This is a genomic window from Bradyrhizobium huanghuaihaiense, assembly GCF_007830635.1.
Lineage (GTDB): Bacteria > Pseudomonadota > Alphaproteobacteria > Rhizobiales > Xanthobacteraceae > Bradyrhizobium > Bradyrhizobium huanghuaihaiense.
On record NZ_VLLA01000003.1, the window covers coordinates 54,388 to 108,869 of the forward strand.

General features: G+C 65.0%; 58 protein-coding genes, 1 tRNA gene and 1 pseudogene (1 of these 60 running past the window's edge). 26 read left to right on the top strand and 34 right to left on the bottom strand.

Annotation, left to right across the window (positions count from 1 at the left end; translation table 11 throughout):
- Positions 1-155, bottom strand: the beginning of a protein-coding gene (locus IQ16_RS07835; protein WP_018647380.1) for a DJ-1/PfpI family protein. It extends 532 nt beyond the left edge of the window; 155 of the gene's 687 nt are visible here — the first part of the coding sequence; its start codon is at positions 153-155; its stop codon lies off the left edge, out of view.
- Between the two features lie 92 nt (positions 156-247).
- Here IQ16_RS07835 and IQ16_RS07840 point away from each other — a divergent pair, with 92 nt between their 5' ends.
- Positions 248-1,186, top strand: a complete 939-nt coding sequence (locus IQ16_RS07840) for a GlxA family transcriptional regulator (protein WP_018647379.1) — start codon at positions 248-250, stop codon at positions 1,184-1,186.
- Positions 1,187-1,235: 49 nt separating this feature from the next.
- On the opposite strand, the gene IQ16_RS07845 is transcribed toward IQ16_RS07840, so the two are convergent.
- The 4 genes from IQ16_RS07845 to IQ16_RS47250 form a co-directional block, all read right to left on the bottom strand.
- A complete protein-coding gene (locus IQ16_RS07845; protein ID WP_026312691.1) occupies positions 1,236-1,424 on the bottom strand; it encodes a hypothetical protein in 189 nt (62 codons plus the stop codon).
- A 10-nt stretch (positions 1,425-1,434) separates the two neighbouring features.
- A complete protein-coding gene (locus IQ16_RS07850; protein ID WP_018647377.1) occupies positions 1,435-1,764 on the bottom strand; it encodes a four-helix bundle copper-binding protein in 330 nt (109 codons plus the stop codon).
- A 104-nt stretch (positions 1,765-1,868) separates the two neighbouring features.
- Complete coding sequence (locus IQ16_RS07855; RefSeq protein ID WP_145831352.1) at positions 1,869-2,771, bottom strand: NAD(P)/FAD-dependent oxidoreductase; 903 nt, start codon at positions 2,769-2,771, stop codon at positions 1,869-1,871.
- Positions 2,768-2,896 (bottom strand): hypothetical protein, encoded by a 129-nt coding sequence (locus tag IQ16_RS47250; RefSeq protein WP_018647375.1) that lies wholly within the window; start codon positions 2,894-2,896, stop codon positions 2,768-2,770. The genes IQ16_RS07855 and IQ16_RS47250 overlap by 4 nt, the downstream gene beginning before the upstream one ends.
- Before the next feature lie 258 nt (positions 2,897-3,154).
- Here IQ16_RS47250 and IQ16_RS07860 point away from each other — a divergent pair, with 258 nt between their 5' ends.
- Positions 3,155-3,448 (top strand): putative quinol monooxygenase, encoded by a 294-nt coding sequence (locus tag IQ16_RS07860; protein ID WP_018647374.1) that lies wholly within the window; start codon positions 3,155-3,157, stop codon positions 3,446-3,448.
- 278 nt (positions 3,449-3,726) lie between these two features.
- On the opposite strand, the gene IQ16_RS07865 is transcribed toward IQ16_RS07860, so the two are convergent.
- Entirely contained in the window at positions 3,727-4,902 is a 1,176-nt protein-coding gene (locus IQ16_RS07865; protein ID WP_018647373.1) for a lipase family protein, read from the bottom strand.
- 123 nt (positions 4,903-5,025) lie between these two features.
- Between IQ16_RS07865 and IQ16_RS45060 the strand changes: the two genes are divergently transcribed.
- A complete protein-coding gene (locus IQ16_RS45060; RefSeq protein WP_018647372.1) occupies positions 5,026-5,184 on the top strand; it encodes a hypothetical protein in 159 nt (52 codons plus the stop codon).
- Between the two features lie 182 nt (positions 5,185-5,366).
- Here IQ16_RS45060 and IQ16_RS07870 read toward each other — a convergent pair.
- Positions 5,367-5,451 (bottom strand) — tRNA-Leu (locus IQ16_RS07870).
- Positions 5,452-5,612: 161 nt separating this feature from the next.
- Positions 5,613-5,855 (bottom strand): FliM/FliN family flagellar motor switch protein, encoded by a 243-nt coding sequence (locus IQ16_RS07875; protein WP_018647371.1) that lies wholly within the window; start codon positions 5,853-5,855, stop codon positions 5,613-5,615.
- Between the two features lie 80 nt (positions 5,856-5,935).
- Here IQ16_RS07875 and lipB point away from each other — a divergent pair, with 80 nt between their 5' ends.
- Positions 5,936-6,673 carry a lipoyl(octanoyl) transferase LipB gene (gene lipB / locus IQ16_RS07880; RefSeq protein WP_018647370.1) on the top strand — a complete coding sequence of 246 codons (738 nt, stop codon included), beginning with the start codon at positions 5,936-5,938 and terminating at the stop codon, positions 6,671-6,673.
- A 22-nt stretch (positions 6,674-6,695) separates the two neighbouring features.
- Here the strand turns inward: lipB and IQ16_RS07885 are convergent, their stop codons facing one another.
- On the bottom strand, positions 6,696-7,703 hold the full coding sequence (locus IQ16_RS07885; RefSeq protein ID WP_018647369.1) for a hypothetical protein: 1,008 nt from the start codon (positions 7,701-7,703) through the stop codon (positions 6,696-6,698).
- Positions 7,704-8,028: 325 nt separating this feature from the next.
- On the opposite strand from IQ16_RS07885, the gene IQ16_RS07890 reads away from it, so the two are divergent.
- Positions 8,029-8,742, top strand: coding sequence for a DNA helicase (locus tag IQ16_RS07890; protein WP_018647368.1), 714 nt, complete (start codon positions 8,029-8,031; stop codon positions 8,740-8,742).
- A gap of 44 nt (positions 8,743-8,786) precedes the next feature.
- On the opposite strand, the gene IQ16_RS07895 is transcribed toward IQ16_RS07890, so the two are convergent.
- Positions 8,787-9,209, bottom strand: coding sequence for a tautomerase family protein (locus IQ16_RS07895; RefSeq protein ID WP_026312690.1), 423 nt, complete (start codon positions 9,207-9,209; stop codon positions 8,787-8,789).
- Between the two features lie 111 nt (positions 9,210-9,320).
- Between IQ16_RS07895 and IQ16_RS07900 the strand changes: the two genes are divergently transcribed.
- On the top strand, positions 9,321-10,172 hold the full coding sequence (locus IQ16_RS07900; RefSeq protein WP_018647366.1) for a LysR family transcriptional regulator: 852 nt from the start codon (positions 9,321-9,323) through the stop codon (positions 10,170-10,172).
- 12 nt (positions 10,173-10,184) lie between these two features.
- Here IQ16_RS07900 and IQ16_RS07905 read toward each other — a convergent pair whose 3' ends face one another.
- The 3 genes from IQ16_RS07905 to IQ16_RS07915 are packed head-to-tail and all read right to left on the bottom strand — an operon-like array spanning position 10,185 to position 12,857.
- Positions 10,185-11,621 (bottom strand): TIGR01777 family oxidoreductase, encoded by a 1,437-nt coding sequence (locus IQ16_RS07905; RefSeq protein ID WP_018647365.1) that lies wholly within the window; start codon positions 11,619-11,621, stop codon positions 10,185-10,187.
- Complete coding sequence (locus tag IQ16_RS07910; RefSeq protein ID WP_018647364.1) at positions 11,618-12,283, bottom strand: DUF4166 domain-containing protein; 666 nt, start codon at positions 12,281-12,283, stop codon at positions 11,618-11,620. Before IQ16_RS07910 ends, IQ16_RS07905 begins: the two co-directional genes overlap by 4 nt.
- A gap of 16 nt (positions 12,284-12,299) precedes the next feature.
- Positions 12,300-12,857: a GbsR/MarR family transcriptional regulator gene (locus tag IQ16_RS07915; RefSeq protein ID WP_018647363.1), complete on the bottom strand. Its 558-nt coding sequence runs from the start codon at positions 12,855-12,857 to the stop codon at positions 12,300-12,302.
- 155 nt (positions 12,858-13,012) lie between these two features.
- Between IQ16_RS07915 and IQ16_RS07920 the strand changes: the two genes are divergently transcribed.
- Positions 13,013-14,533 carry a PAS domain-containing sensor histidine kinase gene (locus IQ16_RS07920; protein WP_018647362.1) on the top strand — a complete coding sequence of 507 codons (1,521 nt, stop codon included), beginning with the start codon at positions 13,013-13,015 and terminating at the stop codon, positions 14,531-14,533.
- Between the two features lie 177 nt (positions 14,534-14,710).
- Here IQ16_RS07920 and IQ16_RS07925 read toward each other — a convergent pair whose 3' ends face one another.
- From IQ16_RS07925 to IQ16_RS07940, 4 genes are all read right to left on the bottom strand, one after another.
- A complete protein-coding gene (locus IQ16_RS07925) occupies positions 14,711-15,010 on the bottom strand; it encodes an acylphosphatase (RefSeq protein WP_018647361.1) in 300 nt (99 codons plus the stop codon).
- On the bottom strand, positions 15,007-15,873 hold the full coding sequence (locus IQ16_RS07930; protein ID WP_018647360.1) for an isocitrate lyase/PEP mutase family protein: 867 nt from the start codon (positions 15,871-15,873) through the stop codon (positions 15,007-15,009). Before IQ16_RS07930 ends, IQ16_RS07925 begins: the two co-directional genes overlap by 4 nt.
- Positions 15,874-16,028: 155 nt before the next feature.
- Positions 16,029-18,044 (bottom strand): acetyl-CoA carboxylase biotin carboxylase subunit, encoded by a 2,016-nt coding sequence (locus IQ16_RS07935; protein ID WP_018647359.1) that lies wholly within the window; start codon positions 18,042-18,044, stop codon positions 16,029-16,031.
- Between the two features lie 176 nt (positions 18,045-18,220).
- Positions 18,221-19,303 (bottom strand): zinc-binding metallopeptidase family protein, encoded by a 1,083-nt coding sequence (locus IQ16_RS07940; RefSeq protein ID WP_018647358.1) that lies wholly within the window; start codon positions 19,301-19,303, stop codon positions 18,221-18,223.
- 223 nt (positions 19,304-19,526) lie between these two features.
- Between IQ16_RS07940 and IQ16_RS07945 the strand changes: the two genes are divergently transcribed.
- From IQ16_RS07945 to IQ16_RS07960, 4 genes and pseudogenes are all read left to right on the top strand, one after another.
- Positions 19,527-22,004 (top strand): hybrid sensor histidine kinase/response regulator, encoded by a 2,478-nt coding sequence (locus IQ16_RS07945; protein WP_018647357.1) that lies wholly within the window; start codon positions 19,527-19,529, stop codon positions 22,002-22,004.
- 152 nt (positions 22,005-22,156) lie between these two features.
- Complete coding sequence (locus IQ16_RS07950; protein ID WP_026312689.1) at positions 22,157-22,597, top strand: EamA family transporter; 441 nt, start codon at positions 22,157-22,159, stop codon at positions 22,595-22,597.
- A 66-nt stretch (positions 22,598-22,663) separates the two neighbouring features.
- Positions 22,664-23,937: pseudogene (locus IQ16_RS07955) on the top strand (MFS transporter).
- Positions 23,938-23,962: 25 nt separating this feature from the next.
- Complete coding sequence (locus IQ16_RS07960; protein ID WP_018647354.1) at positions 23,963-25,213, top strand: arsenic transporter; 1,251 nt, start codon at positions 23,963-23,965, stop codon at positions 25,211-25,213.
- A 91-nt stretch (positions 25,214-25,304) separates the two neighbouring features.
- Here the strand turns inward: IQ16_RS07960 and IQ16_RS07965 are convergent, their stop codons facing one another.
- Both IQ16_RS07965 and IQ16_RS07970 read right to left on the bottom strand, forming a co-directional pair.
- Positions 25,305-26,669, bottom strand: a complete 1,365-nt coding sequence (locus tag IQ16_RS07965) for an MFS transporter (RefSeq protein ID WP_018647353.1) — start codon at positions 26,667-26,669, stop codon at positions 25,305-25,307.
- Positions 26,670-26,693: 24 nt separating this feature from the next.
- Positions 26,694-27,458, bottom strand: a complete 765-nt coding sequence (locus IQ16_RS07970; RefSeq protein WP_018647352.1) for a GntR family transcriptional regulator — start codon at positions 27,456-27,458, stop codon at positions 26,694-26,696.
- A 178-nt stretch (positions 27,459-27,636) separates the two neighbouring features.
- Here IQ16_RS07970 and IQ16_RS07975 point away from each other — a divergent pair, with 178 nt between their 5' ends.
- From IQ16_RS07975 to IQ16_RS07985, 3 genes are read left to right on the top strand one after another with little or no spacing between them, the layout of a single operon-like run.
- Complete coding sequence (locus tag IQ16_RS07975) at positions 27,637-28,836, top strand: mandelate racemase/muconate lactonizing enzyme family protein (RefSeq protein ID WP_018647351.1); 1,200 nt, start codon at positions 27,637-27,639, stop codon at positions 28,834-28,836.
- 12 nt (positions 28,837-28,848) lie between these two features.
- Positions 28,849-29,616, top strand: a complete 768-nt coding sequence (locus IQ16_RS07980) for an SDR family oxidoreductase (RefSeq protein WP_018647350.1) — start codon at positions 28,849-28,851, stop codon at positions 29,614-29,616.
- 26 nt (positions 29,617-29,642) lie between these two features.
- On the top strand, positions 29,643-30,674 hold the full coding sequence (locus tag IQ16_RS07985) for an L-idonate 5-dehydrogenase (protein WP_026312687.1): 1,032 nt from the start codon (positions 29,643-29,645) through the stop codon (positions 30,672-30,674).
- Here the strand turns inward: IQ16_RS07985 and IQ16_RS07990 are convergent.
- Entirely contained in the window at positions 30,671-31,537 is an 867-nt protein-coding gene (locus IQ16_RS07990) for a DUF3280 domain-containing protein (protein WP_018647348.1), read from the bottom strand. The genes IQ16_RS07985 and IQ16_RS07990 overlap by 4 nt on opposite strands.
- 190 nt (positions 31,538-31,727) lie before the next feature.
- On the opposite strand from IQ16_RS07990, the gene IQ16_RS07995 reads away from it, so the two are divergent.
- Positions 31,728-33,113, top strand: a complete 1,386-nt coding sequence (locus IQ16_RS07995; protein ID WP_018647347.1) for a HAMP domain-containing sensor histidine kinase — start codon at positions 31,728-31,730, stop codon at positions 33,111-33,113.
- Entirely contained in the window at positions 33,110-33,772 is a 663-nt protein-coding gene (locus tag IQ16_RS08000) for a response regulator (protein ID WP_018647346.1), read from the top strand. Before IQ16_RS07995 ends, IQ16_RS08000 begins: the two co-directional genes overlap by 4 nt.
- A 5-nt stretch (positions 33,773-33,777) precedes the next feature.
- On the opposite strand, the gene IQ16_RS08005 is transcribed toward IQ16_RS08000, so the two are convergent.
- Positions 33,778-34,620, bottom strand: coding sequence for a hypothetical protein (locus tag IQ16_RS08005; RefSeq protein WP_020608103.1), 843 nt, complete (start codon positions 34,618-34,620; stop codon positions 33,778-33,780).
- Positions 34,621-35,166: 546 nt separating this feature from the next.
- Between IQ16_RS08005 and IQ16_RS08010 the strand changes: the two genes are divergently transcribed.
- Positions 35,167-36,048 carry an IclR family transcriptional regulator gene (locus tag IQ16_RS08010; RefSeq protein ID WP_035667910.1) on the top strand — a complete coding sequence of 294 codons (882 nt, stop codon included), beginning with the start codon at positions 35,167-35,169 and terminating at the stop codon, positions 36,046-36,048.
- A 36-nt stretch (positions 36,049-36,084) separates the two neighbouring features.
- On the top strand, positions 36,085-37,056 hold the full coding sequence (locus IQ16_RS08015) for a Bug family tripartite tricarboxylate transporter substrate binding protein (protein ID WP_018647342.1): 972 nt from the start codon (positions 36,085-36,087) through the stop codon (positions 37,054-37,056).
- Positions 37,057-37,171: 115 nt separating this feature from the next.
- Here IQ16_RS08015 and IQ16_RS08020 read toward each other — a convergent pair whose 3' ends face one another.
- Both IQ16_RS08020 and IQ16_RS08025 read right to left on the bottom strand, forming a co-directional pair.
- Positions 37,172-37,663 (bottom strand): SRPBCC family protein, encoded by a 492-nt coding sequence (locus IQ16_RS08020; RefSeq protein WP_018647341.1) that lies wholly within the window; start codon positions 37,661-37,663, stop codon positions 37,172-37,174.
- Positions 37,663-38,043, bottom strand: coding sequence for an ArsR/SmtB family transcription factor (locus IQ16_RS08025; protein WP_026312686.1), 381 nt, complete (start codon positions 38,041-38,043; stop codon positions 37,663-37,665). The genes IQ16_RS08020 and IQ16_RS08025 overlap by 1 nt, the downstream gene beginning before the upstream one ends.
- Positions 38,044-38,417: 374 nt before the next feature.
- Between IQ16_RS08025 and IQ16_RS08030 the strand changes: the two genes are divergently transcribed.
- Entirely contained in the window at positions 38,418-39,479 is a 1,062-nt protein-coding gene (locus IQ16_RS08030) for a serine hydrolase (RefSeq protein WP_026312685.1), read from the top strand.
- Positions 39,480-39,546: 67 nt separating this feature from the next.
- Here IQ16_RS08030 and IQ16_RS08035 read toward each other — a convergent pair whose 3' ends face one another.
- Positions 39,547-40,374 carry an outer membrane protein gene (locus IQ16_RS08035; RefSeq protein WP_018647338.1) on the bottom strand — a complete coding sequence of 276 codons (828 nt, stop codon included), beginning with the start codon at positions 40,372-40,374 and terminating at the stop codon, positions 39,547-39,549.
- 268 nt (positions 40,375-40,642) lie between these two features.
- A complete protein-coding gene (locus IQ16_RS08040; RefSeq protein ID WP_018647337.1) occupies positions 40,643-41,347 on the bottom strand; it encodes an SDR family oxidoreductase in 705 nt (234 codons plus the stop codon).
- Between the two features lie 106 nt (positions 41,348-41,453).
- On the opposite strand from IQ16_RS08040, the gene IQ16_RS08045 reads away from it, so the two are divergent.
- Positions 41,454-42,296 carry a GNAT family N-acetyltransferase gene (locus tag IQ16_RS08045; protein ID WP_026312684.1) on the top strand — a complete coding sequence of 281 codons (843 nt, stop codon included), beginning with the start codon at positions 41,454-41,456 and terminating at the stop codon, positions 42,294-42,296.
- A gap of 1 nt (position 42,297) precedes the next feature.
- On the opposite strand, the gene IQ16_RS08050 is transcribed toward IQ16_RS08045, so the two are convergent.
- Positions 42,298-42,759: a hypothetical protein gene (locus IQ16_RS08050; RefSeq protein WP_018647335.1), complete on the bottom strand. Its 462-nt coding sequence runs from the start codon at positions 42,757-42,759 to the stop codon at positions 42,298-42,300.
- Between the two features lie 105 nt (positions 42,760-42,864).
- Positions 42,865-43,050 carry a hypothetical protein gene (locus IQ16_RS08055; RefSeq protein ID WP_145831354.1) on the bottom strand — a complete coding sequence of 62 codons (186 nt, stop codon included), beginning with the start codon at positions 43,048-43,050 and terminating at the stop codon, positions 42,865-42,867.
- Here IQ16_RS08055 and IQ16_RS08060 point away from each other — a divergent pair.
- The gene (locus tag IQ16_RS08060; RefSeq protein WP_018647334.1) at positions 43,040-43,321 is read left to right on the top strand and encodes a hypothetical protein; all 282 of its coding nucleotides are present in this window, start codon (positions 43,040-43,042) and stop codon (positions 43,319-43,321) included. The two genes, IQ16_RS08055 and IQ16_RS08060, sit on opposite strands and share 11 nt — an antisense overlap.
- Before the next feature lie 54 nt (positions 43,322-43,375).
- On the opposite strand, the gene IQ16_RS08065 is transcribed toward IQ16_RS08060, so the two are convergent.
- The 6 genes from IQ16_RS08065 to IQ16_RS08090 all read right to left on the bottom strand — a co-directional run bounded on the left by IQ16_RS08065 (position 43,376) and on the right by IQ16_RS08090 (position 46,281).
- A complete protein-coding gene (locus IQ16_RS08065; RefSeq protein ID WP_018647333.1) occupies positions 43,376-43,624 on the bottom strand; it encodes a hypothetical protein in 249 nt (82 codons plus the stop codon).
- A gap of 48 nt (positions 43,625-43,672) precedes the next feature.
- Positions 43,673-44,116, bottom strand: coding sequence for a curlin (locus IQ16_RS08070; protein ID WP_244635582.1), 444 nt, complete (start codon positions 44,114-44,116; stop codon positions 43,673-43,675).
- Between the two features lie 43 nt (positions 44,117-44,159).
- On the bottom strand, positions 44,160-44,570 hold the full coding sequence (locus IQ16_RS08075; RefSeq protein WP_035667951.1) for a curlin: 411 nt from the start codon (positions 44,568-44,570) through the stop codon (positions 44,160-44,162).
- 26 nt (positions 44,571-44,596) lie between these two features.
- On the bottom strand, positions 44,597-44,989 hold the full coding sequence (locus IQ16_RS08080) for a curlin repeat-containing protein (RefSeq protein WP_026312682.1): 393 nt from the start codon (positions 44,987-44,989) through the stop codon (positions 44,597-44,599).
- Positions 44,990-45,055: 66 nt separating this feature from the next.
- Positions 45,056-45,457 carry a hypothetical protein gene (locus tag IQ16_RS08085; protein ID WP_026312681.1) on the bottom strand — a complete coding sequence of 134 codons (402 nt, stop codon included), beginning with the start codon at positions 45,455-45,457 and terminating at the stop codon, positions 45,056-45,058.
- Between the two features lie 176 nt (positions 45,458-45,633).
- On the bottom strand, positions 45,634-46,281 hold the full coding sequence (locus IQ16_RS08090) for a response regulator transcription factor (protein ID WP_026312680.1): 648 nt from the start codon (positions 46,279-46,281) through the stop codon (positions 45,634-45,636).
- A gap of 600 nt (positions 46,282-46,881) precedes the next feature.
- On the opposite strand from IQ16_RS08090, the gene IQ16_RS08095 reads away from it, so the two are divergent.
- The 5 genes from IQ16_RS08095 to IQ16_RS08125 all read left to right on the top strand — a co-directional run bounded on the left by IQ16_RS08095 (position 46,882) and on the right by IQ16_RS08125 (position 53,514).
- Positions 46,882-48,312, top strand: coding sequence for an efflux RND transporter periplasmic adaptor subunit (locus tag IQ16_RS08095; RefSeq protein ID WP_018647328.1), 1,431 nt, complete (start codon positions 46,882-46,884; stop codon positions 48,310-48,312).
- Positions 48,309-49,031, top strand: coding sequence for an ABC transporter ATP-binding protein (locus IQ16_RS08100; RefSeq protein ID WP_018647327.1), 723 nt, complete (start codon positions 48,309-48,311; stop codon positions 49,029-49,031). The genes IQ16_RS08095 and IQ16_RS08100 overlap by 4 nt, the downstream gene beginning before the upstream one ends.
- The gene (locus tag IQ16_RS08105) at positions 49,028-50,251 is read left to right on the top strand and encodes an ABC transporter permease (RefSeq protein ID WP_018647326.1); all 1,224 of its coding nucleotides are present in this window, start codon (positions 49,028-49,030) and stop codon (positions 50,249-50,251) included. The genes IQ16_RS08100 and IQ16_RS08105 overlap by 4 nt, the downstream gene beginning before the upstream one ends.
- 51 nt (positions 50,252-50,302) lie before the next feature.
- Complete coding sequence (locus tag IQ16_RS08110; protein ID WP_018647325.1) at positions 50,303-50,620, top strand: response regulator transcription factor; 318 nt, start codon at positions 50,303-50,305, stop codon at positions 50,618-50,620.
- Between the two features lie 1,040 nt (positions 50,621-51,660).
- Positions 51,661-53,514, top strand: a complete 1,854-nt coding sequence (locus IQ16_RS08125; RefSeq protein WP_145831356.1) for an alkaline phosphatase family protein — start codon at positions 51,661-51,663, stop codon at positions 53,512-53,514.
- Between the two features lie 51 nt (positions 53,515-53,565).
- On the opposite strand, the gene IQ16_RS08130 is transcribed toward IQ16_RS08125, so the two are convergent.
- A complete protein-coding gene (locus tag IQ16_RS08130) occupies positions 53,566-54,150 on the bottom strand; it encodes a hypothetical protein (RefSeq protein ID WP_020608101.1) in 585 nt (194 codons plus the stop codon).
- Positions 54,151-54,482 lie beyond the last annotated feature (332 nt).

Here is a 54,482-nt window from a genome sequence, read left to right on the forward strand (position 1 = left end):
AGGATCACGGAATCGCTCGGCACCGGTTCGATGCGCTTCCAGATCAGATGGACGTTCACGTCGGGTAGACTGGAGAAGACCTGCGCCGGACCGGTGAGATCGAGCTGGGTGACGCGGGGAAAAACCAGAAGACCGATCTGCAACGGACCCGACATGACCAACCTCGACATCGCGCTTGACGATGGCAGCCTGCCATGTTGGCCTTGAGATCGGAAACGGCGTAATTCCCTCATTTTTGGACGCGTCCATGATCGGCTTCCTGATCTTTCCCGAATTCCAGTTGCTGGACGCGGCAGGTCCGATCTCGGTGTTCGAGATCGCAAGACGCCATGTGCCCCATGCACCGCGCGTGATCACGGTCGCGGCCAAGGCCGGCGCGGTGCGCAGCTCGTCGGGCACCGAGATGCTGGCGCGCAGCCTGCGATCGGCCAGCGGGGTCACGACGCTGTTCGTCGCAGGCGGCGAAGGCGTTGAGGCCGCGGCGCGCTGCAAGACGACGATCGCCTTCATCCAGAGACTGGCGCGGCGTGGCGTGCGCATGGCCAGCGTCTGCTCGGGCGCCTATCTGCTCGCCGAAGCGGGACTCCTGGACGGCCGCTGTGCAACCACGCACTGGTCCTGCACGCGCGACTTCACCGGACGCTACCCGAAGATCCGGCTCGAGCCGGACCAGATCTTCACCCGCGACGGTCAAGTGTGGACGTCGGCGGGCATCACCGCCGGAATTGATCTCGCACTCGCCATGATCGCCGAGGATCACGGCGAGGACGTCTCGCAGGCCGCCGCGCGGCAGCTCGTGCTCTATCAACGCCGCGGCGGCGGGCAGTCACAGTTCTCGACCTTGCTCGAACTCAAGACGCCGAACGGCCGCTTCGCCAGCCTGCTGTCCTGGGTGCGGGAAAATCTCGACGCGCAGCTCACCGTCGATGCGCTTGCCGAGCGCGCGGGATTGAGCGCGCGGCATTTCGTGCGCTCCTTCATCGCCGAAACCGGATCGACGCCGACCAAGGCCGTCGAGCGCCTGCGGGTCGAGGTGGCGCGCGAACGGGTGCAGTCCTCCGGCGAGGCGATCGAGCGCGTCGCGCAATCCACCGGCTTTCGCGATCCCGAGCGGATGCGCCGCGCCTTCATCCGGGCCTTCGGCCACCCGCCGCAGTCACTGCGGCGCTCAGCACGGAGCGCGTGACGGCAGGCGAATCGGCGAGGAATACGCTGAGGGCGGCCGACGGCGCGAGCTAGGGTCCGCCCGCGACCGATCCCGCGATCACCATGACCAAAGCGGCAAGATCGATCTTGCCGTTGACGACCAGCTCTTCCGAGCGGTTCGCCTCGCTCGCGCCCTGGAGCTTCAGCGCTTGCGGCCGGTCAGCCGCCTGGCGTTCCAGTTCGCCGATGATGGCTTCCTTGAGCTTCTCTTCCAGCATGGGCATCGCCTCACGCTGCCATCGCGCGGCAGGATTGGGCGCAGGAGCGGCACATCGCGACGCATTCGTCCATGCCGCCGATCCGCTCGCAGTCCTTGGCGCATTCGCTGCAGATCTCGGCGCATTCGCCGCAAGTATGCCGGTGATGCGGCGTGTTGATCAGCATAAAATGCGCGGCCGTCCGGCACATTTCGGCGCAGGCCATCATCAGGCGGAAATGGTTGGGCTCGACGTGCCTGCCGCCGGTCTCGAGGCAATGGTTCATCGCCGTGCCGAGGCAGGTCTGGTAGCAACTCATGCAATGCGCGATGCAGCGCGTCATGTCTTCCGATTGCGCCATGCGGTCTCTCCAGTCGTGCAGACGTCGCCCTCGCCCGCTCAACCAAGGCCAGCCACCACGCTTGGTTCCTGGTTCCCGCGATTGTGAGACTTGATCGAGGTCAGTCACACCAGGCGCCGCGGCAGGCCGTGATGGATCGAGCAGGCGGCAACCGCCGCGTGGCCGAACGCGACCGAGATCTGGTGCAGGTCGGTGACGACGTCGCCGATGCCGTAGAGCCCGCTGATCGTCGTGCGCTGGTGGTCGTCGACCTTGAGATAGCCCTCCCCGGTATGCTCGGCGCCCAACGCCATCGCGAGCTGCGAGCGCACCTGCGCTCCCATCGCGGGATAGACCACGTCGAAGCGCGCCGTCCTGCCGCCGGCAAAGACGGCTTCGAGGCTGCCGTCGCCCCGTCGCAATCGCAGGTCGGGCGCGATCTCGACCTGAACCCCCGCCTCGGCCAGTCCTGATCTTGCGGCTTCGCCGTCATCCCACCGGGTTGCGAGCAGCATCACGTCGCGCGAGTAGCCGCGCAGGAACAGCGCCTTGCCGGCGGCACGGTGAAGCGGTCCGATGACACCGATGCGGCGGCCGCTCGCCTCGAAGGCGTCGCAGACCGGACAGTAGCGCAACAGACCATCGGCGACCGCGGCACGCCATTGCTCGAACGGCGGATGGGTATCGACGATCCCGCAGGCGAGAATGACGGTGGCGGCGCCGTGCGCACCGCCGTTCCAGCTCGCCTGAAAAACGCGGTCGTGACGTTGCAAGGCCGTGACCTCGGCCGCCACGCGTATCACGGCGAGCTCGTCCAGTTGCGCCGACATGCGCGCGATCAACTCGTCACCGGACAGGCCGTGCACGAAGCCGGGGACATTATGACTGCGTGGGATCAGCGCGGCCCGGCTCGCACCCGCGTCCACGACGCAGACGCGGCGACGGAAGCGCGCCAGATATATCGCCGCCATCAACCCTGCCGGCCCGCCCCCGATGATGATGCAATCGAACGCCTGCGTACCGCTCATTTGGAGGGTGGATCCCGAAGCCTTGCGCCGGTCTCCTCGAGGCTCCTCATCGCTGCGCGCGTGGCGTTTTGCCCCAGCGACAGGCTGACCGGCCGAATTCCATCGCGAAGGTCGATCACCATCATGCCGGCTCCTCCTCAAATCGATCCCGTGTGACCAACCTTGAGGTGCGGCTCGCGGTTCCAAGCGCGCGATGAACCGGGCTGCGGGCCGCGATTATCGCCTACGTCCGCCGTAACTTCGTCCGGGTCAATTCGCGCCCCATGTCAGCGTGTTTTTGACCTGCGAGGTAATCGACCGAGCGCGGTCGCGTGAAGCACTCTTTCCGGGCAGGCCCGATACGCCGTTCCGTCGCCGCCGAACACATGCCGAGGAGAAGCACCATGCCGGTCACCTATGTCATCAAGTTTGACGTCGTTCCCGAGCAGCGCACGAATTTTCTGCGACTGCTCGGGGCGGTGCTCGACGCGATGAGACACGAGCCGACGTTTCATCAGGCGGTCCTGCATCGCGATCCGGCGTCCGAAAATCGCTTCATGCTCTACGAGACCTGGGAGAGCCATGAGGAGGTCGTGAACGTCCAGATCAAGCGACCCTATCGAGACGCCTGGCATGAGGCGCTTCCCACATTGCTCGCACGTGATCGCGATATCGAGATGTGGCAGCCGCTCTGTTAGGGCATCACACAGATATGAGGGTGGTCGAAATGAAAAACTGACCTGCAAGCCAGCATTATGTTTCGAGCAGCGCTCGAGCGACTTGCTGAAGATCATCGAGGTCATCAAGACCCACACCGAGAGCCTGGTGACAGGAAAACATCCGGCCGAGGCCGTGATGCCGCAATCTGGTGCGGGATGTGAACGGCCTCATGCCCAAATGCAGCGGCTAGAGTTGGGTGAGCCAGGCAAGCAGGAGCGATCCCCGCAGCCGGCTCAGCTCTGGCGTCATTCCCGGCTCAGCCGCCATACTGCTGCTTCATGTATTTCAGGTAGTTGCCGAGGTGGTGCTGCCAGAAATAGTCCAGCTTCTGGCATCCCGGCGTCCCATCGGTCGGGTTGCCACCCGGGTTGGCGAATAGCGGCAGCAGCGAGCCGACGTCAGCATAGTTCAGCGAGGCCTGAAGCTGGTCGAGGATCTGCTGGATCATATCCGCGATCGTCGATCCGGTGATCGGTGCGGCGGTTGCCGCGCCGAGATCGGCGGCGTTCAAATGGATCGTCTCGGATGTCAGTCTCCGAGAAAGACTCTCGACCCGCTGCTTGAGCCGCCTCACCGCATCGTCGCGAACGCGATTGACCGCGCTCTCACCGTCGGCGACCACGCTGCCGAGCGCGATCATTGCCTCAGGATTGAGACTGCCGCCGAACCCACGCAGCGGATTTGGCGTGTTGAGGTCTGATATCCACTCCAGCGCAAACGGCGCCTGCGGCACCCAGTCCTGCGTCGACGTCACGGCCCAACCGTATCCGTCGACGGCGGCAAGCCGCGCGTAGTCGTACGCGTAATGGTCGTTGCCGGCCTTGGCCGGCGCGAAGGTATAGGTCTTGTAGGACGGCCCCTTGAAAACATCCGTCGAGTGCCGGACCAACGAGGTCAGCAGCGTGGCGATCGAGGCACCCTGGCTGTGCCCGGTGATGTAGACGTCGTTGCCCTGCTCCGCCAGCAGCCCCAAGGTCACGAACAATGGGCTATCGGTGGTGAACAGCATGAGCAGCAAACTCAGAGCGAAGCCCGAATGGACACCGGCCTTCACCGCACTGTCACCCTCGTCGCGGGCGAGGTAGAACGGCAACGAGATCGGACCGAGCTTCACGTCAAAGCGCGCGTTGATCAGGGGGAACAGCAAGTCGGCCAACACGCTGGCTGCGCTTGCGACCGTGCCGCGCACTGCGATCGCATATTGGGTGGTGTCATTCTGGTTCTGCCAGACTTGCCAGTAGTTATCCAACAGCGTGGCACTCGTCGGGGTGAGGTCCTTGCGGATCGCCCAATTTGAGCTTGGATCGGGCACGGGGGGCACGCCGCAGGTTGCCACCACTTCGGTCAGCGATGGCGTGCCGGCGTAGGCATGCTGCGCCATCTCAAGCAGAAGTTGCGCCTCCGCGAATTGGAATCCCGACTTGAGCGTCATGCTGCCCTCCTTGCAAAGGTGCTCGACTCCAGCCGCCCGCATTCGGACCCGGAAGCCAGCGACCGATATTTCGCATCTCTCGGAGTTAATCAATTATAGGGTGCAATAACATAGAAACGCAATATGAAGGTGTCGATCGGCCAGCCTTCGCGATCAAATCTGGGCATCGGGCCGGGACTGCAGCGCGTCCATCATTCGAAATTCGGCAGCACGTCGATCGTGGCGATCGACTATCTCAATCCCGATTGGGCGCCCGAAAGCGACTTCGACAAAATCGATTGAGGACCGTCGCCGCGCCAGGCTGCCGCGGCCAATCTCGGCACAAATCAGATTGGTTGAGTCGCTTCGCCCAGAGGCATCTCTCCGATGCCGCCACTTTCGTGATCAGATCATTGATTTCATCTGCGAGCGCATTTCGGCAGAAACAGGCCCCTGCCCCGGCTCAAGCGGCGCGATCCGCCGTATGGTGCGCTCGGAGGGACTCGAACCCCCACGGTGTTACCCACTGCCACCTCAAGGCAGCGCGTCTACCAGTTCCGCCACGAGCGCTAGGAGATGCCGGCCTGAGGCTTTGAAGGCTGGCCGGATCAGCGGCGCCGATCTAACAAATCCATCAGGGGGATACAAGCCTGCAAAGGCACTGAATTCCACAAGCTTGGCAGGAAAATCCCCATCCCTGCCCGGATCGGCCCTATCGGGTGTCCGGGCCGCTACCGGGTCCCCGGCGAGCGCGGCAGCATCTGCTTGACCTCGACCGCGATTCGGTTGCGGTCGACCAGCACGACGCCGGAAGCGACCGGCAGATTATTGGCGAGCACCTTGACCTCGTCGGCCTCGGTTGCGTCCAGCTCGATGATGGCGCCGCGGGAAAGACGTAATACTTGATGGATCGGCATCGTGGTCGTCCCGAGGACGACCATGAGATCCACGGTGACTTTGTCGAGAGTGGGCACTGTCAGGACCGCCGCAACTTGGGACTTAGGACTTGGGACTCTTCATTTGCTCCTGATCATCACCACGTTATGGTTAGCCAATGGTTAATTCGCCCCAAAACCCCCGCCAAGACCTCGATTTGACGTCGTTTTCCGCATCCGCGGGCGCGCCCGTGGAGTGGCGAATCTCGGATGCTCCGGTGCCCTATCCGGAGGCGGTGGCCGCCATGGAGGCGCGCGTTGCGGCGATTGCGGCGGGCGAGGCGCCGGAGCTGGTTTGGCTGCTCGAGCACCCCCCGCTCTACACCTCCGGCACCTCAGGCAAGGATTCGGACCTGCTCGATACCCGATTCCCGACCTTCGCCACCGGCCGCGGCGGGCAGCTCACCTATCACGGGCCCGGCCAGCGGGTGGCCTACATCATGCTCGACCTCAAACGCCGCCGGCCGGACGTGCGGGCCTATGTCGCGAGCCTGGAGGAGCTGATCCTGAAGACGCTGGCTGCCTTCAACGTCCGCGGTGAGCGGCGCGAGGACCGGGTCGGCGTCTGGGTGAAGCGGCCCGACAAGGGGCCCGAGCACGAGGACAAGATCGCCGCGATCGGCGTCCGGCTGAAGCGCTGGGTGTCGTTCCACGGGATCGCCATCAATGTCGAGCCGGAGCTGTCACATTTCGCGGGCATCGTGCCCTGCGGGGTCGCTGATCCCCGCTACGGCGTCACCTCGCTGGTCGATCTCGGCCAGCTCGTGACCATGGCCGATGTCGACGTCGCGTTGCGCCAGGCATTTGAAGACCTGTTCGGGCCGACCAAAGCGTTGGTGCCGGAAGCGGCGGTTTAAGCGGCCGTTGGTGCGTTCGCCGTCAAGTCGCGGCGATGCGCTTCAAGGCGACAGTCAGGCGACTTTCAAGATAGGTCTGGGCGACGTCCAATGGAATGAACACCGCCTCGTTGGTGACGTGCTCGTCCTTTAGAGATCGCCAATCAAACTTTGGTCGTTCGTTTCCGGGTATTGCCAGCTTGGCGAGCTCCCAATCTTCTCGTTTCAACTCACTCTGCTCAAAGATGCCTCGATACAAGCAGGCTTGGGTTACCAAAATTCGCCAGAAGATGGGCCGTGAACGCGGGTGGAACTCGTCGATGAGAAAGCTAATCTCATCGAACTGCTTTCGAACACTGCTTGTTTTCTTCGCGTAGGCCGCCTCGCATTCCGCATAGGTCATCAGACGCATCCTGCCGTTGTCGGAAATGAGAAGCGCCTCGATTGCAGATTCCATGACCCCAAGCGGCAGACCCTGCCGGTAGTATCTTTCAGGATTTGCCTTGGCCTTTCGATCGGCATCCGCATCAAAGGGATCGTAGTCGATCATCGGGTTGGTCTTTGCGAGCGTAAACTCCGCTCCGAATGCAAAGAAGGCTTGTCGCGCGAGCGTGTACTGTCGCCAGATCAATGCGTCCAACGACAGGTCTACCGACGTGATACTGCGCTGCAACAGCTTCAGCGTCGCGCAGGGAGCCAAGAACCGATAAAGGGTGGACGTGCGATAGTATTCATCCCGCAAAAAGCACTCCTCATCGTCGGGCTCCAGATTGCCTGACTTCGCGTTCTCGGCCAGACCGACGATTCTGAAATATGCTGCCTCGCAATGCTCAACCAACTGGAAGAGAATCGGGCCACATTGCTCATAAAGCCGTTTGCGCGCTTCATATTCATAATCGCGCTTGGCGTCCCTTTCGGCCTTTTCGCGACCAAGCCTGTCCCTAAGTTCCTCGATAGCGGCTTGGTTCTTGCGAGTAGAAATTTGTGAGATCACTGCGACGGCAAGTGATGCCGAGGCAGCAACCAACGCAACGGCCATCGTCTGATCCATCTTCGCCCAATCAATTATTCGGAAAGCAATGCAATATCGCCCAGATCATCAACTTCAAGCTGCATTGGCTCAAGACAAGTGTCAAGCCGCGCGGCCGGGCGATAGTTTGAGCTTGCCCGCGAAATAGCGCCGCAGATGCGGCCGCAAAACCGTCGCCTCGCCGCTCGTAGCGGAATCGGCTATGCTTGTTTCCGGTGTCGCCCACGCCTCCCCCCTCCGCCGGGAAAGCAGACCTCATGCCGGGCGAGTTGATCATCGGCCGACTGTTCGAGCGCCAGGCATAAGGAGGGGTTGCGATCCATGCTCGCAATGGGAGGTTTTGACGATGAAACTGTCTGCGCCCATCTACCATCTGAAGCGCAAGGCGAAGCGCCTGTCCCGCGAAGCCAGCATTCCGCTCCACGACGCGCTTGACCGCGTCGCCGCGACCGAAGGCTTTTCCGCCTGGAGCATGCTCGCAGCGAAGGCTGCCGCAATGACGCCGGCGAGCAAGCTGTTCCCGCAATTCCGCCCGGGCGATCTCGTGCTGGTCGGAGCGCGTCCCGGCCAGGGCAAGACCCTGATGAGCCTCGAACTTGCCGTCGAAGCCATGAGATCGGGCCATCGCGCCGCTTTCTTCTCACTCGAATATACCGAGAAAGACGTCCTGGATCGCCTTCGTGCGATCGGCGCGGACCCCGCGCAATTCGCCGGCATGCTCGAGGTCGATTGCTCCGACGCGATCAGTGCCGACTACGTCGTCAAGCAGATGGCCGCGTCTCCCCGCGGCACATTCGTGGTGATCGACTATCTGCAACTGCTCGACCAGAGGCGGGAGCATCCCGATCTGACCGTTCAGGTGCGCGCGCTGAAATCGTTCGCGCGCGACAAGGGGCTGATCGTCGTCTTCATCTCGCAGATCGACCGGTCCTACGATCCAACGGTCAAGCCCTGCCCCGACCTCGGCGATGTCCGCTTGCCGAACCCGCTGGACCTGAAGCTGTTCGACAAGACGTGCTTCATCAACAACGCCGAAGTGCAGTTCCGCGCGGCGAGCTGACGGCTTCAGGCCGCGGGTGAATTGTTCACCCGCGGCCTGCAACGTCAAGCCGCCTTCAGCGCTACCTCGAGCTTGCCGGCGATGTAGCGCCGCTCCTGGGTCAGGCCACCGAACCCGTAGGCGTCGCCCTTGACCTCGTCGACATGCAGGTAGGTCTCGGGATGCAGCGGCCCCAGAATCCCGGCCATGCGCTTGAACATTGCGGCGAGATAGGCCGCCTTCTCGTCCTTGGTGTTGGTGCCCTCGGTGACGTGGATATCGATCCAGTAGCTGGCAAGCTTCTGCTCGGCGAGCGACTTGCCGCCGGCGAACCAGTCGCCGGCATCGACGGACTTCACGATAATCGCGGTCACCTTGGGATCCTTGTGCAGTATCTCGGCGGTGAGCTCGGACACGGCGTTCGCGATATCGGCCTTCAGCGAGGGCGACTGGCGGGAGGTGGTGTAGGACACAGTGATCAGGGGCATGGTCATTCTCCTCGATATGCTGCGCGACTTGCGCGGCGTTGGAGAGAAACTAGACCTTCCACCGTCATTTTGGTATCTTATCTCTATTAATACCAGTGATAACGATTCATAATGACAGCCACACTCGACATCGCCACCGTCCAGGCGTTCCTTCTGGTCGCCGACCTCCAGAGCTTTACCCGTGCCGCCGAAGCGCTCGGCACCACGCAAGCGGCCGTCAGCCTGAAGGTGCAGCGGCTGGAGACATTGCTGGGAAAACGCCTCGTCGAACGCTCGCCACGCGCGGTCCGGCTGACCGCCGACGGCGCCGCGTTCCTCGATCGCGCACGCGCGCTGATGGAGGCGCATGACCGTGCCCTGTCGGGCGAAGCTTCAGCCGCGCAGTCGCTCTCGCTCGGCATCTCCGATCACGCCGCCGGCCCCGAACTGGTGCCGCTGCTCGAACGGCTGCACGCGATGTCGTCAAACATCACCCTCGCCGTCACCATCGGCTTCTCGCGCGAGATGCAGGACGCTTACGACGCGGGCGAGCTGGACGCCGTGATCGTGCGCCAGGAAGGCAGCCGCCGCGGCGGCGAGAAGCTGGCCGAGGACGAGTTTTGCTGGTTTGCATCACGCCGCTTCGCTCTGCCGAAAGGTGAGCCGCTGCCGCTCGCAACACTCGCCCCGCCCTGCGGGGTGCGCGCCGTCGCCGTGCGCGCACTCGACAAGGCCGGCCTCGCCTGGCGCGAGCGCTTCGTCGGCGGCGGCGTCACGGCGGTGGTCGCAGCCGCGCTCGCCGGACTTGCGATTGCGCCGCTGGCGCGACGGATTGCGCCTCCCGGGCTGATCGACATCGGGCCTGCGCACAAGCTGCCGAAGCTCGGCAGCTCGAAGGTGATGCTGCATTCGAAGGTCAGCGATCCCGCAAAGCTTGCGGCGCTGCGCGCGGTGGCGGCGACGTTTCGGAGTGCGGCGGCTTGACGCTGCGAGCGCCTACAAGATCGCCTCGAACGCGCTGCGCAGCGTCTCGTGACGGAACACAAAGCCTCGGCTGAGCGCCTTGTTCGGCAGCACGCGCTGGCCGCCGAGCAGGAGCTCGTCGGCAAAGCCGCCGCCGATCCGGCGGAGCAGGCCGCCGGGAATGCGGAACACCGCGGGCCGGTGCAGGCGCCGGCCGAGCTCTTCGGTGAACTTTGCGTTGGTGACGGGGATCGGCGCGGTGGCGTTGACGGGCCCTGTCAGATCAGGCGTTGCGATCACATAGGCGATCAGCCGGATCAGATCGTCGCGCTCGATCCAGGACATCCACTGCCGCCCCGTTCCGAGCGGACCGCCGAGACCAAACTCGAACGGCGTCAGCATGCGCGTGATGAAACCGCCTTCGGTGCCGAGCACGAGGCCGATGCGCAGATAGACGACACGCACGCCGAGCTTCTCCGCCGGCCGCGCCGCCTGCTCCCAGGCCGCGCACAGCTCGTGGCTGAAGCAGGCGTGCGACTTCGCGGACTCTGTCAGCACCTGGTCGGCCCACAGGCCGTACCATCCGATCGCGGAGCCGCTAACGAGCACCTCGGGCTTGCGCGCGAGCCGCGCGATCAGTTTTACAATTTCGCCGGTCATATCGATGCGTGATTCCAGAATCTTCGCGCGCTTCGCTTCGGTCCACAGGCCGTTACCGATCGGCTCGCCGGCGAGATTGACGATGGCGTCGATTGGCGTGTCCGCAGCGAGCTGATCGAGGCTGGTGATCAGCGTCACCGGCGGCGGCAGCATCTCGGCCTTGGCGGGATTGCGGATCAGCGCGATGACGTGATGCCCTGCCCCGCTGAGGCTCGCCGCGAGCTGGCTGCCGATGAAGCCGGTAGCGCCTGTGATCAGCACGGTCTTGCGGCCGGATAGCTTTTCGACGAGCCCGTCCGCGGGAACGCTTCGCATGCGGCCGAGCCGCCGCATCGCCGCAAAATCCCTGACACCGCAGAGCGCTGCGCCGACCGCACAGGCGGTCGCGGCGATGCTGAGCAGGCCGTGATGGACGACGCTCACGCCGAACGGCTGCATCGCCCAGGCGATCAGCACCGGCAGCAGCAGCACCAGGATGGCACCGTAATTGATCGCCAGCAGCGTATGATTGATCCGCTCGCTCGGCGGCAATTTCCGGCTCAGATCCTCCTCGACGAAATCCATCAGCGTGATGACGATCTCGGCGACCAGCACAGCGACGATCAAGAGCGCCAGCAGGCCGTAGACCTGGAGCCAGCCGAGCAGTAGGAACAGCAGCGCATAGAGCATGTTGCGGATGCCGTGCAGCTTCAGCTCGAAACGCTGCGACGGACGCCAGGCCAGCCGCTCGGTGAATTCGTGATGATAGAAGGTGTCGAACACGCCCATCACGATCTGGATGGCGATGAGGGTCCACAACAGCGGCGTCATGATACGGCCTCCCTGAAGACGGCGGACTGGTGGATCAGCGCGCCGTAACGCGGGTGAGTGACATCGAGCGTGAAACGAAAGGCGCCCTCGCCGAGATCGGAATGCGTCACCGTGAGGTCGCCCGGCGTGAACCATTGCGGCAGCGGGATCCAGAGCCGTCCGAGCTGCAGGCCGTAACCGGCGCTGCGGAAGGTCAGCGCCTGACCTTCGACCGCAATGCGCAGCGCCATCGAGACGCCGAAGCCGACATATTCCTCGAGCCCGGTCGGGCCGGCGAAACGTTTGGCGGAATGGATCACCTGCGGAAAGCCGCGCTTGCGCGCGCAGATGCGCGTCCAGGTCTGGCCGCCGGTCGCGCCGTCCTCGGTGACTGTCACGATCATGGGGACGCCGATGTCACGGCCGGTCGGCAATGGCCCGCCGATCAGCCGTGCGGCCTGCGCGAACCACCAGCCGACCTCGCTGAAGGCGACCTCGTCGACGACACCGACATAGACCACGCTGTCGCCATCGGCGACGCGTTTGGAAAAGCGCCGCCAGGTCGCGAGCGGCAGGCGGCCCCAATCCTCGTCCGGCAACAGCGCACGGAACCGGCGATCGTCGAGCAATTTGGTGTGAGGGGAGGGAGATGCGCCTAAGCCTGGTAATCGAGCCGACGTCATCGCACCCTCCTCAACGCTATTTGACCTTGCCCAGCGGCAGCAGGTTGGCGATCTTCTCGCCAAGCCGCATCAGGGCGACCAGCCGCGGCCGCGGCACCTTCAGCATCTGCATGAACCAATGGTCGGCGAGCTCGGTGAAGGCGAGCATCTCCTTCAGCCGCTTGCTCGCGACCGGATTGATGGCCGGATCCTCGGCGGCATCGGACACGCAGGCCCTGAGCGCTGCGATCGCCGGATCGAGCTCCCGCTCCTTGCGCCGCGCCGCGATGCGGGCCGCGACCTCCCAGATGTCGGTCTCGGCCTCGTAGTGATCGCGACGATCGCCGAGGATCGGCACCCGCCGGATCAAATTCCAGGCGAGCAGCTCCTTGAGCGAATTGGAGACGTTGGAGCGCGCCATGCCGAGCGTGTCGGCGATGTCCTCGGCCGTCATCGGCGCCTCGGACAGATAGAGCAGCCCGTGGATCTGGCTGACCGAGCGATTGACGCCCCATTCGTCGCCCATGTCGCCCCAATGCAGGATGAAGCGCTCGACGGCGGCGGGGAGTTTCTTCTTTCCGGTTATTTCTGTCATGACAGAAATATCTGACAAGTTCGATTGCGTGTCAAGGGCGCTTGCCCTGGCGGCCCTCCTGCATACCGTCTGCGGTATTTGCCTAAAAAGTTCCCAGAGAGTCGGAACCAAAACGCCGGCCCGAGCGTTTGCTCCCGTCGAGGCGGGGTCTAAGAATGGTAAAAAAGTTCAGTCAGCAGAGAGACTTGTTCGAAAGCGAGCGCAGTTTCCGGCTGCTGGTTGAAGGAGTTGCCGACTACGCCCTCTACATGCTCGATCCCAGCGGCACCATCACCAGCTGGAACATCGGCGGCGAGCGCATCAAGGGCTACGCGCCCGAGGAAATCGTCGGCCAGCATTTCTCCCGCTTCTATACCGAGGCCGACCGCGCCAACGGCAAACCTGCGCGAGCGCTCGGCATCGCGCGCGAAAAGGGCCGCTACGAAGAGGAAGGCTGGCGCGTTCGCAAGGACGGGACGTTCTTCTGGGCGAGCGTGGTGATCGATCCGATCTACGAGGATGGCACGCTGGTCGGCTTCGCCAAGATCACGCGCGACATCACCGAACGCCGCAACGCCCAGCTCAAGCTCGAGGCGATGCAGAAGCAGCTCGCCGAATCCCAGAAGTTCGATGCGCTCGGTCAGCTCACCGGCGGCGTCGCCCATGACTTCAACAACCTCCTGATGATCATCAGCGGCAGCCTCCATGTCCTGAAGAAGGGGGCCATCGACGATACCAGGCTTCAGCGCGCGATCTCCGCGATCGAGACTGCGACCAGGCGCGGCGCCGCGCTGACCAACCAGCTCCTCACCTTTGCGCGGCGACAGAGCGTCAACCCGCAGGCGATAGATCTCACCGAACGCGTCGCGGCGATCCGCGCGGTGCTCGACGCCGGCCTCGGCAGCTCCGTGCGCCTCGCCTTCGACATCGCCCCCAAGGTCTGGCCGGTCAGGACCGACGTCTCGGAGCTCGAGACCGCGCTGCTCAATCTCGTCATCAATGCCCGCGATGCGATGCCCGACGGCGGCACGGTGACGATCAGCGCCCGCAACGTGGTGCTGGACGAGACCCCGCTCGCCGGCGAGTTCGTGGCGATCGACGTCGCCGACACCGGGCTCGGCATTCCCGCCGACGTCGTCGACAAGATCTTCGAGCCGTTCTTCACCACCAAGCCGATCGGCAAGGGTACCGGCCTCGGCCTCTCCCAGGTGCACGGCTTCGCCCATCAGGCCGGCGGCACGGTGAAGGTCGCAAGCGAGCTCGGCCAGGGCACGATTTTCACCATCCTGCTGCCGCGCGGCACGGATGCCCCGGCACGGGACACCGCGGAGGCGATGCCGTTCCGCGGCAGCGGAACGGTGCTGCTGGTCGAGGACAATCCCGAAGTCGCGCTCGTCAGCATCGGCCTTCTGGAACAGCTCGGCTACCAGGTGCACCGGGTCGCCGACGCCGAAGCGGCATTGCGCGAGATCGAGACCAACGGCGTCGATTTCGTGTTCTCGGACATCGTGATGCCCGGCAAGATGGACGGCCTCACCCTCGCCCATCGTCTGCGCCAGCTCCGCCCCGGCCTGCCGGTCCTGCTCGCCACCGGCTACAGTGAGGTTGCCGCCGACGTGCGCGGCGACTTCCCGATCCTGCGTAAGCCGTACGAGATCCACGAGCTCAGCGAAGCGATCGCGAAATTGCCGAGGTGACTCTTAACCTCTCCCCGCTTGCGGGGAGAGGTCGAATTCGATCGCAGATCGAATTCGGGTGAGGGGGTACATGTCTCTCGACGACCGCCCGTGTTGAGAGAGGCCCCTCACCCCAACCCTCTCCCCGTAAGAACGGGGCGAGGGAGCGCACCGCTCGCGCCGAAAGAGAATTGGCGCTCAAACCGTCGGCAACACCGAGAACGCTTCCCCTGCCCTGCGCAGATTCAGTTCATCCACGCTAGCGGTCTCGCTGGTGACGCTGTCGACGCGCGAGGATGGCGGGCCATGGCGGCACAGTGCGACCATGTCGGCGACGTGGTTCGGCGCGCCCGCGAACAGCGCTTCCACGCTGCCGTCGCGGCGGTTGCGGACCCAGCCTTCGAGACCGCTCGCGGTGGCCTGGTATTCGACCCAGGCGCGATAGCCGACGCCCTGCACGCGGCCCCGGATCATGACTTGGAGGATCGCCCGGCTCATGTCTTCAGCCCGAGAACATCGGCGCTGCGCGCCTTCGTCTCGGCCTCCCGCATGACGCGGCCCGTCAGCTCCGCAGAGGCCAGGCCCTTGAGTGCCTTCGGCGAGGCGCCTTCCCGGAGCGCCTTCAGCGTGTCGTGGACGGCCTGCGTCGCGGCCGTGATCGGCGCATGGCCCTGCAGCGCGATGCGCACGCGCTGGCTGGCGAGATAGTCGAGCGCGCTCAGATCTTCCGGCGCGCCGCCGAGCACGATCGGCAGGCGCGTCGCAGCCGTTATCGCCTCGAGCTCGGCACGCGATTTGATGCCGGTGAAGAACAGAGCATCGACGCCGGTGGCCTCATAAGCCTTGGCACGGCGGACCGCATCCTCGATCGAGGTGATCGAGGCCGCACCCGTGCGGCCCATGATGACCAGCGACGGATCGCTGCGGCCGCTGAGCGCGGCTTTCATCTTGCCGACACCCTCCTCCAGCGAAATCAGCTGCGTCTTTGTTTCACCGAAGGCAGCCGGCAGCAGCGTGTCCTCGATGGTGAGGCCGGCGGCACCGGCCGTCTCCAGCTCCTGCACCGTGCGGCGCACGTTAAGCGCATTGCCATAGCCGTGATCGGCATCGACCAGCACGGGCAGTGTGGACGCACGCGACATCCGCCGCATCTGCTCACAAAGCTCGGTGAGCGTGATCAGGGTGATGTCGGGGTCGCCGAGCACGGCGAGCGAGGCCACCGAGCCGCCGAACATCCCGATGGGAAAGCCGAGATCCTCGGCGATGCGGATCGAGATTGCGTCATAGACCGAGCCGGGATGGACGCAAGTCCCGCCCGACAGGATGGAACGCAGTTTCTCGCGGCGGGAACGAAAGGCCATGATTGCCCTCCCAATTGTTGCGACGCAGCCGCAACATACTCCGTCATTGCGAGCGTAGCGAAGCAATCCAGAGTCTTTCCGCAGAGGCAGTCTGGATTGCTTCGCTGCGCTCGCAATGACGGTGTTCGTGGGCCGGCGAGAGCCCCACTCACACCTTACGCAAACTCCAAAATCAGCGCGTCCACCGCGAGCGTCGCGCCGGCGCTGGCGTGGATCTTCTTCACGGTGCCGTCCTGCTCGGCGCGCAGCACGTTCTGCATCTTCATGGCTTCGACCACGGCGAGCGTCTCGCCGGCCTTGACCTCCTGCCCCTCGCTCACCGCGATGGAGACAACGAGGCCCGGCATCGGACAGAGCAGCTTCTTGCCGGTGTCGGAGGCCGCCGTCACCGGCATCAGCCGGGCAGAGGTCGCTTCCGTTTCGGTCCAGACATAGACCGGCACCTCGACGCCTTGATGCGCGAGGCGGATGCCGTTCGCAATCGGCCGCGCCTGCACCGCGACGAAGTGCCCATCGATGGTGCCCTGCCAGACCGGATCGCCCGGTTTCCACGGCGACTGCAACAGATGCGCATTGCCGACCTTACCTTCGGCATCGACGAAGCGGATCGCGATGGCGTCGCCCTCACGTCCGACCTCGAGCTGGATTTCCTGGCGATCGAGCCACACCGCGCGGCGGCGTTCGCGCTGCACGACGCGGCCGCCCATCTGCCCCGAGATCTGCCGCTTGCGCTCGCCGAGCACGTGGTCGATGGCAGCGCCGACGGCGGCGATCCGCCGTGCGACCTCGCCTTCGGGCACGCGCACCGCAAAACCCTTGGGGAACTCTTCGGCGATGAAGCCGGTCGAGAGCCGACCCTCGCGCCAGCGCGGATGATGCATCAGCGCCGACAGGAACGGGATGTTGTGCCTGATGCCGTCGACATAGAACGAATCCAGCGCGGTGGCCTGGGCCTCGATAGCGGCCGCGCGCGACGGCGCGTGGGTGACGAGCTTTGCGATCATCGGATCGTAATGGATCGAGATCTCGCCGCCCTCCTGCACGCCGGTGTCGTTGCGCACGGTGATGCCGTCCTTGCTGGCTTCCGCCGGCGGACGATACTTCACGAGACGCCCGATCGAGGGCAGGAAGTTGCGGAACGGATCTTCCGCATAGAGGCGCGATTCCACGGCCCAACCGGTGAGCGTGACGTCCTTCTGCGCGATGGCGAGCTTCTCGCCGGCGGCAACGCGGATCATCTGTTCGACAAGGTCGATGCCGGTGACGAGCTCGGTGACGGGATGCTCGACCTGGAGGCGCGTGTTCATCTCCAGGAAGTAGAAGCTCTTGTCCTGGCCGGCGACGAATTCGACGGTGCCGGCGGAATCGTAGTTCACGGCCTTGGCCAGCGCGACCGCCTGCTCGCCCATCTTGCGGCGGGTGGCTTCATCCAGCAGCGGCGACGGCGCCTCCTCGATGACCTTCTGGTTGCGGCGCTGGATCGAGCATTCGCGCTCGCCGAGATAGATCACGTTGCCGTGCTTGTCGCCCAGCACCTGGATCTCGATGTGGCGGGGATCGACGATGAATTTTTCGACGAAGACGCGGTCGTCGCCGAACGAGGCCTTGGCCTCGGCCTTGGCGAGGTTGAAGCCCTCGGCGACCTCGGCCTTCGAATGCGCGATGCGCATGCCCTTGCCGCCACCGCCGGCGGAGGCCTTGATCATCACGGGGTAGCCGATCTCGTCCGCGATGCGGACCGCGTGCTTGTCGTCCTCGATGACGCCGAGATGGCCGGGCACGGTCGAGACTTTTGCTTTCGCGGCGGCCTTCTTGGATTCGATCTTGTCACCCATCGCGGCGATCGCGCCGGGGTTCGGGCCGATGAAGACGATGCCGGCGGCTTCCAGCGCGCGCGGAAACGCCTCGCGCTCGGACAGGAAGCCGTAGCCGGGATGCACGGCCTCGGCGCCCGTCTTGCGGCAGGCCTCGACGATCTTCTCGATCACCAGATAGCTCTCGGCCGCGGCCGGCGGGCCGATCAGCACCGCCTCATCGGCCATCTCGACATGGAGGGCATCGCGGTCGGCCTCGGAATAGACCGCAACCGTTTGAATTCCCATCTTGCGGGCAGTCTTGATGACCCGGCAGGCGATTTCGCCGCGATTGGCGATCAGAATGCGTTTGAACATGCTTTTCTTGAGTCTCGACCTTGGGCGGGACCCTTCCCCGGCCGTTGGGGCCTATGGGACGGGCCGTGTGGCTCCCGTGGTACATCAAAATGGGCCGGAGGCAACGGTCTAAATCCGGGCCGCTCTGGCGTACCAGCGCAAGACCGAAACAGCCGCGAGGGAGCCCTTGGGACGGCCTACGCCTTCCGCGCCTTGGCCACGTCCCGGACCAGGCCGTGGATGAAGCCCAGTTTGCCGACCACCGCCGGCGACAGGATGAAGGGGTAGAGGTCGCGCAGGCCCATGGCCCGGTTGACGCTGTTCATGGCGAAGGTGAAGGGCAGCCATGCGTCGATGAGCGCCTGGACGTCCCTGGCCTCGTAGGGGTTGAAACGGATGCGCGCCGTCAGCTCCCCGTCGCGATCCACCTTGGGGCGCACCTCCATGCCGAACTCGGAGGCCATCTCCAGGGTGTCGACGATGTGGAGATAGTGCGCCCAGGTCTCGGCGAAGTCTTCCCAGGGGTGCGTCGTGGCATAGGCCGAGACGTAATTCTGCTGCCAGTCAGCCGGGGCGCCTTCAGCGTAATGGCGCTGCAAGGCCTGGCCGTAATCGGCTGAATCGTCGCCGAACACCGCGCGGCATTCGTCGAGCTTGCCGCCGCCCTGAACCAGCACGTCCCAGAAATAATGCCCGACCTCGTGGCGGAAATGCCCAAGCAGCGTCCGGTAAGGCTCGCCCATCTCCAACCGGCGCCGCTCGCGCTCGATGTCATCGGCCTCGGTCAGGGCGATCGTGATCAGGCCGTTGTCATGGCCGGTCATGATCTTTTGTCCGCTGTTCGGATCGTCGGCGAGGAAGTTGAAGATCAGGCCGTGCACCGCATTGTCCTGACGGTTCTGGAGCGGCAGCTTCCAGCGGATCAGGGAATAGAACAGCCGGTGCTTTGCCACCTCCAGCTCACGCCAGCGGGCGAGCTGCGCGGGGTCCGACAGGTCCGGCACCATGCCGTTGTGGCGGCAGGCACGGCAATAGCCGTTGCCGTCGCCGGTGTCCGTCAGCCAGTTGCACGCATCGTAGTCGGCATTGCGGCACAGCATCCGCCCCCTGCCCTTGTCGGCCAGCGTCGTCCAGGTCCCGCTTTGAGCCTCGTCGTCGGGCTCGAGCGCCGACATCGTCTCATTCTCCGGGAGGAAGGCGACGCGGTGACCGCAACGCCCGCAGGCGCGGTTCTCGAAATAGAGGACGTTGCCACAGGACTGACAGACAAAGAGCTTCAAGATTTAGCCTCTTCGAAAAGGGAGTTTTATGAATGAGAGTTGTGGCGCCTCGCGAAGACGCGTCCGCAGGCGCATCGTTCCAATATCAGGAACAAAATGCCAGACCGGGCGTTGGTTGACCGCATTTTTCCCGCGTTCTGGCTGGCCGCGGGTCCTTCCAGACAGTCTATTTCCTCTAAGCAATGGCCATCGCGCTCCGTCTGTGTGAATATCGGTCCGGCACGTGCGCACCCGCATGACAACGGCCGACGCCTTGAACGATCCTTTGCCCGAGACCATCGCCGCCGAAAGGCTGCGCCAGCACCTCGAAGACGTCGCGCGCGAGCGCGACAACGCCTATCGCGCCCTCCAGGAGCGAGAGGCCGAGCTCGCGCGCATCCAGCGCATCGGCAAGGTCGGCGGCGTCGAGGTCGACTTCCGCGAGGGCTTCAAGAACCGCCGCTCGCCGGAATATCTGATGATCCACGGCCTGCCGCCGGAGGCCACCGACGAGTCGCACGAGGACTGGGTCAACCGTATCCATCCTGATGACCGCGACGCGGCGGTGAACCACTTCTTCGAGGCGCTTTCCGGGACCAGCGAAGATTACACGGCCGAATACCGCATCATCCGCCCGAGCGACGGCGAGACCCGCTGGATCCGGGTCGTCGCCAAGTTCGAGCGCGACAAGGACGGCCGCGCCATCCGCCTCGTCGGCGCCCACATCGACATCACCGACCAGATGCTCGCGCGCGAGACGCTGCGCGAGAGCGAGGAGCGCTTCCGGCTGATCGCCGACAGCGCGCCGGTGCCGATCTGGGTCACCAAGCTCGATCGCAAGCGCTCCTTCGCCAACCAGGCCTATGTCGACTTCGTCGGCCTGCCCTACGACCAGGCGATCGATTTCGACTGGCGCAAGGTGCTGCATCCGGACGACCTTCCGCATGTGCTGCAGCAATCGGTGCAAGGCGAAGCCTCGCTGAAACCCTTCGTGCTGGAAGCGCGCTACAGGAACGCCAGCGGCGAATGGCGCTGGCTGCGCTCGGAATCGCAGCCGCGCTGGGACCCGACCGGCAAGCATATCGGCTTCATCGGCGTCGCCCACGACATCACGGTCGCCAAGCAGGCCGAGATCGAGCTCCGGCGGCTCAACGAGACGCTGGAGGAGCGCATCGCCGAGCGTACCGCCGAGCTCGAGTCCAACGAGGCCCGGCTGCGCGCGATCCTGGAGACCAGCAACCAGTATCAGGGCCTGGTCGATCTCAGCGGCGAACTGCTCTACGCCAACAAGACCGCACTCGACGGCATCAACGCCGAGGCGCGGGATGTCATCGGCAAGCCGTTCTGGGATACGCCGTGGTTCACGGGAACCCCCGGCATGAGCGATGTCGCGCGCGACGCCTTCAGGACCGTCCTGAAGGGCGAAGCGGTGCGGCTGGAGATGCGGCTGCGCCTGCCGATCGGCGAACGCGATTTCGATTTCGGCATGCGCCCCGTGCTCGACCGCCACGGCAACATCACCGGCGCGGTGCCCGAGGCCGTCGACATCACCGAGCGCCGCCTCGGCGAGGAGGCGTTGCGGCAGTCGCAGAAGATGGAAGCGATCGGCCAGCTCACCGGCGGCGTCGCGCACGATTTCAACAATCTGCTCACCATCATCCGTTCGGCGACCGACTTCCTGCGCCGGCGCGAGCTGCCGGAAGAGCGGCGCCGCCGCTATGTCGACGCCATCTCCGACACCGTCGAGCGCGCCTCCAAGCTGACGGCGCAGCTCCTGGCCTTCGCGCGCCGGCAGCCGCTGAAGCCACAAATTTTCAATGTCGGCAGCCAGGTCGAGGGCGTGGCACAACTGGTCCGGCCGCTGGTCGGCGGCCGCATCGAGATCAGCGTCGAGATCCAGGACACGGATTGCTTCACTGTCGCCGACGTCGCACAGTTCGAGACCGCGTTGATCAACCTCGCCATCAACGCCCGCGACGCGATGGAGGGCGAAGGCCGCCTCACCATCGCGGTCTGCAAGGTCCAGGGGATTCCGAGCCTGCGCGCGCAGTCGGCACGTGGCGGCGACTATGTCGCGATCTCGGTCAAGGATACCGGCAGCGGCATCGCGCTGGAACATCTCGATTCCATTTTCGAACCGTTCTTCACCACCAAGGAGGTCGGCAAGGGCACCGGCCTCGGTCTCAGCCAGGCGTTCGGCTTCGCAAAGCAGTCCGAGGGCGACATCGCGGTGACGAGCACGCAGGGCGAAGGCGCGACCTTCACCATCTACCTGCCGCAGGCCCAAAGCCCCGCCACCGAGAAGGATGCGGCGGCGTTGACCAGCGAGGCTGCGACCACCGGGCGCGGCTACCGCGTGCTCGTGGTCGAGGACAATGACGATGTCGGCCAGTTCTCGACCGAGCTTCTGGAAGACCTCGGCTATGTCGTCCGCCGCGTCGCCAACGCCAACGCGGCGCTCGCAATCCTCGGCGAGAACGAATTCGCCGTCGACCTCGTCTTCTCCGACGTGATCATGCCCGGCATGAACGGCGTCGAGCTCGCCGGAATCATCCGCGAGCGCTATCCGGGCCTGCCCGTCGTGCTCACCTCGGGCTACAGCAACGTGCTCGCCGAAAACGCCCATCGCGGATTCGAGCTGATCCAGAAGCCCTATTCGGTCGAATCGCTCTCGCGCATCCTGCGCAAGGCGATCACGGAGAAGCTGTCGGTGGCGCGGTGATTGTTATAGCTGCGCGAAGCTGGCCACAAACTCCGTCATTGCGAGCGCAGCGAAGCAATCCAGACTGCCTCCGCGGAAGGACTCTGGATTGCTTCGCTGCGCTCGCAATGACGGCGCTGATGCGCCGTCACAAAACAACGGATATCGATAACATGAAACCCGCCCTCCTCTCCGCCTGGCAGACCTGGGCGCTGCTGTCGGCCTGCTTTGCGGCGCTGACCGCGATCTTCGCCAAGGTCGGCGTCGAGAACATCAATCCGGACCTTGCCACCTTCATCCGCACCATCGTGGTGCTGCTCGCCTTCTCGGTTCTGCTGTTCTTCACCGGGCAATTCGTCGTGCCCTCGGCGGTCTCCTCAAGAACCTGGCTGTTCCTGGTTTTGTCGGGACTGGCGACCGGCGCCTCATGGCTCTGCTATTTTCGCGCACTCAAGCTCGGGCCTGCCACGCTGGTCGCGCCGATCGACAAGCTCAGCGTCGTGCTGGTCGCCCTGTTCGCGTTCGCCTTTCTCGGCGAGCGTCCAACGGCCCAGGGCTGGCTCGGCATCGCCATGATCGGCGCCGGCGCGGTGTTGTTGGCTGTGAAGTTCTGAAGCGATGCAAAAATGCCGCGACGTCCGTTTCTGCCCGGACGTTTCCGCTCGTCGATCGAGACACCGATGTCGAGCCAGGACCCCGATCTAACGAGGCGAGCCGGCCGCGCTCTGGATGCGGCCAATTTCTTCCTTGCCGACGTCCGCGACGGGCTCGGCCCCTATCTTGCCGTCTATCTCCTCACCGAGCAGCATTGGGACGAAGCGCGCATTGGCCTGGTGATGTCGATCGCGACGATCGCCGGCATCGTGGCGCAGACGCCCGCCGGAGCGCTGGTCGACGCGACGCGAGCGAAGCGAGCCGTGATGGTTGTCGCCGCCATCATGGTGACAGCAGCCTCGCTGTCATTGCCTTTGTTTCCGGCGTTCCTGCCGGTCGCGATCTCGCAAGGAGTAGCACAGGCTGCCGCCGTGATCTTTCCTCCGGCGATTGCGGCCGTCTCGCTCGGCATCTTCGGCCACGCCGCCTTTACCCGGCGGATTGGCCGTAACGAGACCTTCAATCACGCCGGCAACGCGGTCGCGGCGATGCTTGCCGGACTCTCCGCCTATTGGTTCGGACCGACCGTCGTGTTCTACCTGCTCGGCGCCATGGCGATCGCAAGCCTCGTCAGCATTGTCGCCATCCCCGAACAGGCCATCGATCACGACCTCGCCCGCGGGCTGCACGATGCCGACGGCGACAGCGCGCGCGAGCAACCCTCGGGCCTCGCCGTGCTGCTGACCTGCCGCCCCCTGCTCGTGTTCGCGATCTGCGTCCTGCTCTTCCATCTCTCCAACGCAGCCATGCTGCCGCTGGTCGGGCAGAAGCTCGCACTCCAGGACAAGAACATGGGCACCAGCCTGATGTCGGCCTGCATCGTCGCGGCGCAATTGGTCATGGTACCGTTCGCGATTCTGGTCGGCGCGAGGGCCGACCGGTGGGGACACAAGCGCTTCTTCCTCGCAGCACTCCTGATCCTGCCTTTCGCGGCGCGCTCTACACGCTCTCCGACAATCCGTTCTGGCTGGTCGGCGTGCAGCTCCTCGACGGCGTCGGCGCCGGCATCTTCGGCGCCATCTTCCCCGTCATCGTCGCCGACCTCATGCGCAACACCGGGCGCTTCAACGTCGCGCAAGGCGCGGTCATCACCGCTCAGGGCATCGGAGCTGCGCTGTCGACAGCGCTCGCCGGCTTCGTCGTGGTCGGCGCGGGTTACAGTGCGGCCTTCATCACGCTCGGTCTGGTCGCGGCGATCGGCGCCGTCGTCTGCCTCCTCGCCTTGCCCGAGACGCGGCATGGCGCCTTGCAGCCGCAGGGGAAGACAGCGCCGCCGACATCGGATATCGCTGCCGAATGAACCCGTTCCACATTGAGGACTGACCGTGCCGTCTGACGCCATCTGGGCCTGGAGCATCATTGTGCTTGCGACCGCAGGCGTCATTATCCGCCCGTTCCGCCTGCCCGAGGCGATCTGGGCGGTCATCGGCGCCGGCGCCCTCGTGCTGCTCGGTTTGCTTCCGTGGCAGGATGCGCTTGTCGGCATCGAGAAAGGCCTCGACGTCTATCTCTTCCTGATCGGCATGATGCTGATCGCCGAGCTGGCCCGGCTCGAGGGCCTGTTCGACTATCTCGCCGCGCTCGCGGTCGAATATGCAGGCGGCTCGCCGCAGCGGCTGTTCCTGCTGATCTATCTCGTCGGCACGCTGGTCACCGTGCTGCTCTCGAACGACGCCACCGCGATCGTGCTGACGCCGGCCGTCTATGCCGCGACGCGCGCGGCGGGCGCGAAACCGCTGCCCTATCTCTTCGTCTGCGCCTTCATCGCCAACGCCGCAAGCTTCGTGCTGCCGATCTCCAATCCCGCCAATCTCGTCGTGTTCGGCGCGCGCATGCCGCACCTCACTGAATGGCTGCGCCTGTTCGCCCTGCCCTCGGCGGCTTCGATCCTGCTCACCTATGCCGTGCTGCGCCTGACCCAGCACCGCGCGCTCAAGGAAGAGACCATCGCCCGCAGCGTGCCGCATCCAAAGCTCGGCCGCGGCGGCAAGCTGACGGCCGTGGGCATCATCGCGATCGGCGTTGTGCTGGTCACGGCCTCCGCGCTCGACAGGCAACTCGGCCTGCCGACCTTCATCTGCGGCGTGGCGACAGCCGCGATCGTGCTGCTGCTGAGCCGGCAATCACCGCTGCCTGTGCTGCGGGGCGTGTCCTGGAGCGTGCTGCCGCTGGTCGGCGGGCTCTTCGTCATGGTGGAAACGCTGGTCAAGACCGGCGTAATCGGGCAGCTCAGCGCGCTGCTGCACCAGGCGGTCGCACAATCGGTGCCGAAGGCTGCCTGGAGCGTCGGCATCGCCACCGCAATCGGCACCAATATCGCCAACAATCTTCCGGTCGGCCTTATCGCCGGCTCGGTCGCTGCCAGCGATCATCTGCCGGCGCCGGTCGTCAGCGCGATCCTGATCGGCGTCGATCTCGGACCGAACATGTCGGTGACGGGATCGCTCGCCACCATCCTCTGGCTGGTTGCGCTCCGGCGGGAGAAGATCGAGCTCAGCGCCTGGCCGTTCCTCAAGCTCGGTATGCTGGTGACGCCGCCCGCTCTGATCGCGGCGCTGGCGGCGGCGATCAGGTAGCGGCAGAGAATTCACTGCGATTGTTTGCGGTGCCTCAGCCCGTAGCGGGCGAGGCCCGATCGCGGCCATCAGGCCGCGACCGGGCAATTTGTCAGTCGTTCTCGTAGCCGTAGACTTCCGGCAGGATGAAGATCGCGGCGAGCAATCCGATCAGCGGGAAGATCGCGACCATCAGCGTGGCATTCGCCTGCCCGATCGCGGCGAACACCGTCGGGAACAGGAAGATCGCCAGGAACGACGGCAGCTTCACGAACATGTAGGCGAAGCCGCTGGCGGTGCCGCGATATTTCGGCTTGGCGACCATGGTTGGGATCGTCATGCAGTTCGAGGCGTCCCAATAATGGCCCCACAACATGGCGGCGGCCGCGAACGGCAGCAGGATCTTGTTGTCGGTGTAGAGCGCGAAGGCTGCGACCAGCAGCGAGGCCAGCACGATCGAGAAGCCGGCGATCGAGATGCCGCGGTGGCCGATCTTCGGCGTCAGCAGCGGACCGACCCAGCCCGACAATGCGGCGAACGAGAACAGCGCCATCGTCACCAGATTGATGCCGAGCACGCTCGACACGCCGACCATCACGAACAGCACCGGCAGGTAGAAGGCGAAGGTCGAGAACTCGCTCGCCTGGGTGAAACAAGCGATCCAGCCGTAGACCGTGGCGCGCCAGCGGATCGGATCCTTCTTGAGATCGGCGAGGAACGCGCGGGTCGAGACCTTCGGCACCTCGACGTCATGGTCCGGCAGCATGTCGAGATTGTCGTTGAACATCTCGCGCGCCACCCGCTTGGCCTCGCGATAGCGCCCCTTCTGCACCAGCCACACCGCCGTCTCCGGCACGTCGTGACGCATGAGAAGGATGATGAGCGCCGGCACCGCGCCGAGGCCGAGCGTCACGCGCCACAGCATCTCGTGCTGCATGTCGATCAGCAGGAAGATCACGATGACGCCGATGGTCATGACTTCGCCGACGGCGAACATGAACTGCCAGCGGTTGCCCATGACCTCGCGCTCACCCTTGGCCATGGATTCCATGATGTAGGTGTAGCCGGTCGAGATATCCGAGCCGAGCGGGATGCCGAGCAGGAAGCGGATCACGACGAGCCAGCCGACGCTGGGCACGAAGGCCTGCGCCAGCGCCAGCACGATGAACAGCACCATCGTCACCAGGAACATGACGCGGCGGCCGATCTTGTCGGACAGCCAGCCGCCGAGCAGCGCGCCGATCAGGGCGCCGCCCTGCGTGCCCGCCGCGGCAAGGCCGAGCATCAGCGGATCCGGATTGTACTGCTCCTTGATGAAGATCAGCACGAAGGCGATCGAGTAGAGATCCCAGGCCTCGACCAGGATCGAGGCCATCATCAGCCAGCCGACCTTGTTGCCCTTTGGACTGTAGTTCGTGATGAGGTAGCGGACCGCGGCTTCGCTCGCGGTCGGTTGTGGCATGGCCATTGTCTGCATGTTTGGTCCTCTCTTCAAAATTCTCTACGCGCCGAGCAGCGGCTCGATGCTGCAATCGAGCAGGCGCGGGTCGATCCCCGCCTCCATCCCTGCGAACATCTCGCCCATGTAGTCGATCAGCGCATCGCTGGCCTTCACGGCCTCCTCGACGCGGCGGCTGGCGACTGCACTGAGAATGGCGAGATGATGATCGATCGTGCCGGACAGATCGGCCTGCCCCGGCATGAAGCGATGATGGATGTAGCCGATGCGGCGATACAGCGTGTGCAGCGGCCGCAGCGTGTGCACCAGGAACGGCTCGCCGGCGGCCTCCAGCACCAGCGCGTCGATACGGCGGTCGATGCTGTTGAACTCGTCGAGTGTCAAAGTGGCGCGACGTTCGCGCAGCAGCCGCTCAATGTGCAGCGCCTGATTGCGGTGGGACAAGCTGGCGCGATCCGCCGCGAGGCGAATGACAAAACGCTCCATGTCGCGGCGGAGGCCAAGCAGCATGCGCTCGCGCGCGAGGTCGATCGGCGCGATGTGCAGGCCATGGCGCGGGCGGATGATGATGAGCGTATCGGCGGAGAGACGATTGACGGCGTGATGCACCGGCGTGCGGCCGAAACCGGTGATCTGCTGCAATTCCAGCATCGTCATGAACTGTCCGGGCTTCAGCTCGCAATGAACGAGCAGCTCCTCGATCTTCTGATAAGCGAGCTCGAAGAAGTTGAGACGGTTGCGCCGCGAGGGCCTGCCCTCGCCGTCGTCGTGTCTCACCACCTCGAGCGCGCGCTTGCGCCGTGCCATGTCGTCCTCTCCCGTCAGCCCGCGCTCTCGTTGCTGGGTGGCGCCTTGTTTGTGGCACCCTTAAAACATGTTGTGATATATTACAAGCAGGCGTAAGACTTCGACGCGATCTGCAACATGCTGCAGTGCGAAATGAGACGCCGGGCGCGAAGCGCCTTTCGATGGGAGGAGAGTTGCCGTGAAGATCACGTCGATTGAGACACTGCGCACCGAGGAATTTTCCAACGTCATCTGGGTGCGCATCCACACCGACACGGGACTGATCGGTCTCGGCGAGACCTTCTACGGCGCCGGCGCGGTCGAGGCGCAGATCCACGACACCTTTGCCGGCCGCCTGCTCGGCCGCAATCCGCTGCACATCGAAGCGATCCATCGCGACATGCTGAACCTGCCGATGGCGCAGTCCTCGACCGGCGTCGAATATCGCGCGGCCTCCGCGATCGACATCGCGCTGTGGGACTTGTTCGGCAAGGTCTGCGATCAGCCGGTGCACCAGATGCTCGGCGGCCTCTGCCGCGACAAGCAGCGCATCTACAACACCTGCGCCGGCACGCAGTATGTTCGCTCGACCAATATCAGCCCGGTCGCGAACTGGAATCTCGGCGCCTCCAAGGGCCCCTATGAGGACCTCGACGGCTTCATGAATCACGCCGACGCGCTGGCCGAAAGCCTGCTCGAAAGCGGCATCTCGGCGATGAAGATCTGGCCGTTCGATCCGGCGGCGCAGGAGAACAAGGGCCTCTACATCACCGCCGCGCAGATGAAGCAGGCAATCGAGCCGTTCGAGAAGATCCGGAAAGCCGTCGGCGACAAGATGGAGATCATGGTCGAGCTCCACTCGCTGTGGAACCTGCCGACCGCCAAGCAGATCGCGCGCGCGCTCGAGCCCTACAAGCCGACCTGGTACGAAGACCCGATCCGGATGAACTCGCCGCAGGCGCTGGCCGAATATGCCCGCTCGACCGATGTCTGGGTCTGCGCCAGCGAGACGCTGGGCTCGCGCTTCCCGTACAAGGACATGCTCGACCGCGACGCCATGCATGTGGTGATGGCGGACCTGTGCTGGACCGGCGGCCTCACCGAGGGCCGCAAGATCGCGGCGATGGCCGAGACCTATCACCGGCCTTTTGCTCCTCATGACTGCATCGGCCCGATCGGCTTCATCGCCGCCATCCACATGTCGTTCAGCCAGCCCAACACCTTGATCCAGGAATCGGTGCGCGCCTTCTACAAGGGCTGGTACAATGAGCTCGTCACCACGATGCCCGTGATCAAGGACGGCTATGTCTTCCCGATGGAAGGCCCCGGCCTCGGCGTCGACCTTCTGCCTGCTGTCTTCGAGCGCACCGATCTCACCGTGCGCCGCTCCAACGTCTGAGGAATTCTTGAGATGAGCACCTCCCTCTTCGATCTCTCCGGCCGCACCGCGCTCGTGACCGGCTCCTCCCGCGGACTCGGCCGCGCCATTGCCGAGGGCATGGCCAAGGCCGGCGCCAAAATCATCATCAACGGCGTCGATCCCAAGCGCGTCGAGCAGGCCGTCGCCGAGTTTCGCGCCGCCGGCCATCAGGCCGAGGGTGCTGCGTTCAACGTCACTGACGAGCCGGCGATCGTTGCCGCCTTCGAGCGTTTCGACCGCGAAGGCATTGCGGTCGACATCCTCGTCAACAATGCCGGCATCCAGCACCGCAAGCCGCTGGCGGAGTTCACCACCGACGAATGGCGCAAGGTCATCGAGACCGATCTCACCAGCGCCTTCGTGATCGGCCGCGAGGCGGGCAAGCGCATGATCCCGCGCAAGCGTGGCAAGATCATCAACATCGGATCGCTCGGCAGCGAGCTGGCGCGTCCCACCATCGCGCCCTACACCGCCGCCAAGGGCGGCATCAAGAACCTGACCCGCTCGATGGCGGTGGAATGGGCCCAGCACGGCATCCAGGCCAATGCGATCGGCCCCGGCTACATGCTGACCGACATGAACGAGGCGCTGGTCAACAATGCCGATTTCAACAATTGGCTGATGGGCCGCATTCCCTCGAAGCGCTGGGGCAAGCCGGACGAGCTGGTGGGCGCCGCGATTTTCCTCGCTTCCGACGCATCCACTTATGTCAACGGCCAGATCATCTATGTTGATGGCGGCATGATCGCCGCGATGTGACCGCCAAGACAACGAAGGAGCAAGCCATGCGCGCCGTCGTCATTCACGCCCCAAAGGACCTGCGGATCGACAACTACCCCGATCCGGCGCCCGGCCCGGGCGAGGTCCGCGTCAAGATCGCCAATGGCGGCATCTGCGGCTCTGATCTGCACTACTACCATCACGGCGGCTTCGGCGTCGTGCGCATCCAGCAGCCGATGGCGCTGGGTCACGAGATCGCCGGCGTCGTCGCCGCGGTCGGTGACGGCGTCACCAGCGTGAAATCAGGCACCCGCGTTGCGGTCAATCCGAGCAAGCCGTGCGGGCAGTGCCTGCACTGCCAGGAGGGCATGCGCAACCAGTGCCTCGACATGCGCTTCCTCGGCAGCGCGATGCGCTTTCCTCACGTGCAGGGCGGCTTTCGCGAGTTCATCACGGTCGATGCAACGCAGGCCGTACCGATCGCGGACAAGCTCTCGCTGGCGGAGGCCGCGGTCGCCGAGCCGCTCGCGGTGTGCCTGCATGCCGGCAAGCAGGCCGGCCCCCTGCTCGGCAAGCGCGTGCTGATCACCGGCTGCGGCCCGATCGGCGCGCTGATGATTCTTGTGTCGCACTTCGGCGGTGCATCCGAGATCGTGGTGACGGATGTGGCCGACGCGCCGCTCGCGGTCGCAAAGAAGCTCGGCGCCACGCATGCGATCAACGTCGCGGCCCATGCCAGCGCGCTCGATCCGTGGCGCGCCGGCAAGGGCGAGTTCGACACGCTGTTCGAGGCTTCCGGCAATCAGGCGGCGCTCCGCACCGCGCTCGACGTGCTCAGGCCCGGTGCCACGCTGGTGCAGCTCGGCCTCGGCGGCGAGATGACGCTGCCGATCAATTCGATCGTCGCCAAGGAGCTGCAGCTGCGCGGCACCTTCCGCTTCGATCCCGAGTTCGAGCTGGCGGTGCGGCTGATGGGCGAAGGCCTGATCGACGTGAAACCGCTGATCACGGCGACCATGCCGTTCGAGAACGCGGTCGCCGCCTTCGAGCTCGCCAGCGACCGTTCGCAGTCGATGAAGGTGCAGCTGACCTTTTAGGGTTTCGCCTGGCTCTCGATCAACCGGTCGCTGACCAGCCGCACGGCGCCCCGTTTCCAGGAATAGTCTGCGCCCATGCGCAGGCCGCTGTCGCCGCGCGCCAGCACCGCACCGGTCCTGGAATCGCGGAGCTGGAAGCCCAGCGTGTATTCGGTGCGGCTGACCCGCCGCACCACGCCGATCAGCGACTGGTCGGCGCCGAGCTTTTGCGCAATCGCCGCCTCGCAGCCGCCACAGTCGCGCAAGGCGGGCACCTTCGCCGCCTCACCGCTGACATCGACGATGCGGTAACGGCCGGACTGGCTGAGCGACTCGCGCACGCCAGCGGTGACTTCGGCCAGATACCACGCATCCGACGCGGCCGAGGCGCCCACCGACGCCGCAGTCGTGTCCTCGAGCTCGAACTCGAACACCGCCAGCGCGACCGGCGCAGGCGTAGCGAGCGCGGCCATCACCTCGCGGGAGACAAACATCTCGGCGCGCTCCCAGGATTCATCATTGTCGCCGCGGAAGGTGTAGAGCTTGTCCATCACGAGCTTCTTGGCGCCGACATCGATCACGGCGACCTTGGCCCATTGCACCAGCGTGCTGGTCTTCTGGATGCCGCCGATCACCTTGAACGCCGCCCCGTCCTGGGCCGATGCCGCGAGCCGGTAGCGACCGTCCGCACTGACATCCCGCCTGAGGGCGGCCATGAATGCCGACAGCCGCCGCTCATGGGCCGCGGTCTGGTTCGCCGGCTCGGCCGACGTGTCGGTATAGCTGAAATCGTCCATGGCAACGCCGATGGCCTCGGCACCTGCCGGCGCGTGAGAGAGGACGAACAGGAGAATGGCAGCGAGAATCAACCGGGAGCGGTGCATGAACGCCTCGTGGGATGGAGCGGCCCGCAAATCTGGACGGCTAGGTTGAGACCACGCAGCCGTGACTGTCCCGACGAACGCCGGGAAAATTTCACGACATTGCACTGCGGTACGGCGGGAACGCTTCCCGCCGCCTGCGTTCTGCCGTTTAATACGGCGCGACAATTCCGTTCGCACCAGGTGCCTGCCGATGTGGAACCGCCCGAGGTTCGATCTGAAGGTTCGTCTGACGCTGCGCGTGGCCGCCATATCGGCCGCCTGCTTCGCCGCGATCTCCGCCTATTTCCTTGTCACGGCTGACCGCGCGGCGCATGCGCGCAGCGACAGCATTGCCGCCATCGTGGCAAAATCACTGGAGCTGCAGCAAGGCAAGGTCCAGTGGGTGGCAAACCCGCGCTCGGACTTTCCAAACCTTGATCCCGTCGCGGCCTACGTGATGACGCCCGGTCTCTGCCTGGCATTCCGTGGCCCCGGCGGCGACATGCTCCAGCGCTTCTGCAGCGGCGCGCCTGCCCCGGCGAACCCGCCGCCGCAGGCCTTCGCCGCGTTCTATCGCAGCCTGTTCGACCCCGGCCGCGAGGCGGCGCGGCCCGTGGTCGTGCGCGGCACCAAGCTCGGCGAGACCGTGGTCTCGGTCGATCCAGCGGTGCAGACGGCGGAGGCCTGGCACGAGGCCGGCCGCCTGATGCTCGCGCTCGCGATCGCATTGCCGCTGCTCTGCGTGCTGGTGTACGCGGCGCTGGCGCGCGCGCTGCGGCCCACCCGCATGATCCGCACCGGCCTGGAACGCATCGCCGCCAATGACCTCACGACGCGGCTGCCGCCCTTCGACCTCGCCGAGCTCTCCGCCATCCGCGACGTCTTCAACCATCTCGCCCAAAGCCTCGACACCGCGCTTGCCGAGCGCAGCGAGCTGACGCGAAAGCTGATCGCGCTCCAGGACGAGGAGCGCCGCCATCTCGCCCGTGAGCTGCACGACGAGTTCGGCCAGTCGCTGGCCGCCATCCGCGCGCTGGCCTCCTCGGCCCGCCAGACCGCCGCGCAGGAGTGCCCGTCCCTGCTGTCCGAATGCGACGGTATTTCGCGGACCGCAACCGGCATGATGGAGACCTTGCGCGGTGCGCTGTTCCGGCTGCGGCCGCCCGACGTCGAGGAGCTCGGGCTCGTCGCCAGCCTCGAAGGGCTGGTCGCCGGCTGGAACGGGCGCAGCCGCGGCGAGACGCGGTTTTCGATCCGTTTCGACGGCGCCTTCGAGACCCTGCCGGCCGCCGTCAGCGCCAACCTCTATCGCATCGTGCAGGAGGCCCTCACCAATGCCGCCAAGCACGCCGGCGCCACGAAAGTGAGCCTGGAATTGACGATGCGACCCGATGAGATCGCGCTTGCGATCGACGATGACGGACGGTCGAACGAGCCCGCCGCGAAATCGGGCATGGGCCTCCTCGGCATGCGCGAGCGCGTCGCGGCGCTGCGCGGCCGGCTGAGCTTCGAGGCCGGACCGAACGGCGGCTCCGCGCTGCGTGTCGTCATTCCGCTAGAGGCCTCCGATCGGCAGCTATTGGATCACGCGGCATGAGCGCGGGCGATGCCACCATCCTGCTGGTCGACGACCATTCCGTGGTGCGCGAGGGCTATCGCTCGGTGCTCCAGAAGCAGCCGGGCCTGCGCGTCGTCGCGGAAGCCTCCGATGGCGCGGAGGCCTACCGGCTGTACAAGTCCGAGGCGCCCGATCTCGTCATCATGGATCTGAGCATGCCCGGCATCGGCGGCATCGAAGCCGTGAGGCGCATCCGGCAACGGGACAAGGGCGCAAAGATCCTGGTCTTCACCATGCACCAGAATGCCGGCTTCGCCGTGCAGGCGATCCGCGCCGGCGCCAGGGGCTACGTCACCAAGACCAGCCCGCCCGAGACGCTGGTGCGCGCGGTGATGGACGTGCTCGCCGGCCGGATCGCCATCAGCCCCGACATCGACCACGAGCTTGCGCTGAGCCGGCTCGCCGGCGAGAGCTCGGCGGCCGACGTGCTGACGCCGCGCGAGTTCGAGGTGCTGCGGCTGCTGCTCGCCGAGAGGACGACGGACGAGATCGCCGAGACGCTGCATGTCAGCCCGAAGACGGTGGCGAACCTGCATTCCCTGATCAAGGACAAGCTCGGCGTCGGCTCCGACATCGAGCTGGTCCGCCTGGCGCTGCGCCAGGGACTGCTGACGCAGGTCGATCTGGGCGAGGCCTGAAGCGCTCAGGCGAGATAGCGCGTCAGATAGCCTTCCATCGCGTAGAGCGCGCAGAGCGCGAGGCTCGACCACACCGCGGCGCTGAAATACAGGAACATCCAGGTCAGCTCGCCCTTCCAGTGCGCGATGTCGTGTGTCACCACCCAGCGCGTCGAGACGTCATGCAGGCCTTCGAGGAAACCGAGAAATCTGTTTCCCTCGGCGTGCCCTGCCCGCCAGCGGCTGAGATACATCGGCACGTCCACGGTGACGAGGAAGGCGAGGAAGCAGGCTATGCCGACGATGCCGGCCATCAGCGCCCAGCGCACGGGCCCCTGGAATTCCGGCATCAGGCGGCACAGCGCGATGCCTGCGAGGAAGAAGGTCACCGCCCACAGCGAGTTCTCGATCGCGTTGTAGAGGAAGTTGGTCGTCACCACCGCGTACCAGGAGAAGCACTCGGCGATGATGATGATGGGCACGATCACGAGCGCGATGTTCACCGCGGTTTCCGCGCCGGTCATCTGACCCAGCTGATGCAGGATGATCGCCCATTGCGCGACGAAGCAGAGCTCGGCCACGGTCGCAACGGTCCGGCCGACGAAGATGCTCGACAGCCAGGTGTCGAACAGGCAGATACGCTGCACGTCGGCGCGCGGCAGCACCGAGCGGAAGGCGCAGCCGAACACATAGCCGGCGCAGAGCAGGAACATCAGCCCGATGTCGGAGCCGCCACTGATGCTGCCCGCGACCGTCGGGTAGAACTCACGATACAGCATGAACCAGACGAGAATGTTGGCGCTGCTCACAAGCGTCAGCGACCCCCACCACCACGCGAGGGGATTTGACCGCGCCTGCCACTGCAACATGAATCGCTCCGCCGTAATCGATATTTCATTCCGCGGCAGCAATTCTGTCATAAATCGGCAGCACAGCGCGACAGAAATCGATGTCATGATACTGTCATAATAGCGCTGCGCGCTGTCATATTCGCGGAAGGCTTCTGAAAGTTTCGCGATGGAAAGCGCCCGTCCGAATCATGAGTATGAATCACGACGACTCTTTCGGCATCGCAGATATGTCCCGCTGATGCGGACGACGAAGCGAGCGCTCGGCGCTACTCAATCATCTTGATCTCCTTCCAGCGTTCGCCGCTCTTTTTCTGCATGGACGCGAGAATTTGGCGAAGACCTGGAGCGTCGACGGAGTCGCAGCAACGACAAACCTCTTTGCCCAAGGCGAGGAGATCACGACGTTTCATGGATGGCCCCAAGAAACATCGGCAATCCAAGGCCGCAGAACGACGCTCCTTAATTGCGATGAGCGTAGAAGCCGCGCTGTCCACATATCGGACAGAATTAAAATATGCTCTATATCTATTCGACAATATTGGCTTGTTCGTCCATAAGAAGCCTATGGCCCAAACTATTCGGTCCAAATCGCCCCAAGCTTCCTCGTCCGCCGCCGCGGTGCTGGCGTCGCGCGGCGACGATGCCGCGTTCGCGACGACACTCGCAAAGGGCCTCGTGGTGCTCGAAGCCTTCAAGGCCGGGACGACGTTGCTCGGCAACATGGAGCTGTCGATTCTGACGGGGATTCCGCGACCGACGGTGGCGCGGCTGACGCATACGCTCGCCGAGCTTGGCTATCTCCGCTACGATGCCGATCGCGCCAAATATCGCGTCGGCGCGCGCACACTTCGCATGGCGCATCCGCTGCTCGCCGATATGCAGTTCCGCCAGGTCGCGCGACCCATGATGCAGGAGCTTGCGCAGAGCGTGCGCGGCACCGTCTCCATCGGCCTGCTGGATGCGACCTCCATGATCTATGTCGAGACTGCGCGCTCCGGCGACGTCGGCCCGCACGTCCCCGACATCGGCATGCCCATTCCCGTGGTCATGACGGCAATGGGCCGCGCCGCGGCTGCAACCTTGCCGCAGACCGATGCCGCACTCCTCGAACAGCGCCTCGCAAGCGAGGACGCCGAACTCTGGTCAGCCTTCCGCGAAAAATACCGCGCCGGTCTTGTGCAATGCGCGAGCCGTGGCTTCTGCGTCTGCTGGGGCGAATACATGGCCTCGATCCACGCCGTCGCGGCGCCGCTGTTTCACGCGAGCGAAACTAGGCAGTCGTTCTCGATCAATTGCGGCATCCCCGCGTTCCGGCTCCAGCCGGGCCAGCTGGAGGGCGAAATCGGCCCGCGCATCGCGGCACTCGCCGATAGCATCCGCGCCATCGTCGGCACGGCAAGGCCGGCGGCCGAGACAAAACAAAGCAAGAAGAGGGCCAGGAGATGAACAAGAACACTGGCGCTCCACCCCCGGGAGGCCGACATGACCATCACACGCCGAACATTGCTGGGCACCCTCGCCCTTTCCCTGTCCATTCCATTCTCCGCGCAGGCTGAAGACGCCTGGCCGTCGCGCCTGGTGCGGCTGATCTCGCCCTACGGGCCCGGCGGCTCCAACGACATCTCGCTGCGCCTCCTTGCCGAAGAGCTCGGCCGCAGCCTGCACCAGCAGTTCATCGTCGAGAACAAGCCGGGCGCCGGCACGCGCATCGCGAACGATCTCGTCGCGCATGCGCCGGGCGACGGCTACACCTTTCTCTACGTCGCAGCCCCCTACGCCACTGCCGAGGCGCTGTTCGGCAAGCTCACTTACGATCGCAGGGATCTTCAGCCCGTCGCAATGGCGGTGATCGCGCCGCTGTTCCTGATCATCAGCGCCGAGGCGCCGTTCAAGACGCTCCCCGAGCTGATCGCCTACGGCAAGTCGAAGCCTGACGGGCTGACCTTCGCCTCGCCCGGCGCCGGTTCGCAGCCGCATCTCGCCGGCGAGCTGCTGTTCCGCGATGCCGGCGTCAAGGGACTCAATATTCCCTTCCGGGGTGATGCCGCCTCCTACACCGAACTGCTTGCGGGGCGCGTCGATGCCACGCTGACGGCGCTGCCGACCGCGCTGCCCTACATCCAGAGCGGCAAGTTCAGGGTGCTTGGCGTTGCCTCCAGCGAACGCAGCCCGCTCTATCCGCAGGCGCCGACCTTGCGCGAACAGGGCTTTTTGAGCGTGATCGCGGCCGGCTGGTTCGGCGTCATGGCGCCGGCGACGACGCCGCGGCCGATCGTCGACAAGCTGCAGGCCGAAGTCGCGCGCGTGCTTACCGAGCCCGCCGTGAAGGACAGGCTCACCGCGCAGGGCCTGGAGGTGCGCACCGGCACCGCCGCCGAATTCGGCCAGTTCATCGACAACGAGACGCAGAGATGGAGCGTGCTGATCCGCGAGGCCGGATTGAAGGGGGAGTGACGGTACACGCCGTCATTCCGGGGCGCCTTGAAGGGGCGAACCCGGAATCTCGAGTTTCTCAGGTGCGCAATTGCGCACCTGAGTTCTCGCTTCGCGAGCCCCGGAATGACAACAATCACTTCTTCATCCCAGCCACATACGCCGCCAGCTTGTCCAGCGTCTGGTAGCCGTATTCGACCGCGCCGAAGCCGATCATGCCGTCGCGCTGCTCCGTGCTCGAGGCCAGTTGCCGCATCATCAGCACCGTCTTGCCGTTGCTCTGCTCGGCAAAGGTGAGGGTGAAGCGGAACATGCCGGGATCATCATCCTGGTCGGTGCCGTGGTCCATCTCCATCAGCGACGGCCGCTCGATACGGCGGAAGCGCATCCGGTTCGGATAGACCGTCCCGTCGGGACCGATCATGTTGAAACGCCAGACGCCGCCGACCCGTACGTCGATCTCGAAGGTCTCGACCTTGAAGCCCTTCGGCCCGAACCATTGCGGCAGGTGCTTCGGGTCGGACCACGCCTCGAACACCAGATCGCGCGGCGCATCGATTACGCGCGACATCACGATCTCGCGGTCGAGCGACCATTGCGACAGGGCGGGATTGGCAGAATTCGTCATCACTCGGAACCTTTCTTCTTGGTTGTACGCGACGGCCGCTTGGCCGCCCTCTCCTTCTTCAGCTTCATCACATAGGCTTCGAACCGGTCGAGCCGCGCCTCCCAGATCGCGCGCTGCTGCTGGAACCAGTCCTCTGCGCCGACGAGCGCGTCCGGGCTGAGCCGGCAGGTCCGCACACGGCCGGACTTCTCCGACTCGACCAGCCCGCTCACCTCCAGCACGTGGATGTGTTTCATGAAGCTCGGCAGCGCCATGTCGAAGGGGTCGGCGAGCTCGCCGACCGAGGCTTCTCCGGCGCACAGCCGCATCACGATCGCGCGCCGTGTTGGATCGGCGAGCGCTGCGAAGATCTGATCGAGTCGGTTCAATTGGTTAGCCATAGAGCTAACTATAGGCCGCGGACCGTGAATGTCAATGATTGTTAGCCGCTCGGCTAAGTTAAAATTGATGGCACTGTAGCCCGGATGGAGTGCAGCGCAATCCGGGATCTTGCCACAACCAGACGCCCCCGGATTACGCTTCGCTCCATCCGGAGCTACAGGCCCACCACGCGGAACCCACAACGCGCAATCGTGAATTGGGACCTCGTCCCCTCTCCGCTAAAAGTGAGTCGGGGGCGCACAAGCATCAATCATCAGAGCACGTGCCGCCTGTTGTCATCTCATCCTCGATCACCCGGCGAACGCTCGCCCGGGCTGCGCTCATTCCGCTTGCGATCGCGCTTCGCCCGCGCCGTGCATCGGCCGATTCGGACATGATCGCGCAGATGCGCGATATCGTCGCCGCCGAGCTCGGGCCGACCGCGACGCCGGAGCATCCGGGCGGCCTCGCCGCCGCGCTCTATGCCGGCCGCCATGTCGAGTTCTTCAACTATGGCTTTGCCGACGGCACCCCACGACGGCCGGTGACATCGGACACGCTGTTCAACCTCGCCTCGCTGCGCAAGCCGTTCGAGGCGACGCTGGTCGCGCTGGGGACGCTTCGCGGTGAGCTGCGGCTCGACGACCGTCTGCAAAAATACCTTCCCGAGCTCGAAGGCGACTATATCCGCCGCGTCACCGTCGGCGAGCTCGTCACCCACACCTCGGGCCTGCTGCTGCCGACCGACCATCCGCCCTGGCCGAACGAGCAGTTCACACGTGCGCAGTTCATCGAGATGCTCAACGCCTGGAAACCGCAGGCTGGCGAGCAGCCCGGCAAGCAACGCATCTACAGCCACGCCGGCTACGTGCTGCTCCAGCTCGTGCTCGAGAATTGCTACCGCGCGCCGATCGCACGGTTGTTCGAACAGCGCATCCTCAAACCGCTCGGCATGACCGCGACCTCTCTGCCCGAACGCGGCGAGGACAACCGCGCCGCCATGGACGCGGCCTGGATGCAGCGCGCGGTCCAGGGCTATTCGGATCAGGGCATGGCGATTGGGCCAATCGGCAACCAGCAGAGCTATTTTGACTTTCCCGGCACTGGCCAGATGTTCTCGTCTGCGCGGGATCTTTCGACCTTTGTCGCGGCCTGCCTCGACGGCCGCTCGGTCGACCCGCATTTGCACGAGGCGCTGCGGATGACGCAGCGCGAAGCCTTCCGCGTCGACGGGAAATTCGGGCAAGGCATGGCCTGGGAAACGGTGCATCTTCCCGATGTCAACGTCGTCGACAAACCGGGCGGCCTCAACAACGCCTCCGGCTATCTCGGCCTCGTGCCGGCGCGGCGGATCGGCATCGTGCTGCTCGCCAATCGCGGCGAATATCCGCACGAGATCGCCCGCTACAAGATTTTGCCGGCGCTGGCGCATCTGGTCGCCGCGCATGGCGGCTGAACCCTCAAAAGCAGAAAGCCCCGGCTGAGCCGGGGCTTTCCACACCAGATCCGGAACGGGATGAAGCTCAGTACCTGGCGACGACGGGTCCGCCGAACTTGTAGTTCACGCCGACGCGCACGATGTTCGACGTGAGGTCGACCGAGTGGGTGTAGACGTTGGTCGGGTATCGCGTTCCAATGTCGGCCAAATTGGTGCTGGTCACCGTGCTGCGCCCGAGATCGACGTAGAGATATTCGGCCTTGAGCGACCAGCCGCCGCCGAAGGCGTATTCGGTACCGACGCCCGCAGTCCAGCCGACCCGCGTATCACGGATCGTGGCCGATTCCGTCGCGGCCGCGAACGTGTCGGTGAAGTTGAAATTGCCCTTCACCTCGGCGATCGCCGCACCGCCCGTGGCGTAGAGCAGCCAGGTTGGAGCCGCGAGGAAGCCGATGCGGCCGCGGATGGTGGCGAGCCAGTCGGCCGAGACCGACGAATTGACGGTGAAGCCGGTCGGTGCGCAGCAGGGATAGAGAGCTGAACCGGTCGCGCTGCCCTTGAAGCCGAAATAGTTGATGTCGCCTTCGAGGCCGAGCACCGCGTGGTTGACCTGCCAGTTGTAGCCCGCGGTGAAGCCGCCGGTGACGCTGGAACTGTTGACGCCCTGGGCGCCGATCGTGTTGATCGCGGGAACGCTGCTGGTGGCGAAATAGCCGGTCGGCGAGTATACCGTCGAGGTGGTCAGGTCGGCGCTGCCCCACTGCCCGCCGACAGTGCCGCCGACATAGAAGCCGGTCCAGTTATAGGCCGGCGCCATCGCGGGCGCCTTGGTGTATTGCGCGGCAAGGTCAGCGGCCTGCGCGGATGCGGCGCCGAGCACAATCGAAGCGACCGCAAGCAAGAACTTGTTCATTCCAGTCTCCATTCCCCCACGCGCTTGATCTCGCGTTTTCGATGCGCGCAGGCGGGAGCGATCCGGCGCAGATGGGGAATAGGCGGAGCACCGCTCGCGCGTCTCGGCCTGTCGCGCAGTTCGTAGGGACTGTGACGCAATCAGTGACTTATCGCGCAAGTCGTGTGACGAGTGTGACCTCGGCGCCACGCATCGCGCCTGCCGCAGTGACGCGCGATGCAAACCGGCGGCGCGTCACGACAAGGTGCGGGCGAATCCGCGCGCCGTCTCAGACCGAGCGCGTCAGTCCGCCGTCGACTCGGATGTTCTGGCCGGTGATGTAGGCCGCGCCGTCGGACGCCAGGAACGAGATCGTCGCGGCGATCTCCTCGACCTTGCCGTAACGCTGCATCGGCACGCTGTCGCGGCGCGCATCGGTTTGCGGCAGGCTGTCGATCCAGCCCGGCAGCACGTTGTTCATGCGGATGTTGTCGGCGGCATGGGTGTCGGTGAAGATCTTCGTGAACGCGGCGAGCCCGGCGCGGAACACCGCGGAGGTCGGAAACATCGCGCTCGGCTCGAACGCCCAGGCGGTCGAGATGTTGATGATGGCGCCGGCCTTCTGCGCCTGCATCACCGGCGTCACCAGCCGGGTCGGACGGATCACGTTGAGCAGATAAGTGTCGAGGCCGGTGTGCCACTGCTCGTCGGTGATCTCCGTGATCGGCGCGCGGGGCCCGTGGCCCGCACTGTTGACGAGCACGTCGATGCGTCCCCATTTGGCAAGTGCGCCATCAACGAGGCGCTTCAGGTCGTCGTTCGACTTGTTGGAGCCGGTGACACCGAGGCCGCCGAGCTCGGCCGCCAGCGCCTCGCCCTTGCCGGAGGACGACAGGATCGCGACGCGAAAGCCGTCCGCCGCCAGCCGCCGCGCGGCGCCTGCTCCCATTCCGCTGCCGCCGGCGGTGACGAGTGCGACCTTCTCTGCTGCCATGACCGTTATCCTTGCGATGGAGTTGAGGCGAGCCGCAGGCCCGGCCTATCATGAGGCCTTCTACCGCCGGACCTGCCGGCAGGTCCACCACCCGAAGGCATCCTTCATGAGCGAATTGCAGATCCGCAACCTGCGCCCGGAGGAGATCTCCCTCGCCATCGACTGGGCCGCGGCGGAAGGCTGGAATCCGGGCCTCTCCGACGCCGCCTGCTTTGCGATTCCGGATGCGCGGGGCTTCTTCGTCGGCGAGATCGGCGGCGAGCCGGTCGCGACCGTCTCCTGCGTCAATTACGATGACCGTTTCGCCTTCCTCGGCTTCTACATCGTGCGCGCCGACCTTCGCGGGTCCGGCCACGGCCTGCGCATCTGGAACGCGGCGATCGCGCATGCAGGCGGCCGCGTGATCGGGCTCGACGGCGTCGTCGCCCAGCAGGACAACTACAAGAAGTCCGGCTTCCAGCTTGCCTACGCCAACATCCGCTACGGCGGCACCCTCGCCGCGCCACCGGTGCCGCCTACCGGTGTCATCGCGCTCGATGCGATCCCCTTCGCACTGGTTGAAGCGGACGATGCTACGGTCTTCCCGGCCGCACGCGTGGCCTTCCTGCGCACCTGGATCAACACACAAGGTCACATCGGCCGCGCATTGCTGCGCGACGGCAGGCTCGCCGCATGGGGCGTGATCCGCCCGTGCCGGACGGGCAGCAAGATCGGCCCGCTCGTCGCCGACGATCGCGCGGCGGCGGAAACGGTCGCGCGAGCCCTGCTGTCCAGTGCGGGCGGCGGCGAAATCTTCCTCGACGTCCCCGCCGTCAATGGCGAGGCGATGGCACTCGCGGAAGGACTCGGCCTCAAGCCGGTGTTCGAGACGGCGCGGATGTACACGGGGCCGATCCCGCCGCTGCGGATCGACCGCGTCTTCGGCGTGACCAGCTTTGAGCTCGGCTAGCTCAGTAGCAGCGCATGATGTTGACGGTGTGCTCGCCGCCGCCGCGGCCGGGCACCGTCACCTGCTCGGTCGGGCAGCTCGGCACATAGGGCCGGTCGGACGGCACGACGTTCGGCGGGAAGCGATGCGCCCAGTCCCAGGGCACGTCATAGGTGTAGGTGTAGCGCACGTCGTTCGAGAGCGGCGGCTGTCCGGCATCGCCGAAGGGCTGACTGTACGTCGCACCGTCGTAGAAGAACCCGCCTCCGCCCGGCCAGTAGACGAAGGGATTGTTGCGACGGTGGAAGCGCGCCCCCGGCGCGATCGACGGACGCGCGGCAGCCGGCGGCACGGCAGCGCCGGCCACGGCCGGTGCGGCACCGCCGGGTCTGGCAAAACTGTCGCTGGGGCTAAGGAGCAGCGCGGCCGCGCTGAGCGAGGCAAATAGCGCCGCAAATGATCTGCCATGTGATCTGGACGTCATGATACGCACCAACTGGTTTGGCTTCGCGATAGCTCCCCACTGCACGCTAGGCCGGGCCGTCCGCCCGCCGCAAACGTATTATTAATTATTGGTTAAGGCACGGGATTAACGGGGAACCCGGTGCGGCAAGACGCCCTCGATGTCCGGCGATTTCAGCCGCTCCGTTCCCGGAACGCCCTTCATAACCAGTTGATCGGAGTTGATCGCACCCGCCGGATACATCCGGAACGCCCCCTTGCCGCGGTCGTTGGCCCCGACAAGAAAGCAAGGAGCATCTTCAATGCAGAACACGTCAAAACTCCTCTGCCTGATCACGGCATCGCTCGTCGCGGGCACGACGGCTGCCTCGGCACAAGGCTACGACTGGAACGGGTCGCGGGCCGGCTGGGACCGCACCGCCCCCACCTACGAACCCGTTCAACCGCGCGCGTACTACCCGGACGCCGGCGGGCCGTATGGCGCACTCAATGGCACCAACCATCCGACACCGAGCTCGACCCAGGGCGATGTCGGCCCTGACGGCAACAACAACGGCACGCTGACCGGCCATTATCGCTGGTAGCCTCGCCAGCAACAAGGCCCGTCGTCCTCGCGAGGGCGGCGGGCTTTTTGCGTATCAATGCTCCTGCAGCTGCTTGCGCAGCCACTCGAGCATATCAGGCGAAGCGCCGGTGCCCTGGGCCACGATGGCGGTGTTTCCGCCGCTGCGGCGATAGACCGTGGTGCGCCCGGGCTCCTTCTCGATCCTGACCTCGGCCTGCGCCGGATCGCCACTTTGCGTGATGACCGAGGTTCCGTTCTCGTCCTGCACCACCGTCGTGTGACCGTCGGCAGCACCCGCCGGCGCCGCTGCGATCACGCTCATGAGTCCTATTCCGGATGCGAGTAGCAGCAATCTCATGTCACACCTCCATCATCGGCCGAACTGGAAGATCGCCAGCCAGTTGAAACGTCCGAACTGCCTCACCGCTCCCGTGTTCATGTCGCCGATCTGAAGCAGGAGCGCATTGGTGGAATTGCCGACCTGGGTGATGTCGGCGATGTTGCTGAGGCCGGACTGACCGACCGCTACGTTGGTGGTGCCGCCGACCTGGATCACATTGGCATAGTTGCGCGTGCCGTTCTGGATGATGGTCGCATCCACCGTTCCCGTCCCGCCGAACTGGATCACCCGGGCGATATTGATCTGGCTGCTCTCCTCGATCGTGACGGGCTGCAGGTCGTTGCCGAATTGCACGACCGTATCGATTCTGACGTTCCGGTCCGTCACGCTGCGCAGGACGGTTGCGGCCGGCGCCGGCGTCGCCGTGCCGATCGCAGCCAGCAGCACCGCAGCAGTCACAACCCGCTTCAACACGTCTCTGCCACACCGCATCGCGCTTCCCCGTCGGTTCCCGCGATTACGGACGGGTCTGAACGATGGTCGAGTTGTTGACCGCACTGAATTGCATCACAGCGCCTGAATTCATCGCGCCGAGCTGCGACACTAGGCTGGTCGCCGACTGACCGGCCTGGCCGACGAAGGCGAGATTGATCGTCCCGGTCTGGCCGACCGATGCCGAATTCGTCCCGCCGAATTGCAGCACGCCGGTGGCATTGTTGGTGCCGTTCTGGGTCACCGTCGCGCTGGTGCTGCCGCCGATCATGAACACGCCCGCCATGTTGAGCTGACTGTTCTGGTTCAGCACCACCGGCGGTCCGCCGACCGACACGATGGTCTTGATGTCGGCGGTCTGGGCGCCGGCTGATCCGGCGCCGACCGAGCACAGAGCGAGCATCACGGCGCCCGCGCTTCGCAAAGGATGTTTCATGACATGCCTCACCACTTCGAGATTGCTCACGGCGTCTGCTGCAGAATCGTCGAGCCGTTGAGGATTCCGAGCTGCCCGACGCCGGCCGTGTTGTTGGCGCCGATCTGGCCGATCAGGCTTGAATTGGAGCCGCCCACCTGGCCGGCCAGCGCGGTATTGGACGCCGTCGGGGTGGTGCCGCCCTGCCCGATCACCGAGGTGTTGACTGTCAGGAGCGAGCCCGTCTGCAAGGTGGTCGCCGTATTGGTCGCGCCGAACTGCAGCGTCGTGGCGCTGTTGCTGGTCGATCCGCTCTGCGAGATGAATGAGTTGTTGGTCGTGCCGAACTGCAGCACGCTCGCCGAGTTGCCGGCCTCTGCATCGACGGCCGTCAGCGCACCGAGCGCCGCGACCATCGCAACGAGATAGGTGATCCGCATGTTCATGTCCTCCAGAGTGGCCCGGACGCACCGCAATCGGGTGCGCCCGGCCGAACGATACGTGGGTCAGTGCGCCGTCTGCGAGACGGTGCTGCCGTTGACGCCGAACACGCTGAGCTGGCCGACGGCGGCGGCGTTGTTCTGCAGCGCGGGAGGCCCGAACGAGTTCTGGGTGATCGAGCTGCCGTTGTTGCCGAACGCAACCTGGCCGGTGGTCGCCGAGTTCTGCACGCCGATCTGGTTGACCGTGCTGGCGTTGTTGAGCGAGGCCGCGCTGGTCCCCTGCATCGTGGTCGCACTGTTCACGATGCCGAGCTGGCTGGTCGAGGAAGTATCATTGGTGAGACCCTGCTGCGAGACGCTCGAACCGTTCACAACGCCGACCTGCACTGTGGTCGCGGTGTTGGCGGCCTGCGCCGCGGAGGACAGGGCGAGCACGGCAACGGAAGCAAAAAACAATTTACGCATGGAGTATTCCTTTCTGGCCAAGTTGTCTGACTGGGTGGGGATGCCGGTCCTGAATGCGACTGACATCGTGGGAATACTCTGAACCGGTCGCGTGCCGCGCGACAGACTGCAGTTCATGCTAGTCGGTACGGACTAGACGATGCGCGGTGTCAGCTCGAAAGCCGCACGATGCGCGGCTAGCCCGCACCGGCGCGCGGCGCCTCGGCTCCGCGTCCCATGCTGTCGATCAACCGCACCACCTCGATCGGCGAGCGCAGCTCGAGCTTTCGCATCATCCGGGCGCGATGGACCTTGGCCGTCACCTCGCTCACGCCAAGCCTTGCCGCGATCTGCTTGGCGACGAGCCCCTCGGCCATCAGCATCATGATCTCGCGCTCGCGGCTCGTCAGCATCTCGACGCGCTGCCGGGCGTCGCGGACGGCATCCTCGCGCTCCATCCGCCTGCAGTCGCGCTCAATGCCGTGCCTGATCGCATCGAGGATCTCCTGCTCGCGAAACGGCTTCGGCAGAAATTCAACCGCGCCGCGCTTCATCGCCTCGACCGAAACACGGACGTCGGAGTAGCCGCTGATGAAGACGATCGGAATGAACACGCCCTTCTCGAGGAGCCGGCGCTGCAGTTCGAGACCGGTCGGCGATGTCCCGGGAAAGCGGACGTCGAGCACGAGGCACGACGGCCCCTCAGAGAGACTCTCGGCGAGGAACTCATCGGTCGACGCGAACAACTTCACCTGGTGACCGGTCTCCTCACAGAGACTTCCAATCGAATTTCGAATCTGGACTTCGTCATCAACGACATAAACGGTGGCTTGACCTGAAATCATTCCAACAAACTCCCCAGCTTGGGGCTCGATGGGCGAGCAACGAGCCATCCATTCTTCTTGCAAGCGATAACAAGGTGCTTGGATGAATTCGCGAGAATCGAACGATCGGCGTCCGTCCGCCGGTTCGACGTCTTAGGGCCAATGCTCGCCGGAAGCGAGTGAAGGCGTTCACACATCGGGCTTCGTGATTGCAGGGAATTTCGCGGCGGCACAGGCGGCATCGCGGCGAGGCCCGTTATCGCTGACGTGACGATCCGGTATCGTGGCCGCAGCGTCGCCGACTGCGTCATGGCATTGCTACCCATGGACCAGCTGAACGCCGGCGACCAGCGATTTTGCCGGATCATACGGGACGTTCAGTCAGCTTATCGAGTTCGATACCGCGCGCAGCATATCGATACGACGGGTATGCACTTTCGGCAAATCACGAAACGTCGCAGCCGCGGACTTTACTTCTGGATCGTGCTGCACACCCGACCGTCGCCCCGGCAAGGACGACATACTGTCGTTCGATACTACCTTAGATGATTTGCAACTATAGCGGGTTGCCGCTTTTTCCCGACCGCCAACGAAACCATTTCAACCAGGGCGGGTTTTGATATGCGATTTGTGCCAGCAATTGCCTTGCTCGGAACTGCATGCGGCCTCGCCGCGATCTACGCCGCAGGGCCAACCGTCATCGCCGGCGCCGCCGGCAGCGCGGCAGACAAAGCGACTCACGCCTATGACCAGACCAGGCGGCTGCTCGCGCCCGCCGTCCGCGAGCCATCGACCTTCGGGTCGGATGCGCCCGTCTTCCGCTATGCCGCGATCCAGCGCGGCAGCATCGAGCAGACCGTCACGGTCACCGGCGCCCTGCAGCCGGTCAAGACCATCGAAGTGGGTTCCCAGCTCTCCGGGCAGCTCGCCCGCGTCTACGTCGACTTCAACGACACCGTCGCCAAGGACCAGCCGCTGGCGCTGATCGATCCGCGCAGCTTCGCCGCCAAGGTTGACGAAGCCAGGGCTTCGCTCGCGGTCGCCAATTCCCTGGTCGACATCGCGCGCGCCAAGCTCGATCGCGCCAGGATCGATCTGCAGAACGCCAAAGGCAGCCGCGACGTGCTCGCTGCCAAGCTCGAGAGCGCCCAGGCGGTCAAGACCTCGGCGCAGAAGACCCTGCAGCGCAAGCTGGCGCTGCAGTCGCAGAACGTGGTCGCAACGACGACGGTCGACGATGCCCAGACCGAGTTCACCGCGCGTCTGGCCCAGGAGCGCGAGGCGGAGGTCCTGATGTCTCTCAACTCCTACTCGGTGGACGGGGCGCAGGCCGATGTCCGCCGCATCGAGGCCGAGCTGCAGCAGGCCCGCATGGCGGTGCCGGAGAAGGCGGCCGTGCTCGCCGCGGCCCAGGCCGACCTCGACCGCACCGTGATCCGCTCGCCGATCGACGGCGTCGTCGTCGGCAGGTTCGTCAACGAGGGCCAGACGCTCGCGGTGGGCCTGGAGTCGCGCACCACCTTCGTTGTCGCCCACCGCCTCGAAGACATGGAAATTCATGCGCAGGTCGATGAAGCCGATATCGGCCGCATCGCGCCTGGCCAGCGCGCCCATTTCACGGTCGATGCCTATCCCGACCGCCGCTTCGAGGCCGTGGTGCGGCAGGTGCGCAAGGCGCCGCAGACCCAGCAGCACGTCGTCACCTACACCGTCGTGCTGGCGACCTCCAATCTCGACGGGGCGCTGCTACCCGGCATGACCGCGCTGGTGAAGATCGTGATCGAGCGGCAGGACGACGTGCTGAAGGTGCCGCTCGCAGCGCTGCGTTTCCAGCCGTCCGGCACGCGGCCGGACTCAGGCAGCGCGCATAGCGGCGTGTGGGTGCGCACCGCCAGCGGCTCGCTCCAGCGCGTCGCGGTGACGGTCGGCGCGGCCGGCACCGAACAGGTCGCGCTCAAGAGCGGCGATCTCGTCGAGGGCAGCCAGGTCGCCGTCGGCCAGGCGATCCGCCCCGCGGGCATGGAGTTCCTCGGAATCAGGTTTGGATCATGACCGCGCTGCCCCTCATCAGTCTCCGCTCCGTGTCCAGGACCTATCGGACCGACGGAGTAGCAGTGACCGCGGTACGCAACGTCAGCTTCGACATTGCACAGGGCGAGATCGTCGCCGTGATGGGACCGTCGGGCTCGGGCAAGTCGACCCTGATGAACATGATCGGGCTGCTCGACCTGCCGAGCGAGGGCGCGGTCCATCTCGAGGGAGCCAATGTCGCCGAGCTCTCGGAAGACCGGCGATCGTCGCTGCGCGCCCGCAGCATCGGCTTCGTGTTCCAGTCGTACAACCTGCTCGCGCGCCACAATGCGATCGAGAACGTCGCACTGCCGCTGGTCTATTGCGGCGTCAGCCGCAAGGAACGTCTGGCTCGCGCCGAGCAGACCCTCCAGGCCGTCGGCATGCTGCACCGGGCCCATCACTTCCCGCGGCAGCTCTCCGGCGGCGAGCAGCAGCGCGTCGCGATCGCGCGCGCGCTGATCGCCTCCCCGCTGATCGTGCTCGCCGACGAGCCGACCGGCGCGCTCGACAGCCGGACCGGCGCCGAGATCCTGGCGCTGTTCGCAGCCCTCAACCGCACCGGCCAGACCATCGTGATGATCACACACGATCCCGGCATCGCGACGCAGTGCCGGCGCACGATCCGCCTGCATGACGGCGAGCTCGTGAGTGATGAGACCGTGGCGGAGCTGCTGCCGAGACGGAGCGCTGCGTCATGACGATGCTCCAGGGGTTTCAGATCGCCCTGCACGCCCTGCGCCTCAATCCGCTGCGCAGCTTCCTCACCATGCTCGGCATCGTGATCGGCGTCGCCTCCATCGTGACCGTGTTCGCGATCGGCTCCGGCGCGCAGCTTCGCCTGCAGGAGCAGATCCGCTCGATCGGCGCCAATGTGCTGATGATCACACCGGGCGCGGTCTATCAGGGCGGCGTGCGCCTCAAGGACGGCAGCAAGCTGACGATGACCGAGGGCGACGTGCAGGCCATCCTCGAGCAGATCCCGGAAATCCAGGCCGCCGCCGGCTCGCTCGCCGGAACGGCGCAGGTCATCCACGAGGGCAAGAACTGGAACACCACGATCAACGGCACGACCACCGGCCATTTCATGGTGCGCGACTGGCAGCTTGCCTCCGGTCGCTATTTTTCCGGCGCGGAAGAGTCGGGCGCCGGCAAGGTCGTGATCCTCGGCAGCACGGTCGCGCGCGAGCTGTTCGCAGCCGGCGACGACCCCATCGGCGCGCAGATCAGGATCATGAAGGTGCCGCTCGAAGTGGTCGGCGTGCTCGATCGCAAGGGCCCGGCGCAGGACGACGTCGCCTTCGTACCGCTCAGCACGGCCAAGCTCCGCTTCCTCGGCAGCGCGAGCAACATCAACCGGGATTCGGTCGCCTACATCATCGCCAAGGTGGCCGCGGACGGTCAGATGGCGGGCGCGCGGGCGGAGATCGAAAGCCTGCTGCGGCAGCGCCACCGCGTCCCCGCCGGCCAGGAGGACGACTTCAAGGTCCAGGATCCGGCCGCCGCCATGGAAGCGCAGCAGGGCGCGATCCGCACCGTGGCGCTTCTGCTCGTCGCCATCGCCTCGGTCTCGCTGCTCGTCGGCGGCATCAGCATCATGAACGTGATGATCGTGTCCGTCACCGAGCGCACGCGGGAGATCGGAATCCGCCGCGCGCTCGGCGGACGGATGCGGGACATCCGACTGCAGTTTCTGTGCGAAGCCCTGGTGCTCTGCCTGCTCGGCGGCGCCATCGGCGTTGCCGGCGGCATCACGCTGTCGATGACGGTCGCCCGCATGGCCGGATGGGTCACTTCGATCGACAGCGAGGCGATCGGCCTTGCCCTCGCCTTTTCGATCGCGACCGGTCTCATCTTCGGGTTCTATCCCGCCCACAAGGCATCGAGGCTCAGCCCGATCGAGGCGCTGAAGACGGAGTGAGACGATGCCGGGGGCGGCCACATCAACGCGACAACCAGGGAGGAGCCAGTCATGAGCGCGGATCCGAAGGATTCGATCACACCGACACCCCGCGAGCGTGAATTGATGATGTTGATCGCCCGGGGGCTACAGAACAAGAACATCGCCTACGAGCTCAAGATCTCGGAGAACACGGTGCGGGCGCATATCGGCAACATCATGCGCAAATACCGGCTCCAGAACCGGACCCAGATCGCGATCATCTATGCGCTCAAGACGGTGCCGCTGTCGCTGCGGCGCGATCTCACCAGGAACCGGGCCGGACCGGCAACGGTGAAGCCGGCACAGGCGCTGGCGCCGGATCCGCGGGTGCCGACCGCGCCGGACTAACCACAATCCCTTGCGCGGCCCGGCGGGCAAAACACCCAAGCCCGGGGTCAAGAGCGCGGCATTGAAATAATTCTCTTTATTAGAATTCGGATTTTTGTTAGACATTTCCTACTCCGGCCCAAGGAAGAGGGGCGCATCGCGATCGTCACGACACGCGGGCCGGGCGGCGGTGGACGCTCATCGCATCGGCGCGATCGGCTTTGCAGGGCGGGCAACCGTGAGCGAAGTCGTCGCGCCAACGACAGGTGTGATCAGCGTACGGCAAAATCGTGTGGTCCTGACGCCCGGGGTCTGTGCGTCAAGTCTTGCGGTGATGTGAGCGGCCCGACCGGGCCCGCACATCAGTCATCCGCATGGCGACGGGGGCAATAGTGCATCGCTCCCCGGGGAGATCACGACATAAGCCGTAAAACCACTGCGCAGGGAAGGCCGGATGTTTGGCTTCACCTGTATGCCGCTGTGCAAATTCTTTGTTGCCACCCTTCGCACAGTGGACCGTGGGTGCCCGGCCGGCACTCGGTCTTCCCTGCGCCCTCTTTCATTGGGGGAGCCAAGCAAAGCTCGGGCGGAAAATGCCGCGAGGACGCGAAGGTGTGTCTGCGAATGGCAATGCGAATTGAAAGAGCGACGCCGTCACCACACACTTCGTCATTGCGAGGAGCCCTTGCGACGAAGCAATCCAGAGTCCTTCCGCGGAAAGATTCTGGATTGCTTCGCTGCGCTCGCAATGACGGCGTTGCGACAAGTGAGCAACAAAACTTCGCTCGCGTGCCCCGGACGCAGCGCAGCGCCTCTTCGGCGGTGCGCTGCAGAGCCGGGGCCCATGCATCAGCGCATTCGCGGCTCTCTGGGTCCCGGCTCTGCGCAGCAACGCCAAGGGCGTTGCAGCGCGTCCGGGACACGAGCCTACGCTATCCCCCTCCCCAGCCCTCTTGCATCGACAACAGAGGCCCTTGTAACAAAACCGTCATACAGCAAAACTAAACGATTGCCGGGGGCCGCGGTCGGCGGCCATGCCGCCTCACCGCCAGGAGACTTCCATGCGCCGTTCACTGCTGTTGCTGTCCGCCGGACTGACAGTGCTGTCCACCGGACTTGCGTCCGCCCAGAACAATACCCCCCGCAACCTGATCCTGTTCATTCCGGACGGTCTGCGCGCGCTGAAGGTCACCCCTGAAACGGCCCCCGCGATGGCCGAGCTTCGCGACAAGGGCGTCAACTTCAAGAATCCGCACTCGCTGTTCCCGACCTTCACCATGGCCAACGGCTCGGCGATGTCGACCGGCCATTATCTCGGCGATACCGGCGTGTTCTCCAACACGATCTGGACCAATTACACCTCGGTCCCGGCCGGTGACACCGTGGTCCCCTTCATCGAGAACGACGCCGTGCTCGGTGACATCGACGAGCATTTCAAGGGCGACTACCTCAACGAAGAGACCATTTTGAAGATGGCCCGCGACAAGGGCCTCAGCACCGCGGCGATCGGCAAGGTCGGTCCGACCTACCAGTTCGACCACACCGACAAGCCCGAGAAGCCGGGTCTGCATTCGGTCGTGTTCGACGATTCCACCGGCGGCAAGAACAGCGTGGCGCTGTCGGACGAGGTGAAGGCGGCGCTGACCAAGGCGGGCCTCCCCCTCGCCACCCCGCCGCGCGGCGACAATTCCAAGGCCGGCGATGCCAAGACGCCGGGCACCACGGTCGCCAATGTCGCCCAGCAGGCCTATTTCGCCGACGTCGCCGCCAAGGTGGTGCTGCCGATGTTCAAGGCGCGCAACAAGCCGTTCGTGCTGGTGTTCTGGTCGCGCGATCCCGACGGCAGCCAGCACAACACCGGCGACAGCCTCAACCAGATCCTGCCCGGCATCAACGGCCCGACCTCGATGGCCGGCATCAAGAACGCCGACACCAACCTCGCCCAGCTCCGCAAGGCGCTCGACGAGCTCGGCCTCGCCGCCTCGACCAACATCATCGTCTCGGCCGACCACGGCTTCTCGACCATTTCCAAGGAAAGCAAGACCAGCCCCTCGGCCAAGGTCAGCTATGACGACACGCCGAAGGACTTTTTGCCGATGGGCTTCCTGGCACTCGATCTGGCCAAGGCGCTCGACCTGCCGCTGTTCGACCCCAACGACAAGAATGCGAAGATCGAGGGCAACAAGCATCCCAAGGCCGGCAACGGCGTGCTCGGCAAGGATCCAGAAAAGCCCGACCTCGTCGTCGCCACCAATGGCGGCTCGGACCTGATCTATCTGCCGAACAAGGACAAGAAGCTGGCGGCGAAGACCATCAAGGCCCTGCTCGAGCAGGACTACGTCTCCGGCCTGTTCGTCGAGGACTCGCTCGGCCGCTTCCCCGGCACGCTGCCGCTGTCGAGCATCAACCTGCGCGGCAAGTCGGCGACCCCGACGCCGTCGATCGTGGTCAACTTCCGCTCCTATGCCAGCGAGTGCGGCGAGGCGCCGACCAACTGCTCGGTGCAGGTCGCCGACACGGTGCTGCGCCAGGGCCAGGGCATGCATGGCAGCTTCAGCCGCGGCGACACCATGAACTTCATGGCCGCCATCGGTCCGGACTTCAAAGCCGGCTTCGTCGACGAGCTGCCGGTCAGCAATGCCGACGTCGGCATGACCGCGGCGCAGCTGATGGGCCTGCGCGCCGCGCAGAACGGCGGCCTGGTCGGCCGCGTGATGTCGGAGGCCCTGCCCAACGGCATCGTGCCGAAGGCCTACAAGGCGGTTGAGAAGTCGAAGATGTCCGAGAACGGCCTTCAGACCGTGCTGAACGTCCAGCGCGTCGGCAGCCAGCGCTATTTCGATGCCGCCGGCTTCCCGGGCCGCACGCTTGGCCTCGAGCCGGATGCCGGCAAACAAAAAACGGCGGGGAAATAACCCCGCCGCTTTCGCTCGCGCCCCGCAAGGGGCGCGAGAATATCTCGGTTCTTACATGCCGATGTCGAACACGTTCGGCAATTGGCCCGCCAGGGGCAGCGCGGTGGCGCCGAGGAACGTCGCCACCATCGCCATCAGGCGACGGTTGTTCTGGCGCTTGCCGCGCATCTGGCCGGCGATCCACTCCAGCATTTCGCTGTTGACCTTGGAGGCGTAGGACGGCGCCCAGCTCTCGATGTCGGTATCGGCCGACAGCGCGACGCTGCGCGGCGGCACCTTCAGACCCGAGGCGCTTGCGGCATAATGGGCAACGGCCTTGGCGAGCAAATCGTCGAAGCGGCCGCCATCGGTGCGCTCGGTCGCGGCCTCGTTGATCTCGAACAGGACTTCGGCTTCGGTGCGGCTGACCGGCTGGTCGTTGACGGCGGTCGCGGTCAGGATACGGGCGCACCAGGCGGTGTCATCGGCATCGAGCGAGCGGGAAAAATGCACCCGGCCCTTGGTGGTCGGGCCTTCGCCCGTGATCACGCCATCGCGTACGATGGAGAGTGCATGGACCGCGGTATCGCGGCAGGACGGTTCGAGGGACGGCGACTCAACGGACTTCTCAGCGGACTTAGGCGCAGCGGCAGACATAGTTCACTTCCAGATTTCTACTGATCGGCCAGCATTTTCATGCGGGCGTAAAGGGGTGGTTAATGATTCGATACGGGGATCGCGACTTTTCTCAATGGTTGCCGATTAGTCGCTACGAGGACCATTTCGGTTCCGGAGAGCGTCGGGCGAGCGTGATGCGGGTCATAAAAGGCTTTATCGCGGCAATCGATACCGGTGGAGATGTTTCGCCGCAGGTGCCGCTGTAACAGAAAAGTGCTAGGAGATCGGCTCTTCAGAGAAGGAATTCACATTTTACTTCAAGCGGTTCAGTCAGCGTTCACTTAGCCTCGCCAAGCCCCTATACTGGCGGC

Excerpts from the sequence above, each read along its gene's own strand:
- IQ16_RS08045 (WP_026312684.1), top strand. The coding sequence starts at position 41,454 with ATGAGCGAATTGCAGATCCGCAACCTGCGCCCGGAGGAGATCTCCCTC.
- IQ16_RS08060 (WP_018647334.1), top strand. The coding sequence starts at position 43,040 with ATGCAGAACACGTCAAAACTCCTCTGCCTGATCACGGCATCGCTCGTC.
- IQ16_RS07935 (WP_018647359.1), bottom strand. The coding sequence starts at position 18,044 with ATGTTCAAACGCATTCTGATCGCCAATCGCGGCGAAATCGCCTGCCGG.
- IQ16_RS08110 (WP_018647325.1), top strand. The coding sequence starts at position 50,303 with ATGAGCGCGGATCCGAAGGATTCGATCACACCGACACCCCGCGAGCGT.
- IQ16_RS07910 (WP_018647364.1), bottom strand. The coding sequence starts at position 12,283 with ATGACGTCGGCTCGATTACCAGGCTTAGGCGCATCTCCCTCCCCTCAC.
- IQ16_RS08020 (WP_018647341.1), bottom strand. The coding sequence starts at position 37,663 with ATGACGAATTCTGCCAATCCCGCCCTGTCGCAATGGTCGCTCGACCGC.
- IQ16_RS07885 (WP_018647369.1), bottom strand. The coding sequence starts at position 7,703 with ATGGATCAGACGATGGCCGTTGCGTTGGTTGCTGCCTCGGCATCACTT.
- IQ16_RS08130 (WP_020608101.1), bottom strand. The coding sequence starts at position 54,150 with ATGTCTGCCGCTGCGCCTAAGTCCGCTGAGAAGTCCGTTGAGTCGCCG.
- IQ16_RS08095 (WP_018647328.1), top strand. The coding sequence starts at position 46,882 with ATGCGATTTGTGCCAGCAATTGCCTTGCTCGGAACTGCATGCGGCCTC.
- IQ16_RS07865 (WP_018647373.1), bottom strand. The coding sequence starts at position 4,902 with ATGACGCTCAAGTCGGGATTCCAATTCGCGGAGGCGCAACTTCTGCTT.
- IQ16_RS08065 (WP_018647333.1), bottom strand. The coding sequence starts at position 43,624 with ATGAGCGTGATCGCAGCGGCGCCGGCGGGTGCTGCCGACGGTCACACG.
- IQ16_RS07845 (WP_026312691.1), bottom strand. The coding sequence starts at position 1,424 with ATGCTGGAAGAGAAGCTCAAGGAAGCCATCATCGGCGAACTGGAACGC.
- IQ16_RS08125 (WP_145831356.1), top strand. The coding sequence starts at position 51,661 with ATGCGCCGTTCACTGCTGTTGCTGTCCGCCGGACTGACAGTGCTGTCC.
- IQ16_RS07990 (WP_018647348.1), bottom strand. The coding sequence starts at position 31,537 with ATGCACCGCTCCCGGTTGATTCTCGCTGCCATTCTCCTGTTCGTCCTC.
- IQ16_RS08085 (WP_026312681.1), bottom strand. The coding sequence starts at position 45,457 with ATGCGTAAATTGTTTTTTGCTTCCGTTGCCGTGCTCGCCCTGTCCTCC.
- IQ16_RS47250 (WP_018647375.1), bottom strand. The coding sequence starts at position 2,896 with ATGATGGTGATCGACCTTCGCGATGGAATTCGGCCGGTCAGCCTGTCG.
- IQ16_RS08000 (WP_018647346.1), top strand. The coding sequence starts at position 33,110 with ATGAGCGCGGGCGATGCCACCATCCTGCTGGTCGACGACCATTCCGTG.
- IQ16_RS07850 (WP_018647377.1), bottom strand. The coding sequence starts at position 1,764 with ATGGCGCAATCGGAAGACATGACGCGCTGCATCGCGCATTGCATGAGT.
- IQ16_RS07980 (WP_018647350.1), top strand. The coding sequence starts at position 28,849 with ATGAGCACCTCCCTCTTCGATCTCTCCGGCCGCACCGCGCTCGTGACC.
- IQ16_RS07915 (WP_018647363.1), bottom strand. The coding sequence starts at position 12,857 with ATGACAGAAATAACCGGAAAGAAGAAACTCCCCGCCGCCGTCGAGCGC.
- IQ16_RS08010 (WP_035667910.1), top strand. The coding sequence starts at position 35,167 with ATGGCCCAAACTATTCGGTCCAAATCGCCCCAAGCTTCCTCGTCCGCC.
- IQ16_RS08105 (WP_018647326.1), top strand. The coding sequence starts at position 49,028 with ATGACGATGCTCCAGGGGTTTCAGATCGCCCTGCACGCCCTGCGCCTC.
- IQ16_RS08100 (WP_018647327.1), top strand. The coding sequence starts at position 48,309 with ATGACCGCGCTGCCCCTCATCAGTCTCCGCTCCGTGTCCAGGACCTAT.
- IQ16_RS07840 (WP_018647379.1), top strand. The coding sequence starts at position 248 with ATGATCGGCTTCCTGATCTTTCCCGAATTCCAGTTGCTGGACGCGGCA.
- IQ16_RS07855 (WP_145831352.1), bottom strand. The coding sequence starts at position 2,771 with ATGAGCGGTACGCAGGCGTTCGATTGCATCATCATCGGGGGCGGGCCG.
- IQ16_RS08080 (WP_026312682.1), bottom strand. The coding sequence starts at position 44,989 with ATGCGGATCACCTATCTCGTTGCGATGGTCGCGGCGCTCGGTGCGCTG.
- IQ16_RS08005 (WP_020608103.1), bottom strand. The coding sequence starts at position 34,620 with ATGTTGCAGTGGCAGGCGCGGTCAAATCCCCTCGCGTGGTGGTGGGGG.
- IQ16_RS08090 (WP_026312680.1), bottom strand. The coding sequence starts at position 46,281 with ATGATTTCAGGTCAAGCCACCGTTTATGTCGTTGATGACGAAGTCCAG.
- IQ16_RS08040 (WP_018647337.1), bottom strand. The coding sequence starts at position 41,347 with ATGGCAGCAGAGAAGGTCGCACTCGTCACCGCCGGCGGCAGCGGAATG.
- IQ16_RS08050 (WP_018647335.1), bottom strand. The coding sequence starts at position 42,759 with ATGACGTCCAGATCACATGGCAGATCATTTGCGGCGCTATTTGCCTCG.
- IQ16_RS07965 (WP_018647353.1), bottom strand. The coding sequence starts at position 26,669 with ATGCAGACAATGGCCATGCCACAACCGACCGCGAGCGAAGCCGCGGTC.
- IQ16_RS07950 (WP_026312689.1), top strand. The coding sequence starts at position 22,157 with ATGAAACCCGCCCTCCTCTCCGCCTGGCAGACCTGGGCGCTGCTGTCG.
- IQ16_RS45060 (WP_018647372.1), top strand. The coding sequence starts at position 5,026 with ATGAAGGTGTCGATCGGCCAGCCTTCGCGATCAAATCTGGGCATCGGG.
- IQ16_RS07925 (WP_018647361.1), bottom strand. The coding sequence starts at position 15,010 with ATGAGCCGGGCGATCCTCCAAGTCATGATCCGGGGCCGCGTGCAGGGC.
- IQ16_RS08025 (WP_026312686.1), bottom strand. The coding sequence starts at position 38,043 with ATGGCTAACCAATTGAACCGACTCGATCAGATCTTCGCAGCGCTCGCC.
- IQ16_RS07985 (WP_026312687.1), top strand. The coding sequence starts at position 29,643 with ATGCGCGCCGTCGTCATTCACGCCCCAAAGGACCTGCGGATCGACAAC.
- IQ16_RS07890 (WP_018647368.1), top strand. The coding sequence starts at position 8,029 with ATGAAACTGTCTGCGCCCATCTACCATCTGAAGCGCAAGGCGAAGCGC.
- IQ16_RS08030 (WP_026312685.1), top strand. The coding sequence starts at position 38,418 with ATGATCGCGCAGATGCGCGATATCGTCGCCGCCGAGCTCGGGCCGACC.
- IQ16_RS07920 (WP_018647362.1), top strand. The coding sequence starts at position 13,013 with ATGGTAAAAAAGTTCAGTCAGCAGAGAGACTTGTTCGAAAGCGAGCGC.
- IQ16_RS07995 (WP_018647347.1), top strand. The coding sequence starts at position 31,728 with ATGTGGAACCGCCCGAGGTTCGATCTGAAGGTTCGTCTGACGCTGCGC.
- IQ16_RS07860 (WP_018647374.1), top strand. The coding sequence starts at position 3,155 with ATGCCGGTCACCTATGTCATCAAGTTTGACGTCGTTCCCGAGCAGCGC.
- IQ16_RS07930 (WP_018647360.1), bottom strand. The coding sequence starts at position 15,873 with ATGGCCTTTCGTTCCCGCCGCGAGAAACTGCGTTCCATCCTGTCGGGC.
- IQ16_RS08035 (WP_018647338.1), bottom strand. The coding sequence starts at position 40,374 with ATGAACAAGTTCTTGCTTGCGGTCGCTTCGATTGTGCTCGGCGCCGCA.
- lipB (WP_018647370.1), top strand. The coding sequence starts at position 5,936 with ATGGTTAATTCGCCCCAAAACCCCCGCCAAGACCTCGATTTGACGTCG.
- IQ16_RS07970 (WP_018647352.1), bottom strand. The coding sequence starts at position 27,458 with ATGGCACGGCGCAAGCGCGCGCTCGAGGTGGTGAGACACGACGACGGC.
- IQ16_RS08015 (WP_018647342.1), top strand. The coding sequence starts at position 36,085 with ATGACCATCACACGCCGAACATTGCTGGGCACCCTCGCCCTTTCCCTG.
- IQ16_RS08075 (WP_035667951.1), bottom strand. The coding sequence starts at position 44,570 with ATGAAACATCCTTTGCGAAGCGCGGGCGCCGTGATGCTCGCTCTGTGC.
- IQ16_RS07900 (WP_018647366.1), top strand. The coding sequence starts at position 9,321 with ATGACAGCCACACTCGACATCGCCACCGTCCAGGCGTTCCTTCTGGTC.
- IQ16_RS07895 (WP_026312690.1), bottom strand. The coding sequence starts at position 9,209 with ATGCCCCTGATCACTGTGTCCTACACCACCTCCCGCCAGTCGCCCTCG.
- IQ16_RS07905 (WP_018647365.1), bottom strand. The coding sequence starts at position 11,621 with ATGACGCCGCTGTTGTGGACCCTCATCGCCATCCAGATCGTGATGGGC.